The sequence below is a fragment of the Streptomyces sp. NPDC033136 genome, from assembly GCF_055578235.1.
Genome location: NZ_JBVIPD010000001.1, coordinates 555,061 through 610,576, shown reverse-complemented (window position 1 = coordinate 610,576; position 55,516 = coordinate 555,061). Strand labels below are relative to the sequence as shown.

The following is a 55,516-nucleotide window of genomic DNA, read 5'->3' as shown; positions in this document are numbered from 1 at the left end:
CGGTCGGCATCTTCGCCGTCGGCGAGGCGCTATGGGTGGCCGCGCATCTGCGGCGCAAGCCGGCCGAGGTGATCCCGGTCGGGCGCCCGTGGATGGGCAAGAAGGACTGGCGGCGCTCCTGGAAGCCCTGGCTGCGCGGCACGGCGTTCGGCTTCCCGTTCGGCGCGCTGCCGGCCGGTGGCGCCGAGATCCCGACCTTCCTGTCGTACGCCACGGAGAAGCGGCTGACCAAGCACCCCGAGGAGTTCGGCAAGGGCGCCATCGAGGGCGTGGCGGGTCCGGAGGCGGCGAACAACGCGTCGGCGGCGGGCACGCTGGTCCCGATGCTGGCGATCGGCCTGCCCACGAACGCCACGGCGGCGGTCATGCTGGCGGCCTTCCAGTCGTACGGGATCCAGCCCGGCCCCCTCCTCTTCGAACGGGAGGCGAGCCTGGTGTGGGTCCTGATCGCGAGCCTGTTCATCGGCAACCTGCTGCTCCTGCTGCTGAACCTCCCGCTGGCCCCGGCCTGGGCGAAGCTGCTGCAGATCCCGCGCCCGTACCTCTACGCGGGCATCCTGTTCTTCGCCTCGATGGGTGCCTACGCCGTCAACGCCCAGCCCCTGGACCTGTTCCTCCTCCTCACCCTGGGCCTTCTCGGCTTCTGCATGCGCCGCTTCGGGCTGCCGGTCCTGCCGCTGATCGTCGGCGTGATCCTGGGCCCCCGCGCGGAACTGCAGGGCCGGCGCTCCCTGCAGCTCTCCGGCGGTGAGCTGTCGGGCCTGCTGGGCGGCCCGGTGTCGTACACCGTCTACGCGGTGATCGCGCTGGTCCTGGCGTGGCCGCTGATCGGCCGGTTCGTCGTACGTCCCCTGCGCGCGCGAAGCGCCGCCTGAGACATCTGGAGATCGAGATGACCATCCTGGTCGGCTACGTCCCCTCGCCCGAGGGCCAGGCGGCTCTGCGCGCGGCGATCGACGAGGCCCGTCGGCGCGACGAGAAGCTGCTGGTGGTGAACACCACCCGGGGTGACGCGTATGTGGACCCGCGCTTCGCCCACGAGCCCGACCTGACCCACGTACGCGAGGATCTCGCGGCCCTGGGCGTCGACTTCGACATCCGCCAGGTCCTCGGCGCCCGTGACGCCGCCGAGGAGATCATCGACCTGGCGGAGCAGACGGACGCGTCCCTGGTCGTGATCGGGCTCCGGCGCCGCAGCGCGGTCGGCAAGCTGATCATGGGTTCGGCGGCCCAGCAGATCCTCCTGGGCGTGGGCTGCCCGGTCCTGGCCGTGAAGGCGGAGGGATGACGGTGGTGCTGCGTACCTTCGGCTGGTCGTTCGCCGTCACGGCGGGCGGCCTCGCCTTCGCCGCGTGGCAGTGGGGCTGGGAGGCCTTCGGGATCGTCCTGATCCTCTCCATCCTGGAGATCTCGCTGTCCTTCGACAACGCGGTCGTCAACGCCGGGATCCTGAAGAAGATGAACGCCTTCTGGCAGAGGTTCTTCCTCACCATCGGCATCCTGATCGCGGTGTTCGGCATGCGGCTGGTCTTCCCGGTCCTGATCGTCGCCGTCAGCGCCGAGGTCGGCCCCGTCGAGGCGGTCCAGCTCGCCCTCGACGAACCCGGGCGCTACGAGGACCTGGTCACCGACGCCCACCCGGCGATCGCGGCGTTCGGCGGCATGTTCCTGCTGATGATCTTCCTGGACTTCATCTTCGAGGACCGCGACATCAAGTGGCTCGCCTGGCTGGAGCGCCCGCTGGCCCGGCTCGGCAAGATCGACATGCTGTCGGTCTGTGTCGCGCTCATCGTCCTGCTCGCCACGGCGATGACCTTCGCCACCCACGCCCACGTCAGCACCGGCCACGCGGACAAGTCCGCCACCGTGCTGCTCTCCGGCGTCGCCGGTCTCATCACCTACCTCGTGGTCGGCGGCCTCTCCGGCTACTTCGAGAGCAGGCTCGAAGACGAGGAGGAGCAGGAGCACGAGGCGCAGGAGAAGGCCAGGACCGAAGGCCGGCCGGTCTCGGCGGTCGCCCTCGCCGGCAAGGCCGCGTTCTTCCTCTTCCTGTACCTGGAGGTCCTGGACGCGTCGTTCTCCTTCGACGGTGTGATCGGCGCCTTCGCCATCACCAACCACATCTTCTGGATGGCGCTGGGCCTCGGCATCGGCGCGATGTACGTCCGCTCCCTCACCGTCTACCTGGTCCGCCAGGGCACCCTCGACGACTACGTCTACCTGGAGCACGGCGCCCACTACGCCATCGGTGCCCTCGCCACGATCCTGCTGATCACCATCCAGCACCAGATCAGCGAGATCATCACCGGCCTGATCGGCGTCGTCCTGATCGCCGCGTCCTTCCTCGCCTCCGTCCGCCGCAACAAGGCGCTCGCCACCTCCGAGGCGGGCGAGGCCGAGCCGGACGAGAAGGCCGAGGTGCCGTCCAGGGCGTGACCGGGACGTCCTCACGCACCGTGGGAACGCGACCGCCGGACCGCGCGGGCGCGTTCCCACGTGCCGTTGGCCGCTGAACCGGCTCCCGGCAGCAGGAGGGAGTTTCCCGGCACCGCGAACCCGGTTCCGGCACGGCCGACCAGCCCGGTCACCGGGCTCGCCCGCGCCGATCAGCCCGGTCACCGGGCTCGCCGGTTCCTCGAGGGAGGCCGCCCGGCGGGGACAAGGACTCCGGAACGAACGAACGGCCCCCGCGGTGGCAGGGGCACGTTCGCCGTGCGTCACGTGTCACTCACGCCAGCGTCTCCGCCAGCACCCGCGCCGCCCGCTCCACGTCGGCGAAGCCCACGTACAGCGGCGTGAAGCCGAAGCGCAGCACGTCCGGCGCCCGGAAGTCGCCGACCACACTCCGCTCGATGAGCCGTTTCATCACGTCACCGGCCCCGTCACAGCGCAGGGCGATCTGGCTGCCCCGCTCCGCGTGCGGCACCGGCGTCAGGCACTCGACCCGGCCCTCGGGCACGTACTCGGGCACATACTCGGGCACATACTCGGCCACACAGTCCAGGAAGAAGTCCGTCAGCGCGAGCGACTTGGTCCGCACCGCCTCGATCCGCACCCCCTCCCACACTTCCAGAGCCGCCTCCAGGGCGAGCATGGAGAGGATGTCCGGCGTACCGACCCGGCCGCGCAGGGCACCGGGGGCCGGTTCGTACCCGCTCCGCATCCCGAACGGCTCGGCGTGGGAGTTCCAGCCGGGCAGGGGCGAGTCGAAGCGGTCCTGCAGTTCCCGGCGCACGTACAGGTATGCCGGTGAACCCGGCCCGCCGTTCAGGTACTTGTACGTGCAGCCGACCGCGAGGTCCACGCCGTGCTCGTCCAGCCCCACCGGGAGCGCGCCCGCGCTGTGGCACAGGTCCCAGACGACGTACGCGCCCGCCCCGTGCACGGCGTCCGTGAGCGCCGGCAGGTCGTGCAGCCGGCCGGTGCGGTAGTCGACGTGGTTGAGGAGGACGGCGGCGGTACGGTCGCCGAGCGCGCCCGGCACGTCCGCCGGTGCCACGGGCCGCAGCGCGCAGCCGGTCATCCGGGCGGCGGACTCGGCGATGTACCCGTCGGTCGGGAAGGTCGTGGCGTCGACGACGATCTCGTCCCGCTCGGGATCACGCAGCTGCGCGAGCCGCACAGCCCCGACAACCGCCTTGAAAACGTTGACACTCGTCGAGTCGCCCACCACGATCTGCCCGGGTGCCGCCCCGACCAGCGGGGCGATGCGGTCACCGATCCGCTCGGGCGCCGTCCACCAGCCGCTCTCCTCCCAGGAGCGGATGCGCAGCTCGCCCCACTGGCAGCGGACGACGTCCTCCACCCGCCCGGGGACGACCGCCGGCAGCGCGCCGAGCGAGTTGCCGTCGAGGTAGACCACGTCGTTCAGGACGAACCCGGCACGCAGGCCGGCCAGTTCGTCCGCGGCGTCCAGCTTCTCCGCGCGCACGGTCAGCTCAGACATAGGACCGCGCCGTCCACAGCTCGGGGAACACGTTCTTCTGCGCGCGCTTCTCCAGCCAGGCCACCCCGGCGGAACCGCCGGTGCCGGTCTTGGCGCCCATGGCGCGGCGGGTGGCGACCAGGTGGTCGTTGCGCCAGCGCCACACCAGCTCGGCGACATCGCTCAGCGCCTCACCCAGCCGGGCGATCTCGTGCTGCTCGTCACCCGAGTAGACGGCCGTCCAGGCCGCCTCCACCTCCGGCGACGGCTCGTAGCGCTGCGAGACGTCGCGCCGCAGCACGGCCTCGGGGATGGCGTACCCGCGCCGCGCGAGCAGCCGCACGACCTCGTCGTACAGGCTCGGCTCGTGCAGCGCCTTCTCCAGCTCGGCGTGCACGCGCGGCGCGCCCCGGTGCGGGACGAGCATGGACGCGGACTTGTCACCGAGCAGGAACTCCATCCGCCGGTACATCGCCGACTGGAAGCCGGAGCCCTCGCCGAGGGCGCTCCGGTACGAGTTGAACTGGGCCGGCGTGAGCTGGGCCAGGGGCTTCCAGGAGGCGTTGAGCGCCTCCAGTTCCCGTACGGACCTCTTGAGCGCGGCGGTGGCGGCCGGGATGTCGTCGCCCCTCAGCGCGCGGGCCGCCGTCTCCCACTCGTGGACGATGACGGTGAACCACAGCTCCATCACCTGGGTCGTCACCAGGAAGACCATCTCTCCGGGGTCGTCGGAGAGGGTGTGCTGGAGGTGGGTGAGCACGTCCGCCTTGACGTAGTCCTCGTACGGCGTCGTGCCCTGGAAGTCGAGATGCGGGGTCTCGGGCTCGTGAGCCTCGTGGGACATCGCTGTCTCCTGCAGATTACTCCGGGTAGCGGTCCGCCCCTGCCGATGCCGGCACGGGGGCCCCGGTCCCCACCGGCATCCTCCGCAATCGTCTCCCGAAACCGCAAGGCCCGCCCGCTCGGCGGACGGGCCTCACGCACACGGACCGCCGCGCCAAGCGCCGCTGTCCATGACGGAGGCGATTCGAGGGCGCCAGCGAGTCGAGGAGGTTTCCAGGCTCCCCCTCAGCTTGGCGTTTAACGTGGGCGGGCTTGGTGTTCCTTGATCGACTCGGCGCGTTTGACTGTCTTGCCGACATCGTGGTGCCTGGCTCGGTGTCTGTTCTTCGAGCCTGGAAGCCGTCCGGGACCTGGCCGGGGGCCGTCGTCTCGTAGGAGGGCGTCTTCGGCGGCGAGCATCTTCGGCAGAGACCGGCCATGAACGAACGGCGCCGGGTCCCCAGCCACAACGGGGATCCGGCGCCCTCGTGTCACCGCAGCACCGGCTCGATATCCGCCGGATCGAAGATCGGCCCGTTGGACGCGGGCTTGATGATGACCGCGCGAAAGACCTTGAGGACCGCGGCGCGCTGCTGTTCGATCGCCAGGTTCTCCCACCGGCCCCGTATGTCGATGGGGCCGGCCGCGAAGGTCGCGGCCTCGGCCCGGTGCAGGGCTCGCTCCCGGTGCAGTTCCGCGATCTGCCGCTCCAGATCCTCGGTGAGCGCGATGTAGCGAGCGGCCGACATGCGCTTCTCCTGCCACGCCTGCTTGAAATCGGCCATATCCCGTTCCAGGGAAGCCAGTTGCTCCTCCTTGGTCCACTCCGGCGCGCGCTCACGGACGTTCGCCAGCGCCTTGTCCGAGCTGAGGAACACGGCGTTCCTGATAAGACGGTCGACCGGCTCGCCGGCCCGGGCCACTCCCCCGCATCCACCGTCGTTCCTACCGGGGCACGCGTACTTGAACTGCGACGACGTCTTCGACTTCCGGTACGACGGGAAGGCCCGCATCTTCGTACCGCACCGCCCGCACCGAGCGATGCCGGAGAGCAGGTACTTGGTGGCGTTGTCCCGTGGGACACGTCCCTCCGACTCCCGCTTGACCTTCTCCGTCAGCAGGTACCAGTCGTCAGGGGCGATGATCGGCTCCCAGTCACCGACGACGGGAGCACCACTCTCGTCCAGGAACAGCTCCCCCTGGTGCATCCGGTAGCCACAGATCCGCGGATTCATCAGCATCCGCTTGATCTTGGAGTCGTCGAAGAAGCCTCCGCTGTGCGACCTGATCCCCTTGTCCCGCCATTCACGCGCGATGGACGCCCAACGGATACCACCCAGGAAGTCCTTCACTGCCTTGCGAAGGTTCTCGGCCTCTTCCGGCACCAGCGTCCTGCGATCCTCGCGGTTCCATCCGTACGGCGCCCGACCACCAGGGAGCTTGCCCTTCGCCGCCAGTTCCAGGTGCTTGCGCTTCGTCCGCTTCGACGTGTCCGCCGAGGACTTGTTGGCGATGGTGACCTTGATCCGCGCGATGAACCGACCGTTCTCCGTGGACAGGTCGATGTCCGAGGCCGATACGGAGTCGAAGACGAGGTGGCGCTTCCGGCGCTCGGCATCCTCGTACTCGTCGATCCATGCCTCCAGTTCACGCGGCTGACGCGTGAAGCGGTCGATGTCCCAGGCGACGACCCCATCGATCCGCCCGGCCTTGAGGTCTTCCAGCATCTGCCGGAACTCGGGCCGTACCGTCTTGCGCTTGTACGCGGAGAGGTCGTTGTCCTCGTAGACCTTGGCCACCTCCCACCCCCGGGCAGCACAGTGCAGTCGGCAGTCCTCCTCCTGCCGTGCGACGCCCAGCCCCTCGGCCTCGTCGTCCTTGCTGATCCGGGTGTAGATGCCCACCTGAATTGCCCCGGAGGACCCCCGTCGTGCCGCCATGCGCTGGATCGTCGCATATCGCGATCAGGTACATCAAGCGCCCTTCTCATATCCATCCGGTCCACGGCCGATAATCCGCAGAGGCGTCCCGGAGGCTCATCCACAAGTGGCAGACTGCTTGCATGACGACGCACAAGAACCTGCTCGGTGGCCCGGACCCGACGTACCTGCCGGAGAACGAAGAGGCATACCGCCTACTGGGCGAGGAGTCCCGGCCCCCGGCCGAGGTCGCGGCGAAGCACCCTACGTTCTCGCTCGCCTGGGCCATGCTCGCTGACGACGCCTTCGAGGCGGGGCGGGTCGTGGAGTCGTACGCCTACGCGCGGACCGGCTATCACCGCGGTCTGGACTCGCTGCGCCGGGCCGGGTGGAAGGGGCACGGCCCCATCCCTTGGGACCACCGGGCCAATCGCGGGTTCCTGCGCTGCCTCGCGGCCCTCGCCCGTGCTGCCGGCGCGATCGACGAGAAGGAAGAAACGGAGCGTTGCTGGCAGTTCCTCAAGGACAGCAGCGCCGAGGCGTACGCCGAACTGCAGCGGTAGTCACCGCAGTTGAGACGTCTGTGCCGCCGTCACTCAGGCAGCGACGGCGGCACGGAGTGCAAAAAAACGGGACCGGGCCGTGGCCCTTCCAGCCGCTGCGACGCAGCGCGTCCAGGCCGCGGTGGTAGCCCGTACGGGCGTACGTGTACGACTCGACGATCGAGCCCCGCTCGTACGCCTCGTCGGCGAGCTGCGCCCAGGCGAGCGAGGAGGTGGGGTGCGCACCGGCGACATCGACGGACGCGGCACCCGAGGCGAGCATTTCCCGCGGCCCGGGGTCGTCGGGGAGGTGGGTCGGGGGCGGGCCCCCGAGAAGGTTCTCGTGAATGGACAGGGCTCAGGTCTCCTCCATCCGGGCCCCCGGGCCCCCGGGCCCCCGGCCCGGGGCGCGGGGCGCGGCTCCGCCGGCCCGGCGTCCGGCGGCCCGCCGGAGGGCCTCGGCACGGTCCCGCAGACGACGGCCCCGCCCCGCCCAGGCCGCTGCCTCCTGCCGCGGGCCACCGCCGGCCGGGGTGACCATGCGCCTGCGCGGCCGGGTGCGCGGGCCTTCCCGCCGCGGGCGCGGACGTCGCGATCCACTCCGCGCCGGAAGGCCCCCACCCCGGGCGTGAAGCTGAACGCCTCGGCCCTCTCGGCCTCCTCGGCCCTCTCGGCCGCCTGGGTACCCGCCGCCGTACCGAACACCGCCGCGCCCGCCGCCGCCAGCGCCACCACACAACGCCATGCCTTCGCCATCTGGTACACCCCTCTCCTCCGGTCTCCTCGGGACGCACCCATGCTCACCGGCGGCTCTCTTCGGGATGTCTCGGCCGGCTCTGCGCCGCCGGTCAGGCCGGCGCGGTGGTGAGGGCTACGGGCCGCAGCGGCCGTGGGTCGAGGACGCGTGAGCCGGGCGCGGCCACCGCGGACAGTTCCTCGGCCGCCGCGGACAGTTCCTCGGCCGCCGAGGGCCGGACCGAGGCGGCCAGGCGGGCGGACGCCGACGGGATCTACTCCCGTGACGTGCAGAAGGCGCTGATGATCGCCATCCAGTACGAGCTGGGGATCGCCACGCCCAACGGCAACTTCGGCCCCGCCACCCAGGACGGCCTGCGGACCAAGAACCTCGGCGTGGGCTCCTCCGGCCTGTGGGTCGAGCTGTTCTCGGCCGCCTGCGTGTTCAACTCGCCCGTACAAGGCGAACCCCCAGAAGTACCTGAGAGCCGCCAAGGCCCGCGCGGCGGCCCGCGACTGAACGAAGGGACCCGGTCGTCAGTGGACGCCCTCACGGCACTCGCCGCCAGCGCTTCGCCCCTGCTCGTCCTGGCGGTGCTCGCCGTGAGCGTCTGGAAGACGGCTCGCGGACTGCGCACCGGCGGGTGGCGACGCCCCCGCTGGTGGGTCTTTCCCGCGGTCGTCCTGACCGCCGTCGGCTTCGTCACCTGGTTCGTCGGGATCTTCTCCGGCGGTCTCGACGTCGCGGAGACCTGCGCGGAGCGCGGCTACCGCTACGACGACGCCTACCGGTCCGAGCACTGGCGCGAGCCGTCGAGCTGGTTCCCGCTGCACAACAAGTGCAACGCCGAGCACGACCTGGTCCCCGCCCTCGTCAATCCCACTCTCGTCGCTGTCGTCGTACTGCTCCTCGGCTGTGTCGCGGGGGCCGTCGCGGCAGCGGTCATCGGAAGGAAGAAGAAGCGTGAGACACGAGTTTGACCGGCGCAGTCTCCTCCTGGCCGGTGCCGCTCTCGGCGCCGGCACGGCTGCGTGTGGCCCGTATGATCCACGGCTGGATGTCGGGCCCCGGCAACGAGGGCGCGGGCACCGTCGACGCCTTCGCCCCCGCACGCCGCCGCCGCGCCCGGCAGTTCGCCCAGCGCGCCGCGTAGACCACGTGGAAGGGCACGGAAAGAGCCCGGTACCCCTTGAGGTACCGGGCTCACCGGGAGCTCCCCGACGGGAGGGCTACTTGATCTTCGTGCCCGAGGACCGCAGGTTGCCGCAGGCCTCGACGACGCGCGCGGACATGGAGGCCTCGGCCAGCTTGCCCCAGGTGCGCGGGTCGTAGGTCTTCTTGTTGCCGACCTCGCCGTCGACCTTCAGGACACCGTCGTAGTTGCGGAACATGTGGTCCGCGACCGGGCGCGTGAAGGCGTACTGCGTGTCCGTGTCGATGTTCATCTTCACGACGCCGTTCTCCAGAGCGGTGCGGATCTCCTCCTCCGTGGAGCCGGAGCCGCCGTGGAAGACGAAGTCGAAGGGGCCAGGAGAAGCAGTCTTGCCGAACTTGGCGGCGACACCCTCGTTCAGCTCCTTCAGCAGCTCGGGACGCAGGACGACGTTGCCCGGCTTGTACACGCCGTGCACGTTGCCGAAGGACGCGGCGAGCAGGTAGCGGCCCTTCTCGCCCAGGCCCAGGGCCTCGGCGGTGCGGATCGCGTCGTCGACCGTCGTGTAGAGGGAGTCGTTGATCTCGTGGGTGACGCCGTCCTCCTCGCCACCGGTCGGGGTGATCTCCACCTCGAGGATGATCTTCGCGGCGCGGGCCTGCTCCAGCAGCTCCTGCGCGATGGAGAGGTTGTCGGCGAGGGTCTCGGCGGAGCCGTCCCACATGTGCGACTGGAACAGCGGGTTCAGGCCGGCCTCGACGCGCTTCTGGGACAGTGCCAGCAGCGGACGTACGTAGCCGTCGAGCTTGTCCTTCGGGCAGTGGTCGGTGTGCAGCGCGATGTTCACCGGGTACTTCTCGGCGACGATGTGCGCGAACTCGGCCAGGGCGACCGCGCCGGTCACCATGTCCTTGCTGTACTGGCCGCCGAGGAACTCGGCGCCACCCGTGGAGATCTGGACGATGCCGTCGCTCTCGGCCTCGGCGAAACCGCGCAGGGCCGCGTGCAGGGTCTGGGTGGAGGTCACGTTGATGGCCGGGTAGGCGAACTTTCCTGCCTTCGCCCGGTCCAGCATCTCGTTGTAGACCTCGGGAGTTGCGATGGGCATGCGTCCGCTCCTTGTATCTGCGGGTTGACGTACTGCTTGTCTACGGCCCTGACCTAGACCTTGGGGTGCGACGTCATCGTCGGCCCCATCTTTCCAGACTTGGCCGGAAGGTCCAGGCCACCGTCCACGCCCTGGTCAGGTCCCGGTCAGTCGAGGCCCAGCTCGTCCTTCGAGAAGGCGAAGAGGTACGGCACCCCGGCCCCCTCCTGGATCTTCTCGGCGGCGCCGGTCGCCCGGTCGACGATGGTCGCGACGGCGACGACCTCGGCCCCGGCCTCGCGCACGGCCTCGACGGCGGTGAGCGGGGAGCCGCCGGTGGTGGAGGTGTCCTCGACGACCAGCACGCGGCGGCCGGCGATGTCCGGGCCCTCGACGCGCCGCTGCAGCCCGTGCGCCTTGGCGGCCTTGCGCACGACGAACGCGTCCAGGCGCTTCCCGCGCGCGGCGGCCGCGTGCAGCATGGCGGCGGCGACCGGGTCGGCGCCCATGGTCAGACCGCCGACCGCGTCGAACTCCAGCCCCGCGGTCAGGTCCAGCAGCACCTGCCCGACCAGCGGCGCGGCCTCGCCGTCGAGGGTGACGCGGCGGAGGTCGACGTAGTAGTCGGCCTCGAGACCCGACGACAGGGTCACCTTGCCGTGCACCACGGCCTTGTCCTTGATCTGCTGCAGCAGCGCGCCGCGTGTGTCCGTCATGGCGCCCAGCTTAGAGGCGGCGCCAGCTCCAGGTGGTGGTGGCCTCCAGCGGCTCCAGGGGCGTGACCAGGCGCGGCAGGGTGTTGAGCCCGTTGGGCGGCCCGGTCTGCGGCTCCACGCACACGGCCGCCTCCTGCTCGTCGTAGACGACCACCCACTCCTGGCGGCTGGCCACCTTCAGCTCCAGCTGCCCGGGCCAGGTCAGGGTCACATCGACGCCGCCGGGCATGCCGAAGCAGTCGTCCCAGGGGCCGGGCTTCGGGTCGAGGCGGTTGCCGGTGGGCAGGTGGTCGTCGCCGCGTTCCTCCTGCCAGGCGGGGGCGAAGCCGAGGCGTACGTTCTCGCCGCCGAGGTTCCGGTTGAACCAGGGGTGCCAGCCGATCTGGGCCGGGAAGGACGACTCGTACGTCTCCACGGACATGGTCAGGGTCAGGGTGTCCTCGCTGAGGGCGACGACCTGGGTGACACGGGCCGGGTGGGGCCAGGGGTCGACGAGCTCGTAGGTGAGGACGGCCTCGTCCGTGCTCGTGCGGGCGGTGCGCCAGGCGCCGTCGCGGGCGGTGCCGTGGATGGCGTGGGGCGGGGCGTTGAGGGGCATCTGCCGCACGGCGGCGCCGTCGAGGAACCGGCCGTCCCGGATCCGTCCGCACCACGGCACCATCGGGAAGCAGCCGAACCGCTCGCCCTGCCGCAGCAGCTCCACGCCGCCGATCCGCAGCCCTCCGACCCGGCCGCCGTTCCCCGGCTGCACGGTCGCCTCCGCGTCACCCGCGGTCAGCGTGATCTCTTCGTCACTCACGGGGACGACCCTACTGGGGTGATCAAGGGAGGCTCACGGGTCGCCCGCGGCGGACACCGCGGACCACGGCGGGTACGGGCGGCCGGTCGCGCCTCAGCGGCGTCTGCGCAGGGCCCGGACCGCGACGACGGCCGAGGCCACGGCCAGGGCCGCGGCCGGGGCCGCCCAGCGCAGGGGGCCCGCGGGTGTCACGGTCTGCGGTGCGGGCACGGGGGCGTACCGGCCGCGCGGCGGGGCGTGATCCACCTCCTCGGCGCTGCGCCCGATCATGGTCCGCCGCGCGTGTGCCGCCTCGGCGATGTCCTCCTCGTCGTCCTCCTCCGGGGGTTTGGGTGAGGAGGGCGGGACCTCGGCCGGGGGTTCGGGTGAGGCGGCCGGGACTTCGGCGCCGAAGACGGTCCGGGGCTCCTCGGTGAGACCGGGCTCGGAAGTGTCGTCGCCGGCCGCGGGAGCCGGGGTCTCCTCATCAGGCCCGTGGGAAGAGCCCTCGGCCTTCTCCCCGGCACCGGCCGCCGCGCCCTCCTGCCGCGCCGGGCCGGACGCAGCGGCCTTGCCCGCGGCGCCGGAACCCTGGGCCCGCTCCTCCGCACCAGCCGCCGGGGTTTCCCCCGCTGCACCGGAACCCCCGTCCCGCTCCTCGCCCCCGGACGCGTCGGCCGCCTCGGCCAGGTGCTCCGCGAAACGGTTCAGCAGCCGGGTGACGGCACCTTCCACCGCGTCCGCCGGGAGGTCCTTGATCCGTCCGTCCGCGGCGGCCGTGCCGTCGAACACCACGGTGCAGCCCTCCTCCGCCTCCCGCAGGGCGATCCGCAGCGCGAGCCTGACCGCGCCGCTGCCGCGCGCCTCCTCGGCCGCGCCCTCGGCCGCGTACGACCCGTCGTCCCGACGGGACAGCCGTACGGCACCGCGATAGGTGACGGAGTGATTGCCTACCCGGATCTTCAGCCGCCCGGTGACGGGCTCGGCGCCCGCGTCCTGCTGGAGCCCGGGAACCGCCCGGGCGACCCTCGCGGGGTCGTCCAGCACCTCCCTGAGCCGCTCGGCCGGAACCGGAACGAACACCTCGTGCTCCATGTCGACGGACTCTACCCAGGACAGCCCGCATCGCACCCCCGCCTGAGGGATTCACCCCCGATCCACCCCCACCAGGCGTACCCTCCGGGCCCGCCTGCCAGGCCCCTGTTCTCTCAGTAGCGCGGATGCACCAGCGTCGACGCCGGCAACTCCCCGGCCGCCCGTGTCTTCCGCACCATCCGCGCCCCCGCCTCCAGTGACGCCTCCGTCAGGGCCGTCGGCCGCGGACCGTACGGGTCGAGCCGCAGCCGCGGTGGAGTGCGGCCGGCCAGGACGAACCCCCAGTCCCGGGGCGCGTCGGTGCGGTCGCCGGGGGCGCTGTCTGGGCCGGCGGCGTGACCGGCGTCGCGGCCGCCCGTGCCGTACGGGGCGGTGCTCAAGCCCGCCGCGCGCAGCGTCGCCTCCACCGTCCAGTACACCCGCGCGCCGGAAGCGACCGGCCCGGCGTGCACCACGAGCCGGCCGCCGGGCGCCAGGACGCGCCGCGCGAGGCCGTAGAACTCCTGCGAGTACAGCTTCGTACTGGCCGTGATGCCCGGGTCCGGCAGGTCGGAGACGACGACGTCGTACGTGGCGGGGGGCGCTCCACGCAGCCAGTTGAAGGCGTCCTGGATGGTCACGTGCAGGCGCGGGTCGCCGAACGCGTGCTGGTTCAGCGCGGACAGCCCCGGGTCGGTGCGGGCCAGCCGGACCACCTCCGCGTCGAGTTCGACGACGTCCACCCGGTCGACTCCCCGGTGCCGCAGCACCTCCCGGGCCGCCAGGCCGTCCCCGCCGCCGAGGATCAGCACGCGCGTGTGCGGCCCCGTCATGGCGGGGTGGACCAGGGCCTCGTGGTAGCGCCGTTCGTCCCGCCCGCTGACCCGCAGCCGCCCGTCGAGGTACAGGTCCAGGGGCCGGCCCGGCGTGCCCCCGGTGAGGACCACTTCCTGCACCCCGCTCCGCAGCGCCACGCGGACGTCCCCGCCGTACACCGCCTGCCGTGCGGCCCGTTCGAAGTCGTCGACGAGGGCGGTGGCCGAGGCGAGGATCCCGAGGACGACGGCGTTGACGAGCAGCAGCAGCCATCTGGCCCGCCGGCTCAGGTCCCGCCGGAACAGCCCGAGCACCAGCGCACAGCCGACGACCGCGTTGACCGCGCCGGTGATCAGCGCGCCGGTCAACTGACCGAGGAGCGGCAGCAGGAGGAAGGGGAAGGCGAGGCCGCCGACGAGCGCGCCGACGTAGTCCGCGGCGAACAGGTCGGCCACCGCGCCGCCCGCGTCCTGGCGGCGGATCCGCTGGATCAGCTCCATCAGCAGCGGGACCTCGGCCCCGATGAGCAGCCCGGTCACGAGGGAGAAGGCGACCAGCACGCAGCGCGGCCCCTCGGCCCACATCCCGCCCCAGTCACCGGTCCAGGCGAACACGGCGTACAGGGCCATCGCACTGCACCCGCCGACGAGCGCGAGCACGGCCTCGACGGCGCCGAATCCGGCCGCGGCGAGCCCGCGCAGCCGCTTCGCGGCGAGGGAGCCGATGCCCATCGCGAAGACCATGACGGACAGCACGACGGACGCCTGGGTGACGGAGTCGCCCATCAAGTACGAGGCCAGCGCGACGAGTTCCAGTTCGTACACGAGTCCGCAGGCCGCGCAGACGAACACGCCCGTGAGGACGAGGAACCGTCCGGTGCCGGGCCTGACGGGCAGTCGCGCCGGGCCGCCGGGGACGCCCGGGGCGCTCCGGGGCGGCGGGGGACCGGGCGGGGCGGGCGCGTGCGGCTCGATCACGCTGCGACGTTACGTCACGCCCCGACCACGCTTCGTCACCCACACGTGTGGTGCTGGTCTGCGGAGGCGGTGGAGGATCGGTACGGGATCCGGTTGACCGCATGCGGTTCGGCCGGCCGGGCAGCGCTCGACGGCGGCCAGTGGGCGGACACCGCCGCCGGCGCCCGCATCCCCACCTTCGTGCGGGTCGCCACCAACTGCCCGTCCTGCGGGTACGCGTGCCAGGTCCGCCAGTGCACCTGCCCCTGCTGCCGCTGGGCGAGCAGGGCCGTGAAGGCGTGCGGGCTGCCGGGGAAGACACCCGCGAGGCCGTGCGGGTGGTCGGAGACCAGGGCCAGCAACTCCTGGGCGCGGCCCGCGAAGGAGCCGGGCGTGAGGACCTCGACCCGGGCCGCGAACTCGTACTCCCAGTCGCCCACCCGCTCGGCGACGCCGAGCGGAAGCGGGGTGCTGCTGCCCGGAATGCACGCCACCGTCTCCGAGCAGATGCCCCGGTCCTCCTCCAGCAGGACCTGGTGGGACGCACCGAGAAGGCGCAACTGCACTTTGATGCCTGTCAGTTCGAGGTCGAGCGTGGCCAGCGCGGGAAGCGGCTCGCGTCCCAGGGCCCAGGCGAGATCGGCCGCGCGCGTGTCGGTATAGGGGGTGTTCAGCGTCGTGAGCATGGATCGGCTCCGCAAGCACACAAGGAGAGGGAGATGGGTCCGCTGCGCTCCGGTCGCACCGGGGGACTTCGGCCCGGGTCAGCCCGGTCGGCCGGTTTCAGGAAGGTGTCCGCGGGACGTCCGAGGGGCTGCGTTGGTGATTGAGAGGGAATCATGAACTGTGGCGCCGCAACAGCGTTTTTACCCAAGTTCGTGGGGTTTCCATCCCTCAGAGGGCCCCACGGCTCAACTGTTCAACTACGGCGTGCGCCGTTGCCGGGGAGGCGTGCGCCGGTGCGCCGTGGCGCGCGCCGGAAACCGGCACGAACGGGCCCCGTCGGCTTCCCAGTCGGCTCCCGAAGTGGCCTTCTGCCAGGCGCAGTTGCCGGAGGCACGCGGGGACGCGGCCCCCTCCCACGGGACATCGCCCCGCAGGCGTGAGAAGTCGCCCGAATCCGCCTGATGCCACCGGATGCCACCGGAAGGCCACCCGACAGAGGTTCGACGGGTCCTTCGCCGGTGAGCCGGTGGCCCGGTGAAATCCCGGGGAGGCGGGAACGAGAGACGCTGTCGGCGCATGCCGCACGGCGGGAGCCAAGTGTCCGCACGGTCTCAGCGACACACCGCGTGCACGGCGTGTCGCTGAGACTCTCGCACCACTTGTCGGCAGTCCGCCGTCCGCCGGATTCACCAACGGCATCACAAGAGCGCGGGGCCCGCCTCCATGGTGCGGACCCCGCGCTCGGCGGTTACGGCTTCCCCGTCGGGAGAGCGGCCGACGTCAGTCAGCTGCTACCGCCGCCGCAGCCACCGCCACCACCCCCGCCGCAGGACGACCCGCCTCCACCGGACGAGCTGCCGCCGCAGGAGTGCCCCCCGTGGTGTCCGTCGCCGCCGGACGAGCCGGAGTCTCCCCCGCCGGCCCACCAGCTGCTCCCGCTGTCGTGGTGCGAAGCCGTGGACACCCCCGCCCCGCGACGCGTCGTCCGCGCGGGACGGCCGGAACCGCCCCTGCGTGCGAGGGACACCAGCGCCCCGACGAAGAGGATTCCAGTCACCGCCAGGATGATGCCGAAGATCATGGCGTCACCCTCCTTCCGTTCCCCCGAAGCGGCCCCCCGTGGGCGCCTCGCTCTTGCGTGACCGGGAGATGCCCGCCCCCTGCGCGGCCCAAAGCAGAGTTGAGGAACTCCAGAGCTTCGGCGCAGGATGGCCGGCATGACCTCCAGCGCGCGCCCCCTCCTCAACCGCCGGCTCGCCGAGTTCGGGACGACGATCTTCGCCGAGATGTCCGCCCTGGCCCTGAGCACCGGCGCCATCAACCTCGGGCAGGGCTTCCCCGACACCGACGGCCCCGAGGAGATCAGGGAGGCGGCCGTGCGGGCGCTGCGGGACGGGCGCGGCAACCAGTACCCGCCGGGCCCCGGCGTCCCCGAGCTGCGCACCGCGATCGCGGCCCACCAGCAGCGGCGCTACGGCCTGTCCTACGACCCCGACACGGAGGTCCTGGTCACCGCCGGGGCCACGGAGGCCATCGCCGCCGCCCTGCTGGCCCTGCTGGAGCCAGGCGACGAGGTGGTCGCCCTCGAGCCGTACTACGACTCGTACGCGGCGTGCATCGCGATGGCGGGCGGACGCCGGGTGCCGGTGACGCTCCGCCCGCACGAGGGCAGCTTCCGCCTGGACCTGGACGAACTGCGCGACGCCGTCACCGACCGCACCCGCCTGCTGCTGATCAACACCCCGCACAACCCGACCGGCACGGTCCTCACCCGCGAGGAGCTGGCCGCGATCGCCGAGCTGGCGGTGGAGCGGGACCTGCTGGTGGTGACGGACGAGGTGTACGAGCACCTGGTCTTCGACGACGCCGAGCACGTGCCGCTGGCGACGTTCCCGGGGATGCGCGAGCGTACGGTCACCATCTCCAGCAGCGGCAAGACGTACTCGTTCACCGGGTGGAAGGTCGGCTGGGTGACGGCCGCGCCCGCGCTCGTGACCGCCGTGCGCTCGGCGAAGCAGTACCTGACGTATGTGGCGTCCGGACCGTTCCAGTACGCCGTCGCCGAGGCCCTCGCGCTGCCGGACAGCTACTTCGAGGGGTTCCGCGCGGACATGCTGGCCAAGCGGGACCTGCTCGCGGGCGGCCTGGAGCGGGCGGGCTTCACGGTCTTCCGCCCGGCCGGCACTTACTTCATCACCACCGACATCCGCCCCCTCGGTGAGAGCGACGGTTTCGCCTTCTGCCGGGCGCTGCCCGAGCGGGCCGGTGTCGTCGCGATCCCCAACGCGGTCTTCTACGACCACCGCGAGCAGGGCGCACCCTTTGTCCGCTTCGCCTTCTGCAAGAAAGACGACGTTCTCCACGAGGCAGCCGGTCGCCTGCGACGCCTCGCCGGCTGAGTTCATCCCTCTTCGTGAGGCCGGCCCGACCGACTACGAGAACGAATACTGGGTCGGCCTCACCGTGGGACGGGCTGCATAGGAAGGACTCAACGGTTCGACGAGATCGAGTCGGGCAGGATTGCCAGTACACGAAAACCTCCGTCCTCCGTCTGCCCTGCCTCCAGCTCCCCTCCGAGCAGCTCGGCACGCTCTCGCAGTCCGGACAGTCCGTGGCCACCTGTGGGGAGTGGCTCACAGGGGTTCGCGCCGGCGGAAGGGCTGTTGCGTATCTCGACGACGAGCGCGGACGCGGTTCCCGGCGCGGTGCTCACGGCGACCGTCACCTCGGCGTTCGGAGCGTGCTTTCGTACATTGGTCAGGGCTTCCTGCACGGTACGGTATGCCGTGTGCTCCACCGCCCCGGTCCACGAGAGGGACGAGGCGTCCACCGCATCGAAACGAACTGGCAGGCCGCTTGATTCGACCAAGGCCGGCAGGTCCACGAGGCCAGGTGTCCCGCGTGGCGAGCGGAGTGCCCCGACCAGGTGCCGCAGTTCCTCCAGGGTGGCGGTACTCAGCCTCCGGATCGTCATCGCGCCTTCTTGGCTGTCTCTGTCCTTCGCCGTCGCCTCAAGTGCCCCTGCCTGGACCGCGATCAGGCTGATCTGGTGGGAGACGATGTCGTGCATCTCCCGCGCCAGGCGTGCCCGTTCCTCGGCGGCGGCCATTTCGGAAAGCAGCTCCCGCTCCCGGTCCCGGGCACGCGCCAGCTCCGCGATCTGCTCGCACTGCTGGGCACGGGCTCGCGCGAGCCGGCCGACCGCGGTCGGGCCGGCGCTCAGCATCGCGGCCGAGAGCACGCCGAACAGGACTTCCTCGTACGTCCACTCGCCGTCCTGGGTCGGCCACCACGGCCAGAGACCCGCCAGGAAGACCAGCACAGCGCAGCACACCACGGTCCGCAAAGGGCGGATGTCCTTCGCCACCTGGTAGAGGGCGGCCATCGGGGCGATCAGCAGGTAGCCGGTGAGGGCCGCGGGCAGCGTCGCCGCGAGCACGGCCACCGGCAGGCGGTGGCGGAGTAGCAGTACCGCCACGGACGCTGTGTGCCAGGCGAGTTCCAGCGGGGTGGCGACGCGGCAGATGGTCAGCAGCTCGGCCGCCGACGGGACCAGGACGATGGCGGCTTCGAGGCGGGGAGAGACCCTCATGGCCTGGGGGCGGTGTGCGCGTTCTGGTGCGCGAGTACCGCCGCCTGGACACGGTTGGACAGACCGAGCTTGGTGTAGATGGAGCTGACGTGGTCCTTGGCGGTGGCCGGACTCATCAGCAGCTCGTGGCCGATCTCCGCGTTGGACAGGCCGTCCCCGAGGAGCGACAGCACCTCTCGTTCGCGCTCGGTGAGCTTGTCCATGCGGGGGTCGAACTGCCGACCGCTGAGGTAGCCGCCAACCACGTTGGAGGCCACGGCGGGTGACAGGACCGTTCCGCCCGAGAAGAGCGTGCGGACCGCGTGGGCCAGCCCCTGTGGTGCGGTGTCCTTCAACAGGAAGCCTGCCGCGCCCGCACGAAGAGCTGCCGCTATCTCCCCGTCGCCGGAGAATGTCGTCAGCATGGCCACCACAGGAGGACGGAGACGGGCACGCAGTTCGGTGAGCACGCTCAGCCCGTCCCTGCGTGGCATTCGCACGTCGAGCAGCACCACATCCGGGCGGTGCCGCATGACCATCTCGACCGCCTCCGGGCCGTCGCAGGTCACCGGCACCGTGATGTCCGGCTCGGCGTCCAGGATCCGTTGCAAACCGGAGCGCAGCAGCACCTCGTCGTCGACGATCAACACCCGGATCACGTGGGTCCCCCTGTGTCTTGCGGTCACCTCAACATAACAAGGCCGCGCAACTGCGAAATAGTCATTCCTGGCGATGCCACCCCCGCCGAACGGCGGGGGAAGGGGCCACCGCTCGGCGGGGGCGAGACCTTCCACAGGCGGAGGTTGGGCAGGGCTGCGGGTGCCTACCCTGCCCATTCGCCGGACCGGAACCATTCGCCGGTCCGGAACGACCACTTTGAACAGGGGAATGAGCATGTCTCACATCCGTACGCTGCCGCGCGCCCTCATGGCGCTCTCGGTCGCCGCACTGCTGGCCGTCGCGTCGATGGCGCTGCTGGCCACCGGTGGCGCGTCCCACGCCGAGGCCCTGCCCACGGCGTTCTCGGCGGACCTGACCACGACGTTCGGCGTCAGCGCGTACGCCGCGAAGAAGATCGTCGACGCGGTCAACAGCCCGTGGGCCATGGCGCTGAGTGTCGCCCTGCTGCCGCTGGGCCTCGGCGGTGCCGCGCTGACCATCCGCGCCACCTGGGCCACCTTCGTCGCCACCATCGGCAAGAAGGCCGCCACCGGCGCCATGGTCGGCTGGTAGCAGACAGAGCACGACACTGACCGGGCGGATCAGCAGAGGACTGGGGACATGACCATCTGGAGTCTGTGGCGGCTGGATCGGCAGCGCCGCATCCGTGTGTGGTGCGCGCGCTTCCCCTGGCTGCCGTCCGGTCCTGCCCGAATACGGGGAACGGCGGCCGCTGCGGCGGCCGCTGGTTTCCTCCTGGCCGCGCTGGTCTGCGCCGGGGCCGGCCAGCTCGCGGGAGTCGAACGCTCCCGGCCCGCGCTCGATGTCGCCTGGGCCGGGCTCGTCGTCCTGGTCGCGCTGGCCGGGTTCTCGGTCACATCCGTGCGCGACGCCCTGCTCGTACCGGATGCCGCGCTGCTGCGGGGACTGCCGGTATCCGGCGTACACATCGCCGTGGTCCGGCTGCTCCTGCCGACGGCCCTGTACGCGGCATGTGGCGGCCTGCTCATCGGGGCCGGCGTCACCACCGGTGCCGTACTGTCAGGTGCACTCCCGCTGGGCTCGGCCTCGCGCATGCTGCTGTGGGGCACCGTGAGCGCGGTCGGCGTCGCCCTCCTCGCCCGCGCCTGCGCCGTGCTCCTGTTCCGACTCGGCCTCCTGGCTCCCGCCGCCTGGAACGCCCCGCTGCTCACCCTGCTCGGCGGCTGTCGGCACCTGATGCTCGCTGCGGCCGCCCTCGCCCTCGTCGGGGACGTACGCGGCGCCGAGGAGCCGGTCCGCGCGCTCGCGGCCGAGATCTCCCGCCGGGCGGGAACTCCGGGTGTCGCCTCCGCGCTGCTCCTGCTCGCCATGGGCTGTGCCGCAGGCGCGCTCGCGGTGTTCGCGATGCGCCGCACCGATCCACACACCGTCCAGCAGCGCATGACCACCCCCGGCACCTGGCGCGTCACCCGGCCGCTCCCGACGGCTCCGGACGCGGCGCTGCGAGCGAAGGACCTCCGCGTGCTGGTGCGCCGCGGCCCCCAGGTGTGGGAGCTGCTGGCCGGAGTCACCGTCTTCGTGCCGGCCCTGGCCGTCTGCGTCGGCTCGCTGGCCGTGCTCGGCCCCTCCGCCCGCTCGGGGCCGCTCGCCCAGGCTCTGGTCACCATGCTGGTGGCCTCGCTCATCGGTACGGTCCTGGGCCTGCTCGGCGAGGTGCTCGCCCCGGTGATCAGCATGGACACCGAGGGCCCGGCCGGTCAGCTGCTGCGGACCGTCCCCGGTGCGCTCGACCGGCTGCGGTCGGTGCGAGCGGGTGCCTGCACCCTGGTCGGCACCGCTGTCGGCGTCGGCATGCTGCTCGTGGCCCAGCCGGCCCTGGCTCTGCCACCGTCGGCGGTCGCCGCGCTGGCCCCCGTGGTCCTCGGCAGCGCTGCCATCGACGCCACCGTCCTGGTGATCGTCTCGGGGAACCATCCGGCGCCCCTGCGCCCCGAGATCGTGCTGCCTCACCCCGAACCACAGGTGCGCGCCGCCTCGATGACGGCGACCGCGCTGTGGGTGAGCCTCGGCGGCCCGCTCGCGGCAGGTCTCGGCTACCTCGTACCCGACTCCTGGCCGCTGGCGGTGGCCTGCTGCCTGCTCGTCCTCGTCCTCGCCCGCCCCGCCGGAGCGGCCCTGCCGCGCTGGTGGGCCACACGTGGCACCCACTCCGCCCACCCGCCTCTGCCCGAACCCGCGACGCGCCGGGCACCGGATGCCCCAGCCCGCCCCGAAACGGATGCCCATGCTCAGCTTTGAATCGGTCCGCGTCAGCTACCCGCAGACAGGGACCGCGGCTCTCGACGGCGTGTCGTTCAGCGTCGCCCCGGGGGACTGTGTGGCCCTCGGCGGAGGCAACGGCGCGGGCAAGTCGACGATCCTGCGGACCGCGGCAGGTCTCACCGAGCCCGACGAGGGCCTGGCGCTGATAGCGGGAGCACCGGCCGGATCACCTGACGCCCGGTCCCGAGTGGGCTTCGTCGCCGACAAGCCCCCGCTGTACGACGTCCTCAGCCCCGTCGAACACATCGAACTGCTCTCCCGCCTGTGGCAGTTGGCGCCAGTAACGGCCGACCGACTGCGGCGGTTCCGCCTCGACGAGGTCGCCGACCGTCCCGTACGTACCCTGTCTCTCGGCCAGCGCCAGCGCCTCGCCCTAGCGGTGGCGACGCTGCACGGGCCCGAACTCCTCCTGCTCGACGAGCCGTTCAACGGCCTCGACGCCGCGACGACCGGGATCCTGCGCGAGACGCTGCGCGCCCACCTCGCGACCGGAGGAGCCGTCCTGGTCGCGACCCACGCTTTCGAACCGCTGGCCACCATCGCCACCCGGGCCCTCCGGGTGGACCGGGGCCGACTTGTCGGTCAGTACGAGGACCCGGACGCCCTTGCCTCGCTGCGCCGGGACTTGGCGATGGGAGAAGAGGGGGCCTCTCAATGACCGCCCAAGCGGTGGACGCTCCAGTGTCCTCCTCCCGTACCTCCCGTACCTCCCGTACGGCTCTGGCGGCGGCCGCGGCCGTCGTCGTCCTGCCACTGCTCGCGGGTGTGCAGTCCGGCCGACTCCTCGGTACGGCCGAGCACCTGGGAGCCGGGGGGCGTGGCGCGCTCAGCATCTGGGCGCACAACGCGAGCCTCGCCGTGATGACCGCCGCCCTGGGCCTGCTCTCGCTCGGACTGCTGACCCTGCTGATGGCAGGCGTCGGATGGTTCGTCAACGGGTACGCGCTCGGCGCCTACCTGGGCAGCGGGCACGATCTGGTCGAGTTGCTGAGCCTGATGCCCCATCTGGTACCGGAACTCAGCGCGTTCGTCCTGGCCACGGCGGTCGGGCTGTCCGGCGCCGCGCGCGCCCTGGCGTCCGTCCGAGGTCGCGCGCTCCCACCCCGGCGGCAGTGGGCCCGCGACAGTGGGCTGCGCCTCGCGGCGGCGACGGTTCTCCTGATACCCGCCGCAGTCCTCGAAGCGGCCACCTGACCACCCCGCCGTTCCGCTGCCGCCCGGACCACCCTTCGCCTAACGGAGATTCACCCATGAAGACCCCCGCCCCCAGCCGCCGCGGGCGCGGTATCGCCCTGGCCGGTGCCGTAGTGCCGCCACCCGCGGCCCTGTTCGCCCTGATCCTGCTGCCCGGCCTGTACGGGCCTGGCGCCGCCCTCGGTCTGCTGGCGGCCGGAGCGGTACTCACCTCCGGGATGCTCGCTCCCGGCCCCCGCCTGCTGCTGCGTGTCTGCGGCCTGCTGGGGATGCTCGGTGGACTGGCTCTGATCGTGGCGGAGGCGTCGTGACGACCTCGATGGCGTCCCCACCCCGGCTCCCGGAGGCGGAGGACGGCACGGCGGCGGGTCCGCCGGCACCCCGCCCATGGCTGGTGCTGGCCGCGCCCGGCGCCGTCTTCCAGGCCGTGGCCGAAGGCAGCGGACCTCGACGTGCCCTGCGCGCCCTGCTGTTCACCCTGCCCCTCATGCCCGTCGTCTTCGCCTTTCTGGTGCATGACGGCATACGGTCCGCCCTCCTGGAGGATCCGGCGCTCGCCGACCGGGCGGGCGCGGCCGGCTATCTCGCGGTGCTGGCCGGAGTGGTGCTGTGCGTGGTGCAGGTGGCGCTCATGACCGCCAACTACGCCATGTTCGCCGTGGTCGTACGCATCGGAGGCGACGCCAAGCCCGCGCATCGGAAGATGCTCGCCGTCTGGGCCTACGCCTGTTTCCCGCTGATTCTGCGTCAGCTCTGCTACGTGCTGGTGATCGCCACCGCCGGCCCCGAGTGGCTCACGGCGCACGCCGGAGTCATCGGCGTGGCCGACCCGTTCCTGGCCGCGGTCGCCGTGCTGTTCTTCATCGGCTGCCGCAAGGGGCTGGGGCTCACCTTCGCCCGATCGGCCGTCGTCACCGCCCTGACCACGGTCATCGGCGCCGTGGGCGCGCTTGTCGGAGGTGTCGCGCTGTGAGCGGACCGGCTGTCGTACTCGACGGCGTATGCGTCGAACTGAGCGGGCGCCCTGTCCTCGACTCGTTGAGCCTGCGCATCCCACGCGGCCAGATCACCGGCTTGATCGGCCCCAACGGGGCGGGAAAGTCGACCGCGCTGCGCGTGATGCTCGGCCTGCTGCGGCCGCACCGGGGCGAGGGCAGCATCCTCGGACACCCGCTGTCCGACCCTGCGGCCTATCTGCCCAAGGTGGGGGCGTTCATCGACGGCCCGGCCGTCGACCCCGCGCTCACCGGGCGCACCAATCTGCGGGTCCTGGCGCGCCTGTCAGGCACCCCCGAGCACCGTCTCGACGAACTCCTGGAGACCGTGGGGCTCACGGATGCCGCCCGCCGCAAGGTACGCGGCTACTCCCTCGGTATGAAGCAGCGCCTCGGTATCGCCGGCGCCCTGCTGAAGGACCCCGAGCTGCTGGTGCTCGACGAACCGACCAACGGCCTCGACCCGTTCAGCTCCGCCCGGCTGCTGAACCTCGTGAAGGAACGGGCGGAGACGGGCCACACTGTGGTGATCTCCAGCCATGTCCTGGCCGACCTGGAGTCGGTGTGCGACCACTTCGTACTGATCGACGGCGGCACCTGCCGTATCGACAGTCCCCGTGCCCAGGTGCTCGGACAGAGCAGGAGCGGTCTGCGGGTCGTCCCCGCCGACCCGGCCATGCTCGCCGCGGTCGTACGTATCGCGCGGGCTCTTGGTCTCACGGCCGCCCCGTACGACGACCACGTCGTGGTGGCCGCGGACCGCGGCAGGGCGGCGGAACTCAACCGCGCCCTGATCACCGCCGACATCGACGTCGTCGAGGTCAGCGAGCAGCAGGCAGATCTCTTCCAGGCGTTCGCCGCGGCGATCGGTGGCGCCCCCCGCCCGGGAGTCGACGCATGACCGGAGTGTTCACGGCCGAACTGGCCCGCCTGTCCAGGCCGTCCCCCATCGTGACCGCGCTGGGCGCGGTCACGGTGCCCATCCTCGCGGTCACCGCCCTCGCCCTGCTGGTGCCGGAGCAAGCGGCGCCCGGGGCGATGGCGGACGGCGCCGCGCGCATGCCGATGGACCTCGTGGCACTGACCAAGCCGGAGGGAGCGTCCGCCGCGGTCCGGTTGCTCGCTCCACAGCTCGCCATGGTCGCCTACTGTCTGTTCGCGCTTTCCGCCGGACGCGACCTCACCCATGCCACAGCCCGCGCGGCACGGCTCCAGGGACCTTCAGCCCGGCGCATCCACTTCGCCAGACTGCTGGTCCTGAGTGCGGTCACGGCCCTGGTGGGCGCGTTGGCCCTCCTGCTCTCGATGCCGGCCGGCGGTGCGGTGGCATTCTCGCGCGGCGCCTCCCTGGACTCGTGGGCATCGGCGGCGGCGTTCGGCGTGCTCGTCGAGCAGTGGGCGGGGCTCACGCTGGCCTCCTGCTGTCTGGGCGCTCTCGGCGCGCTGGTCGCGCTCGTGACCCGCTCGGGCGGCGCCGCGATCGGGATGGGTCTTGTGACGCTGCTCGTGGTCGACCCGCTGCTGTCGGTCTGGCGGCCGCTGCGCGGGCTGACTCCCGGCGCCCTGATCAACCAGGTGGCGTGGTGCGCCTCGGACCGGGGCATGGCTGTGACGGTCGTCGCGGCAACGACCGTCGTCGCGGCCTGGCTCGGCGCAGTCGTCTACCAGCGCCGCAGCGCGACGGCCTGAGCCGGCTCGACCGACTCTCCTGCTCCGTCCAGAACAGCGGACCCGCACCGCGAGTTCGCACTCGTCACCGCCCGCGTCCGCGGCACCGGGCGATGTCGCTGGTTCGCGCGTTCGACAGTGCCGCCCGGCACAGTTCCTCCCAGCCATTCGCGGCCTCTGTCCTCCCGAAAAAGACGTTCCGGCCACTCGGCGGGGGACACTGACGAGACGATGTCCATCGCTCGGTGCACAGCTTCCCCGGCGCCCAGCTCAGCGGCATCGGACAGCGCTTCCGCCGGTGTGTGGACGCTGCTGCTGCGCCGACGACGAGGTCGCCGGATCATCGCCCCCGCCCGGCGCGAAGCCGGGAAACCAATAGGCGCGTGAACGAGGAGTCGGCTGGGGCACGGCGGCCCCGGAGCTGGTGACGGCGGTGCGCTCGGCGAAGCAGTACCTGACGTACGTCTCGGCGGGCCCGTTCCAGTACGCGATCGCCGAGGCGCTGGCGCTGCCCGAGTCGTACTTCACGGCCTTCCGGGACGACATGCTGCTCAAGCGGAACCTGCTGGCGGCGGGCCTGGAGGAGGCCGGGTTCCGAGTGTTCCGCCCGTCGGGCACGTATTTCATCACCACCGACATCCGCCCCTCAGCGAGACCGACGGCGTCACCTTCTGCCGGAGCCTGCCGGAGCGCGCGGGCGTCGTCGCCATCCCGAACGCGGTCTTCTACGACCACCACGAGGAGGGCGCGCCCTTCGTCCGGTTCGCCTTCTGCAAACGTACTGAGGTGCTGACGGACGCGGCGGAACGGCTCCGCAAGGCGTTCGCACACTGACCGCCGCAGTACGTCCCCCTCCCCTCCTTTGCCTGCTGTCCCGCTACGGAACTCTCGCGCCCGGAACCGCGCGGTGACGGCCGCCATTCTGCCGCTTGCCACACCACAGGCATCGACGTACAGTTTCTTGTACGTCAAGGAGGGTTGATCGTGAAGACCATGACCTATTCCGAGTCGCGCGCGCGGTACGCCGAGGTGCTCAACTCCGTCACCGACGACCGCGAAGAGGTCGTCATCACCCGGGCCGGGCACGAGCCGGTCGTCATAGTTTCCCTTGAGGATTACGAGTCCCTGAAGGAGACGGCGTACCTGCTGCGGAACCCGGCCAACGCGCGGCGCCTGCTCGCGTCCATCGACGAGCTGGAAAGCGGCGGCGGCACCGTACGCGAGCTGGCGGCCGACGAGTAGGGGCCGCGAGTTGAAGATCACCTTCTCCTCCCGCGCCTGGGAGGACTATCTGTGGTGGCAGCTTCAGGACCGGAAGATCCTGAAGCGCATCAACACACTCATCGCGGACATCGCCCGGAACGGCAACGAGGGGATCGGCAAACCGGAACCCCTCAAGCACGGGTTCCAGGGCTACTGGTCGCGCCGCATCAACGACGAGCACCGGCTGATCTACAAAGCCACCGAGGACGGCGTCCTGATCGCACAATGCCGCTACCACTATGAGAGCTGACCGGAGTCGACCGGATCAAGCACAGTCTCTGTCGGCCTCAGCGTCGCATTGCGGTCAGCACGTCGGAAGGTGATGTGCGGGCAGTAGCCCTCCTCGGCCAGCCAGGCACGGGCCCGGCCGCGCTGTCGCTCATCGCTGAACCGGTGGTACCGGCTCCAGGAGCGCTCGTCACCGGCGAGGACGTCCTTGAAGCGCCGGAAGGCGCCCCGCCCACCGATGGCGATCCGCAGCCGGTCGGCAAGGGCGGCGTCCTCGACCTCTTCGATGAACAGCTCCATGTCCCGGTAACCGGCCCGGGACCCCAGAGCCGGCGCGTACAGCCATCGCTCGGGATCGTCGTCCTCCTCGGCCTCGGGGCCAGGCCCCAGCTCATCGGTGAACGCAGGCCGGCACTCCCCGGTGGACAGATCGATCCGGCCACCGGACTCGGTCGGGTCGCCCTCCAGCAGCATGGCGAGCATCTCCAGATCGACCGCGAGCGGGCGCAGGAGGGGGATCGCCGCGTCTCCCGTGGCCGCGCGCAACCGGTCCGCCAGCTCCTCATCGCCCCGGAAGCCGCGCTCCTGGAGCGCGCCGAGAAACACGGCCGCCATCTCCGCAGCCCCCGGCAGGCCCTGCGCCGCGGCCACCGCCACACCATCGCCGGCCAGTTGCAGCACCTCGCGCACGGGGCCACGGTGCAACGCGGCAAGCAGCGCCACGCCGTCCTGCGCGTGGATCGCGCCGCGCAGGGCCCGCAGCCCGTCCTCGTCCCATCCCTCAGCCACGACCACGACGGTAACGCGCCACCGAGGGCGTACGACGCCGGGACCCATCGGTTTCCCCCCGCCCGGCTCGGTGCCAGTGCCGGCGCACCCGGCGCCTGGGGGCAGGCGGTGTTGCCCGGTCAGCGGCGCCGCTTGCGGCCGCTCTTGCCTGAGGAGCGCCGAGCCTTCCGGGTGCGGGCGCCGTGGGTACCCAGTGCTCGGGCCGCCAGCTGCCTGAGCTCGTCGAGTCCGGCCCGGTCCGGGTGCGCGGAGTCCAACGCGGCGGCAACCGCTTCCCTGGCCTGGGAGCCCTGGGCGCGGAGCATCTCCTCGGCGCCGTCCCCGCCGCCCGCCAACTCCACGAGTTGAAGCAGGCTCTCGGCGAGCACCAGCAGAGACTCTGCATCGGTCATGTCCTCTGGGGACAGCAACTCACGGTGCGCCAGCGCGTTCAGCGCCAGCGGCGCCAGCTGTGTGTCTCGCCGCAGCGTGCGCAGCAGCCGCTCGCCCTCACCGTCCGGCAACGCCGCCGGCAGCACGCCGAGCATCGCCTGCGCACGCGTGCGGAAGGTCATGGTCCTTACGGCGTCGGTCAGTTGCCGCAGGGCACCTTCCCGCTCGCCGCGGGCCGTGATCCAGCCGGCCAGCTCCGTGCGGGCGGCGTCCGGGTCGTAGTCCTCGGCCAGCACCCCGAGCAGGCCGGCCGCCGGCGCCTGGGCCAGTTCACCGACCAACGGTGCGTCCCTGCCGGCCGCCAGCAACCGCTGTCGTACGGCCCGGGTACCGAGCTCGGTGAGACGGATGAGCTCGACCGGCCCGGCGGTCAGCTCCTCTCGCCGGGCAACGACACGCTCCCGCGCCACCGGGTCCGTTGCCGCCCCCGGGACGCCCAGCAGCTCCGCTAGCTCCGGCGGCATGTCCGCGAGCAGCTCGGGACCGGCATCGGAGAGGTCGATGTCGAGGAACACCGGATCGGCCATCCCACGGTCACGCTCGATCGCGCCCAGGTCGTCCAGCAGGTCGAGCACCGCGCGCAGGTCCCGGTCGGCGTGCTCGAACCACATCCGGTGCTGAAGGTCCGACCCGGCGTCGAGCTGGAGGGAGGTCCGATAGGCCAGGTGTACCGTGTCGCGCAGCCGCGGCCAGGGCATGGGGTACGGCAGGCTGTAGAGCGTGTTCAGCACGTCGTCCAGGATGTGCTCGTAGACGTCGAAGAGCATCGACTCGACGTGCCAGCCGCTGCGGGCCCCGATCAGGGCCTGCCGCAGCTCGAAGCACGCGTCGAAGGCGCGCAGCCACAGCTGGAGCGGGTCGGCCAGCACCGGCCGGGCCTTGGCCACCGCGTACAACCGCCCCTTGACCACCCGGACCAGCCGTGCCTTCTTCGCCCACTCCATCAGCAGTGCCAGCCGCGGCAGGTCGGCCGAAGAGCGCACCCCCTCAATCCTGTCGCCCGTGCCGAGTACGTCCACCAGCTCGCGGGCCTCCGCCATCCGCAGTCGTCCCGTCGCCGTCACCGGACGGCCGCCCTGCCCCGCCCATTCGGCGAGTCCGCGCAACTGCGCCACGGTCGTCGACGCCTCGGCCCGTCGGCGCAGTTCGTCGTCCGGGGGAAGCATCACAGGCAGTTGCGGCTCGGCCCGAGCCACGCCAGGCAGCGCGCGGCCGGTCAGCCGCCGTTCCATGATCGCGGCGAGAGCCTGCTGATCGTAGGCGGCCTCCCCGCGCCGCGCCAGGTCCGCGAAGCGCTGAAACGCCGCCCCATCCTGGACGTCCACGCCCTGCTCCGCGGCCGTCATCGCCCAGAACTTCGCCAATCCCCAGCGAGTGCGGTCCGTCATCGCCGCCACATGCTGTTCCGCGACCTTGTCGACCACGGCGAGGGAATCCTGGAGTGAGGGGCCGCGCGGGTCCGCCAACTGCGCGGCGTGCAGATAGCGCAGTAGCGTGCGCAGTGTGCCCGGGGCGTCGACGCGTTCCTCCCCGGGAAGCTCGGTGACCTGCTGAGGAAGCCAGGAGAGCAGTAGCTCCTCTACATGACGCGACTCCCACAGCCCCAGTCGGCCGTCGGCAGTCGCCAGGTGCCGGTAGTCCAGCACCGTCTCGGCCATGTACCCGTCCACCGGCAGCCCCTGCTCCCCGGCCCACCGCACCAGGCGGTCGACCAGCAGCCCCCGCGCCGCCTCGAACTCCTCCTCGGCCTCGGGTTCGAACCGCATCCGCATGAAATCCCGTCCACCTGTCTGCAGCAGTCGTTGCCGTGCCACGCTATCGCCGAACCGGGGCCGGCAACTCGGCCGAGGACGAGCGGGCCCGCTACCTCAGGGAGTACGTGGTGGTTGTCGCCCGCAGCAAGCGGCTTCGAACCTCTGTGCGGCGAACCGGACTTCGTCGCACAAACTCACGGCGCAGAACGGCACGCCCCCTGGCCGATCCCGATCGGCGAAAGACCAGGCCATCCCAGCCGGCTTCCCCGACCAGGAACGACCACGTCCGGCGACGGCGGTGCCGACGGCACGGGCCCTGGGCCGGCGGGGAGTCCCTCGTCAGCGGGCGTCCGCCTCGGGATCCGGGCGCGGGAGTTCGTCGAGGTCGAGCGTGAAGGTGCGGCCGTCGGCCAGGGGGATGGGGAGCTTGCCGGTGCCGTACGGGTGGGTGTGGGCCGCGATGTAACCCGTGGCCGTCGGCTGGGTGTGAAGGACGACTTCTTGGGCGTAGGGGTCCACGACCAGGTAGATCGGGATTCCGTAGCGGCCGTACTTCGCGGTGCAGTCGTCGTAGTCCTTGCGTGCGGAAGAGGTCGAGACGACCTCCGAGATCAGCAGGACGTCCTCGAAGCTGTAGCGCTTGCCTTCCTTGCGTGCGTCTTCGCGCAGGATCGCGAGGTCGGGGGCGGAGTTCTCGTCGGCGGGGAAGTCGATGTAGACATCGGAGGTGACCTTCGCGTGACGGCCGAGGGCAAGAGCGGAGTCGATCTGCATCGACCTGATGGTGCTGGAGTGCTCTTCGCTCTGCGGGGTCATGATCACCTTTCCGTCGGCCCCGAACAGGACCGTGTACCCCTTGGGGAACTCGGTGTGCACGATCGCGTCGACGCTCATGGACGGCTCCTTCCCGTGTGTGGTCAGGATACGACGGACAGTGCCGCGTCACCGAGCCCGTCGGTACGGCCGGAGATTGGCAGCGGGGCCTGTCGCACGCCGTAGGAATAGGCAGGCCAGCGAGGTGTCGGCTGGGTCACGGCGGCCCCGGAGCTGGTGACGGCGGTGCGCTCGGCGAAGCAGTACCTGACGTACGTATCGGCAGGCCCGTTCCAGTACGCGATCGCCGAGGCGCCGGCGCTGCCCGAGTCGTACTTCACCGCCTTCCGTGCCGACATGCTCGCCAAACGGAACCTGCTGTCGGCGGGCCTGGAGGAGGCCGGCTTCCGGGTCTTCCGCCCCTCGGGCACGTACTTCGTCACCACTGACATCCGCCCCCTCGGCGAGACGGACGGCTTCGCCTTCTGCCGCGCCCTGCCGGAACGCGCCGGTGTCGTCGCCATCCCCAACGCGGTCTTCTACGACCACCGCGAGCAGGGCGCCCCGTTCGTACGGTTCGCGTTCTGCAAGCGGACGGGCGTGCTTGAGGAGGCCGTGAAACGGCTCAGGGCGGCTCTCTAGACGCACCAGGTGGCCTGGCCGGCGTCGGCGATGAGCCGGGGCGCAGCTCCAGGGAGCGGAATGCGGTGGGCCTGGTCCTCAAGCAGACGGAGAGGGTGGTCGCCCTTCGGGCGCCCGCCGCGACGCAGGGACGAACGCGGCGGACGATCCGGAGCCGGATCGTCCGCCGAATCGATCAGGGCGGCCAGGTGCGCTCGATGCGGTCGCGTCGTACCGCGTAGGCGGCGGGACCGCCCCTGCTCACTGCAGCCGCACGCCCTCAGCCCCTCCGCGACACGACGTCCGAGATTGCGGTCGAGGAAGAACTCAGGCGGCAAGGCGCACCACTGCCCGGCACAGCTCTTCGACCTGCTCGGGCGTCATGTCGAAGTCGTAGGCGATGTCCTCGACGCTCTCCCCGGCCTCCCAGAGGTCGGTGATGGCCTTGACCGCGACCCGATTGGCGGCCACGACCGGCGTCCCGTGCCCGAACCTCGGGTCGATGACGACGGGTACGGAGTCCGGATACTGCCTGAGCCGGAGGCTGGAAGGAAAGTCGTCGTCAGCTTCCCAGTTCAGGTAGCGGAGGTAGTCGGAAACCACCTCGTGGATGGGCGCCTGGCCGTCTCGGGCCCTGCGGAGATCGCCGAGTCCGTGCTCGGCGAAGATGTCCACGCCGTCCGTCGCGATCCGCTTCGACACGAGACCGTACGGGGTGGCGAAGGCGTCCCGTACGGCGGCGGCGGCTTCCCTGATCTCGCTCATCCGGAGCCCAAGGGAGCGCAGGGAACGGAGGACATGAGCCTCGGCGACCGCGATGAAGGGCACCGAGGGCTGCCCCTTGCGCAGCGGCTCGACCTGATGGACCAGGGGCGCCCCGGCAGCCCTGCCCTTCAGCCACGAATGGAGCGTCGACTGCGGAATCTCGAGGTAGGAGGCTGTTTCCGTGGGAGTCAGAAGTCCGTCCCTGAACCTGTCGACCATGCCCCACCTCCTCCTGCCGTGTTGCCCGGTACCGCGTGTCGCATCGTCGCACATCAAGCCTGCCACCCAGGGGCGCACGGCACACCCGCCCACCGGCTCAGCCGGTCGCTCGCAGGTGTGCACCGGTCAGGCCCTCCCGGCAGCTCCGGCAGTGTCCGGGCCGCGGGGCGCGGAAGGCGCGCTCGCAGCCGTCGCAGGTCTGGAAGGGCAGTACGACCGGGCGTTCGACGCTCGGAGGCAGCGGGGGCGGGGGCGGCACCGGCAGGGGCGTTTGCCGGAGCCGGAAGGCGAGGATGCTCGCCGGCCGGGTCCAGAAGCGGTCGGGGAGCCGTGCGGTCAGCATCTCCGTGATCTCCCGCGGCCCGACACCGGCCGCCAGCCACTCGGCCACGGCCGGCGCCAGGCGGGCGGCCTCCCGCGCGGACAGGACGAGACGAGGGTCGACCCGGCGCAGGGCGGTCAGTACGGCGACCGCCTCGGGGTCGGCGTCGGCGAGTGCGGGTGCCGGGCTGCCCGGCTCCTCGGGAGCGGGAGCAGACGCCGGGCTGCCCGGCTCCCCAGGGCCGGGAGCGGGCGTCGGCTCCCGTAGGGCCTCGGGTTTTCGGACGGCGGGCCGGGGCGGCCGTGGCGGCTTCGGCGGCTCGGGCGGGCCGGGCGGGCCTTCGCCACGCGGTACGTCGTAGAAGTACGTCCGGGTGCGCACCTGCCCGGCGGGTGTCCGTTCGCGGCGGCGCTCCAGGTATCCGGCCGCTTCGAGTTCCCTGAGCGCCCGGGAGACGAGGATCTCGCCCTCGCTGAAGTGCTCGCACAGGGCGGTGATGGTCACGGGGGAGCCGTCGGGCAAGGAGGCGATGTACGCCGCGACGCCGACCGTGACCGCGCTGCCGCGCCGCTGGACGAGGGCGTTGGAGAGCACCGTGAAGTCGGCCGTCAGCCGGGTGCGTACGTGGATCACGCCGGAGGTCGGAGCTCCGGCGTCGGCGCGCAGGCGCGCGTTAGACTGCGGGTCAGCCATCGGGAAGGCGTTCACTTCCTGATCGGTCAGGCCCTCGATCGGGATTGCCGTCCCGGCCGGGGGCCGTATCTGTTTGCGGTTGTCGCGGCGAACGTAACGGTCCGCGTCCCGCACCCGCAAGCCGGTCACTCGGACGGGTGATGCCCGCCGTCCGGCGCGGGGAGGGTGGGTGGGCGGGTAGTTCTTTCCCCGGTTCTTTCAGGAGGTCAGTGGCCTACCGGACCCTCGCGGACAAGGGCCCGGTGCGTCCGGGAGCCGCCTCAGGGGCGGTGGTGCCCGGCCTTCAACTCGCCTATGAAGGCGGCCCAGGAAGCGGCTTCGAAGCACAGCGTCGGACCGGCCGGGGCCTTGCTGTCACGGACGGGGACGACGGCCCGGAACCCGTCGGCCACCTCCACGCAGTCGCCGCCCGCCTGATTGCTGTAACTGCTCTTGCGCCAGGCGGCGTCGTTCAGATCGGGACGGGACATTCGAGCCACGGTAGTCGCCCTCCATCGTGGACCGGATCATGTCGAGTGACGTGACCGGGGGCAGGGCTGCCGCCCGCAGCCGATCGTAAATCACCTCGTAGCAACCGACGTTGACCGGTTCCTCAATGAGTTGGCCATAGTCCGCGCCCTCGGTGTAGGCCGTCTCTGAGCCGTCCGGCAGGGTCAGGATCGTCAGCGAACCGCCCATTGCCTCGTGTCCGCCCTGGTCGAACGGCAGTACCTGTACGGTGATATGCCGCTCCGCCGCAGCGTCGAGCAGACGCGCCAACTGCTTCCGCATCACGGCCTGGCCGCCGATCGGACGCCTCAGTACTGCCTCATCCAGAACCACCCACAGCTCTGGCCGTTCGGGCGAACTCAGCCGATCCTGCCGCCCCATACGGGCTGCGACGCGCTCCTCCAACTGCTCTTCACTGTCCAGCAGGGCGTCCAGGCTGAGTACCGCCCGGGCGTAGTCCTCGGTCTGCAGCAGACCTGGCACCACATGAGCCGCATACTGCCGGACGGCCACCGCCCGCTCCGCGTACTCCATGAACTTCCGCGACCAGTCCGGAAACGCCTCCCGGTACACATACGGCCACAGCTCCACCAGCAGATCCTCCGCACCGAGTGCCGCGTCCAGCGCTCGCGCCAGCTCCAGCGTCGGCTTCGCTCCGGACGCGCGCTCGATCTGCGTGATCCGCGTGCTCACCACATGCGTCCGGTCGCCCAGCTCGGCCTGGGTCAGTCCCGCCGCCGTCCGGAGCCTGCGCACCCGCGCACCGAACAGCGCGGCCATCGACGCACTGGGGTCAATTCCGTTGGCCAAGGCATCACTTCCGTTCCTTACGGCCTCACAAGTAAGGCTGCGCCCCCTGTCGAGCGTAGGCCGAGCGGCCGACCCTTGAGCACGGAACGTGATGACTCGTGTGCGCAACGGAGCGCTTCGAGGTGACGGAAAGGGACGAGCAGGCCGTGCTGACAGAAACCTCCACCCCGGGAGACATGCCGCAGCGTGAACTCCAGTCGCTCACGGTGCAGTGCCCCTCCTCCCCGCGTGGTGCGCAGCTCGCCCGGCGTCACTCCGTCCGGTGGATGGAGGAACGGGGCCACCCGCCGGCCTCGGACGTCTCCTGCGCGGTCGCCCTCGTCGTCGGCGAACTCGCAGCGAACGCCGTACAGCACGGTCGGGTCCCCGGCCGGGAGTTCGGTCTGCGGCTCGTCCTGGACGGGGCCGCGGGCGTACTGCGAGTCGAGGTCGCGGACGCCGCCTCCGCGAAGCGGCTGCCCACGGCCGCGCCCTCCTCCTGCCCCGACGGCGAGTCGGGCCGGGGGCTGCTCCTGGTGGACGTCCTGGCCGAGCGCTGGGGGTCGACGCCACGCAGTCCCGTGGGCAAGACGGTGTGGGCGGAGCTGCGCCTTGAGATCTGATCCGCCCCCTCGGCGAGGGAGGGGAGGCAGCGGTCCCCGAAAAAGGCGTACGGCGCGTACAGCGCGTACCTGGTCGTACGCGCCGACGCGCCGCTGCGGGACGGGCGGAGGGGCTACTCCTCGTCCTCGGGCTTCTCCGCTTCGTTGATCTCCTCCTCGAGACCGAGCTGCTCGATGAGCCACTTGTCGAACTCGATCGCGGCACGCACCCAGCTGACCGTCGAGGAGACGAAGTGCTCCAGGCTCACGCCCATGCCGATCAGCATCTGGGCCTCGCCGATCAGGCGGACCGTGCCGTCGTCGTGGGTGTGGCTGTAGACCTTGGGCCACAGGGTGCGGCGGTTCCAGTCGTCGATGGACTCCAGGATCTGCGGCTTGGCCTCGATCTCATGAGGCCGGTCGTAGAACGTCCGCACGGAGAAGACCTGCTGGTCCCCCTCTCCCCGGAACATGAAGTAGGTGCGGAACTGCTCCCACGGCGCCGCGAGGTCTCCCTCGTCGTCGACGACGTACTTGAGCTCCATCTGGTCGAGGAGCTGCTTCACGAGGTCCTGATCCGGGACGACGGGGCCTGCCGGTCCTTGCGGCTGCGGCTCGGGCTGGCCCCCGAAGTTCGGAATCGAGGACGGGTCGATGGTCACCGTGAATTTCCCTTCGTACGGATTCCGCCATCCTCCCCCATGCGGGGAGGGGGGTGGCAAGCCCCGACAGGCCCTGTCAGCCCTGGGCTGACACGATCCGGTCAACGGCAACCTCCGGGTGCCGGAGCCCGTCTCTCCCAGTGACGGACGGCAGGGGTGGTGGGCCATGGCGGCAGCGGACAGAGGGCACACCCGGTGGGGGCTGATCCTGCCGTTTCTGGCAGTGCCGGTTCTCCTTATCGGGTTCCTCATCATCGGCGTGTTCATGTGGTCCCTGACCGACAAAGACGACCCGGGCGCAAGAGGTGCGTCGAAGGCCCTCTGCGCCGACGCCCTGGCCTTCGGCGGCGCCGCCCGCCCCGGGGGCGCGGACGTGCACGACTGCACCGTGCAGCGGGGCATCGACACCGCGTACTCGGCGGTGCTGCGGATGCCGCGCGAGGACGTCCACGACTGGCTGCGCGAGACGTACCCGAACGCCCCGGAGGCGCGCACGGGCGGCGGCTCCTGCGAGGCGCTCTGCCTCGACGTGACCCACGAGAGCGGCCTCCCCGGCACGGCGGAGGCGCATGTGGTGCAGGTGAGGGTGGAGTACGTGAACGCCGAGACGGCGCTGGTGCGCTTCTCGGCGTTCACGATGTGACGTACAGCGTGTCGTCCTACAGCGTCTTGCCCGTCCCGGGCCCGACCAGCAGCCCGTCCTCGACGCGGTCCACCCGCACCGTGTCGCCGTCCTTGATCTCCCCGGACAGGATCTCCTTGGCGAGCCGGTCGCCGATGGCGGACTGGACGAGCCGCCGCAGCGGGCGGGCGCCGTACGCCGGGTCCATGCCCTCCTCAGCGAGCCAGGCCAGGGCCTCGGGCGTGATGTCCAGGGTGAGGCGCCGCTCGGCGAGCCGCTTGGCCAGGCGCTCCAGCTGGAGCTTCGCGATGCGCTCCAGCTCGGGCTTGGTCAGCGCGGCGAAGACGACCAGGTCGTCCAGGCGGTTGAGGAACTCCGGCTTGAAGGAGGTCCGCACCACCTCCAGGACCTGCTCCTTCTTCTCCTGCTCGCTGGTGATCGGGTCGACCAGGAACTGGCTGCCCAGGTTCGACGTCAGCACCAGGATGGTGTTGCGGAAGTCGACCGTGCGGCCCTGGCCGTCCGTGAGACGCCCGTCGTCGAGCACCTGGAGCAGGATGTCGAAGACCTCGGGGTGGGCCTTCTCCACCTCGTCCAGCAGGACGACGGAGTACGGCCGCCTGCGCACGGCCTCGGTGAGCTGGCCGCCCTCCTCGTAGCCGACGTATCCGGGCGGGGCGCCGACCAGCCGGGCCACGCTGTGCTTCTCGCTGTACTCCGACATGTCGATGCGGACCATCGCCCGCTCGTCGTCGAAGAGGAAGTCGGCGAGGGCCTTGGCCAGCTCGGTCTTGCCGACGCCGGTCGGGCCGAGGAAGAGGAACGACCCGGTCGGCCGGTCGGGGTCGGCGATCCCGGCACGGGACCGTCGTACGGCGTCGCTGACCGCCCGCACGGCCTCGGTCTGGCCGATGAGCCGCTTGCCCAGCTCGTCCTCCATGCGCAGCAGCTTCTGCGTCTCGCCCTCCAGCAGCCGCCCGGCGGGGATGCCGGTCCAGGAGGCGACGACGTCGGCGATGTCGTCGGAGCCGACCTCCTCCTTGACCATGGTGTCCTTGGCGACCTCTTCCTCGGCCTCGGAGGCGGCCTCCAGTTCCTTCTCCAGGGCCGGGATCTCGCCGTAGAGCAGCTTGGAGGCGGTGTCGAAGTCGCCGTCGCGCTGGGCGCGTTCGGCCTGGCCGCGGATCTCGTCGAGACGTTCCTTCAGCTCACCGACGCGGTTGAGGGACTGCTTCTCCTTCTCCCAGCGGGCGGTGAGGCCGCGCAGTTCCTCCTCCTTGTCGGCGAGGTCGCGGCGCAGCTTCTCCAGGCGCTCGCGGGAGGCCGCGTCGGTCTCCTTGCCGATCGCGAGCTCCTCCATCTTCAGCCGGTCGACGGCGCGCTGGAGTTCGTCGATCTCCACGGGGGACGAGTCGATCTCCATGCGCAGCCGGGAGGCCGCCTCGTCGACGAGGTCGATGGCCTTGTCGGGCAGGAAGCGGGAGGTGATGTACCGGTCGGACAGGCTCGCGGCGGCGACCAGCGCGCTGTCGGCGATCTGCACCTTGTGATGGGCCTCGTAGCGGCCCTTGAGCCCGCGCAGGATCGCGATGGAGTCCTCGACGCTCGGCTCGGCGACCAGCACCTGCTGGAAGCGCCGCTCCAGGGCGGGGTCCTTCTCGATCCGCTCGCGGTACTCATCGAGCGTGGTGGCTCCGACCATGCGCAGTTCGCCGCGGGCCAGCATGGGCTTCAGCATGTTCCCGGCGTCCATGGCGGAGTCACCGCCGGCACCGGCCCCGACGACGGTGTGCAGCTCGTCGATGAAGGTGATGATCTGCCCGTCGGAGTCCTTGATCTCGGCGAGGACGGTCTTCAGCCGCTCCTCGAACTCGCCCCGGTACTTCGCGCCCGCGACCATGGCCCCCAGATCGAGCGCGACCAGCCGCTTGTCCTTCAGCGACTCGGGCACGTCACCCTTGACGATCCGCTGGGCGAGGCCCTCGACGACGGCGGTCTTGCCGACGCCGGGCTCACCGATGAGCACGGGGTTGTTCTTGGTACGGCGGCTGAGCACCTGCACCACGCGCCGGATCTCCTGGTCCCGCCCGATGACGGGATCGAGCTTGCCTTCCCGCGCGGCGGCGGTGAAGTCGGTGCCGAACTTCTCCAGGGCCTTGTACTGGCCCTCGGGGTCGGACGTGGTCACCCGGCGCGCTCCTCGCGTCTTCTGAAAGGCGGCCTGGAGCTGCTTGGCGTCGGCCCCCTGCTGGGACAGCACCTCGCCGGCCGCGCCGCCCTTCGCGGCGAGGGCGATGAGGAGGTGCTCCGTGGAGAGGTACTCGTCGCCGAGGTCCTTGGCGCGGGCCTGCGCGTCGGCGACGACGGCGAGCATCTCGCGGTTGGGCTGGGGCGGCGCGACGGTCGACCCGGTCACGCTGGGCAGCCCGGCGAGCACACGCTCGGCTCCGGCGCGTACGGCGGCCTGGTCGGCCTCGACCGCGGCGAGCAGGTCGGTGATGTTCTCGTTGTCCTGTCCCTGGAGCAGCGCGAGCAGCAGATGGGCAGGGGTGAGGTCGGGGTGTCCCTCGGTCACGGCCCGGTTGCTGGCAGCGTTGATCGCGTCCCGGCTCCGGTTGGTCAGCTCGGCGTCCACGTTCGCGTTCTCCTCCTTGCACTGACCCGAACGGCTTGCACAAAGTTGAGTCTAGTGCACTCAAGGACGGTTCCGGGAGGCTCGGGGGGTCTAAGTTCGCGGCATGGCGACCAAGTACTCCGTGGACCCGGGCGCTCCGGACCCGTCATATCTCGGCTTCTGGCGGGAGCGGCACCTGTGCACCCTGACGACTCCCCGCCCGGACGGCACTCCGCACGTGGTACCCGTCGGGGTCACATACGATCCCGCGGCCCGTCTTGCTCGGGTGATCGCCGACAAGGCGAGCGCGAAGGTGCGGCACGTGACGGCCGCCGGGGAGGAGGGGGCCGCGGTCGCCGTCTGCCAGGTGGCGGGACGCCGGTGGGCGACACTGGAGGGCCGGGCCCACGTCCGCGCCGAACCGGACCGGGTCGCCGAGGCCGAGCGGCGCTACGCCGAGCGCTACGGCAGGACCCCGGCGCCGAAGCCGACGCGCGTGGTCATCGAGATCGAGCTGACGCGGGCGATGGGGCGGGGTTGAGCGAAGTGAAAATCCACATCGGTGATCGATTGGTTCCAGCCACCGCGGAGCTGGGCTGATACCCGGAAATGTCCCCAGAAACTGCAGCGGCGTCACCGTGTTCAGGTCACGGTGACGCCGCTGCGGGGGGAAGCACCTGAGCGATCTGTTACGACGGGGGAATCGCGTCAGGCACTGCGGGGGGTGGCAGAGATGGTCCTCGGGGCAGGGGAGTCGGCCTCCACCTGCTGGTGGTCCCTTTGGTCCAGGTTCACAAAGATCATTCCGTACCGCACGGCACATCGCACTGGCTGCGGCGCCCCCCGAGGCCGCCGCAGACACCGGTACGCCCGTACGTCCTCGTCGTCGTCCCGCGTGACGACCACCGGCTCGCCGAAGACGGTCACCATCAACGAGTCACCACTGTGGGGGATGGCGGTGACCAGGTCGATGAAGTGCCAGCCGGAGCGGTAGGCGGTGGCCATCTCACGGCGGAAGGAGCGGTCGTCGGGTGGAGTGGTCACGGTCAGCTCCCGGATCCGGCTGCCCCGGGGCTCGGCCAGCTGCTGTTCTCCGCTCCGTGAATGCCGTTCACGGCGACGGACGGCCAGCTGCTGTTCGCCCGAACATCATCCTTCGCATCGGAGAAGCCACTCAGCGTGCCGAGGGCTACAACGGCGGAGAAGGCGGCGACAAGCACCGAGCGAAGCATTCTGTTACGCATAGTCGGCTTCGTCCTCACTTGAAGGTCCCCTTTTCCCCCGTCGAGTACGACGATGGCTCATTCGGGCACGTCATGGCCACACAATCGATGCATCATGTTCCTGCATGTTCAGGACCCTGGGGGGTGGAGATTTGACATCGAATCGGACTAAGGAGACACATCCCCATGCGATGACCGAGTGGTGCGATGAGGGCGGCCGCCTGTATGCCGCCGCACTGCGCGCCGGTCGCATCGCACGCGAGGAGGTGGAACCCGCCCCGTGCCTGATGGAGTTCGCCCTGCTCCACCCCGACCCGGACGACCCGGGCTGGCTGCGGCCGGTGCCCCCAGCGGTCGCCCTGTCCCGGCAGCTCAACCCGCTGGAGCAGGAGATCGCCGACCGCCGGCGCCTGGCGACCGGACTCGCCGAGACCTTCGAACCGTTCATGGCCCTGGGGACCCAGCTGGCCGCGTCCACCGACGCCATCACTGTGCTCGAAGGCGGCGAACGTATCAATGCCGCGCTCAACATGGCCACCGTGCAGTGCCAGGCGGAGATGCTCACCGTCCAGCCGAGCGACCGGATGTCCGAACGCAGCCTCTTGCGCGGACTGGAGCGTGACCGGCCACTGATCGAACGCGGGGTGCGCATCCGCACCCTGTACCAGCACACCGCCCACTACAACCCCGAGCAACTGGCCTACGCCGCCCAGCTCTCCAACGGCAAGGCCGAGTACCGCACCATCGACGAACTCGTCGAGCGCCTGATCATCTGCGACGAGTCCGTCGCCTTCATCCCCGCCCGCGACGACCAGCAGGTCGCCCTGGAACTACGCCACCCGGGCCTGGTCCGCTACCTCATCAAGCTCTTCGAGTACCTGTGGGACCGGTCGGTCCCGCTCAGCACCGGCACACCGTACGAGTCCGCCCGTGACGGGATCACGGAGATCCAGTACTCCATAGCCAAGCTCCTGGTCGAGGGACACGTCGACGAGGCCATCGCCCGCCGCCTGGGCATGAACGTCCGTACCTGCCGGGCCCACATCGCCAAGCTCGCCTCGGCGCTCGGCAGCGGCAGCCGCGCCCAGCTCGGCTACCTCATCGCGCAGTCCGGCATCCTGACGCAGCATCAGGAGAACGCCCCCGGCTGCCCGCCGCCCGGCCGCGGCCTCATCGAGCGGTCCGGGATCCCTGATCAGGAAGGCTGAGGGACGGGGAAGCCGCCGCGCCCGGCGGACCGTCCAGCCCCGCCTGGGCGATCCGCACGCCCAGCTGCGTACGGCTCGCCGCCCCCAGCGTCTCCGACAGCCGGGCGATGTGGGCCCGGCAGGTCCGTACGCTGATGCCCAGCCGTTCCGCGATGACGGCGTCCTGGTGCCCCTCCGCCAGCAGCGCGGCGATGGACTGCTCACGGTGGGAGATGCCCTCGATGCCCGTGTCGGGGAGCGCGGCGGTCAGGGGGATGGCGAGGCGCCACAGCCGCTCGAAGACCGTGACGAGGTATTCGACGATCGCCGGATGCCGCAGCTCCAGGGCCATCGTGCGGTCGGTGTTGGCGGGGATGAAGGCCACCGTGCGGTCGAAGAGGATCAGCCGGTCGATCACCTCGTCCAGCGTCCGCGCCTCCACCGCGTCGCCCATCAGTTCCAGGTAGGTCAGCAACCCCTGCCCGTGCCGGGCGACATGGGTGTAGAGGTCCCGCATCCGCACGCCCCGGGCGCGCAGCGCCAGCGCCCGGTGCAGGCCCTCGGAGAGTTCCGCCTCGCGGCGGATGCCGCCGGGCTGGACCGTGAGCACCTCGGTCGTGCACGCCTGGGTCGCCTCGTCCATCGCGGCCTGGATCCGGGCGAGTCCGTCCAGGACCCGGATGGCCGGGCCCTCCGCCGCCGACGCGGCCGGCCGCACCTGGCGGCCCAGCCCGGCGTACCACTCGACGGCCGCCACGGCCGAGCCCACCCGCCGCTGGCTCGCGCTGACCTCGTCGTACATTCCGCGCAGCAGCCGGGTCATGACCTCCTGCGGGGAGGTCGGCACCAGCCAGTTCATGTCGTCGGGGTCGGGGTGCAGCAGGGCGAGTTCCAGCAGACAGGGCACCGGTTCGGCGTCCCGGCGCGGCACGCGGCCCCGCCGTACGGCCCGGGAATAGACACGGTCCCCGGCCTCGCACAGTCGGTCAGCACCGTGTGGATGCGCCTCCGCCCCGTGCCCGGCCATCGCCCATCTCACCCCCGGTATCGCCCTCTTTCCGCAGCGCAACTATGCGCGGCCCGGACCTGCTCCGCAACACGGCTCCCCCACACCCGATTTCCCTTTTGGGTCGATCGCTCCCTGAATCGGCTCGCTCCCGCCTGGCCTGTTGCCCCACCATGGAGGTGGCACGCCCGGGGCCGATGTGCGACCTTCGGTGATCGACCAAGTCCGTGACGGGCAGCGGCAGTCGACGGCCGCCCGGAGCAGCGCTCGGCCAGGGGGAAAAGTGAACGAGACAGGCGTCCGGACGGCCACGGACGAGCCGGCGGGACCGACGGGCCTGCGGCGTCTGCCCAGCGTCGACGCGCTGCGGGGTTTCGCCCTGCTGGGCATCCTGGTGGTCAACAGCGCCCAGATGATGGACCCCTACGTCGCGGAGGGGGTCCGCCGGCCGGGGGCGCCCCCGTGGGACCAGGCCGCCGTCTGGCTGGTGACGGCGCTGGCGTCCTCCAAGTTCTACCTCTTGTTCTCGTTCCTGTTCGGCTACAGCTTCACCCTGCGGCAGGCCTCCGCCGAGCGGGACGCGGGACACGCCACCGCGCGCTTTCTGCGCCGGTCCCTCGGTCTGGTGCTGCTCGGCCTGGCGCACGCCGTCCTGCTGTACAGCGGCGACATCCTGCTGACCTACGGCCTCCTCGGCCTGGTCCTGCTGTGCGTCCGCCGGATCAGACCGGCCACCGCCGTGAAGGCCGCCGCCTGGATCTACGGGGTCTACGTCGTCGCCCTCACCGCGCTGGGGGCGCTGGCCGCGGCCGTGGACGAGGAGAGCCCCGTCCCCCACCAGGCGATCGCGGACTCCGTGGCCGCCTACCGCGGCAGTCCCGGCACCGTCGTCCAGGAGAACCTGGACCGGCTGCCGCTCGCCCTCCTCGGCGTCCTCCTGATGGCGCCGGGTGTGCTCGGCGCGTTCCTCCTCGGCCTGGCCGCGGGGAAGCGGCGCCTGCTCGCACCGGGGGGAGCAGGCCGCTCCCGGCTGCTGCGGGTCACGGCCGTCGGCCTGGCCGTCGGAGTCCCGGGCGCCGTCTTCTTCGCCTCCGCCGCGGAGGGGCCGCTGGACGACCGGTGGCACTTCCTGGGCATCGGAGTCGGCATGCTGACAGCACCGGCCCTGTCGGCCGCGTACGCCTGCCTGCTGCTGCTCGCGCTGGACTCGTCGTGGGGAGAGCGGGTGCGGCGGCTGTTCGTCCCGGCGGGCCGCCTGGCGCTCACGAACTACCTCGGGCAGTCCCTGATCACGATGTTCGTGGCCACGGCGTACGGCCTGTCCCTCCACGGACGCGTGGGAGCGGCCGCCGTGCTGCTGCTCGCGGGTGCCGTGTACGCGCTCCAGCTCGCCCTCAGCACGGTGTGGATCCGGCGCTTCGGGCACGGGCCCGCCGAGTGGCTGCTGCGGGCGATCACCCTGGCGGGACGCCCGGGACGGGCCCGTGCGACGAGAGCGCCGGAACCGACTACTTGAGGCCGATCGCCGAGCAGGCCGACTTGTACTCGGCCGTGCAGATGTCCGACAGCTTGTAGATGTCGTCCGCGACGACCGTGTCCTTGATGTTCTCCTTGGTGAGGGCGACCACCGGCACCAGATGGGCGGGGATGCCCTTGTGGGTGGGGCTGTCGACCTTGTCGCGGGCGAGGGCGGCGAACTGGATCTCCCGGCCCTGGACCTTGGCGACGGCCATCTGCGCGGCGTTCTCCGCCTCCTGCGGGTACGACTTGTACACGCTCATGTACTGCTCACCGATGATGATCCGCTGCACCGCCGGCAGCTCCGCGTCCTGCCCGGTGATCGGCGGCAGCTTGGTCACGCCGGCGGCCTCCAGCGCCTTGACGATGCCGCCCGCCATGCCGTCGTTGGCGGAGTACACGGCCGCGATGTTGCCCTTGCCGATCTTCGCGATCGCCTCGGCCATGTTGGCCTGCGCGTTCTCCGGCTTCCAGTCCTTGGTGTCGAAGGTCTGGGCGATCGTCACCTTGCCGTTCAGCTCGGACATCGCCCCCGCCTTGAACTGCTTGGCGTTGGGGTCCGTCGGGGAGCCGTTCATCATGACGATCTTGTCGGAGAGGTCCGCGTCCTCGCCGATGGCCTCCAGCAGGGTGCGCCCCTGGACCTCGCCGACCAGCTCGTTGTCGAAGGAGATGTACGCGTCGATCGGGCCCTCGGCCAGCCGGTCGTAGGCGATGACCGGTATGCCGGCCTCCTTCGCCTTCTTCACCCCGCTCGCGATGGCGTGCGCGTCCACCGCGTCCAGCAGGATCACGTCGACCCGGTCGTCGATCATCCGCTGCAGCTGGCTCGCCTGCTTGTCCGCGCTCGCGTCGGCGTTGGCGTACTCGACGCGGCCCTTGTCGTTGGTGAGCGACTCGACCTTGCGCTTGATGATGGGGTAGTCGAAGTTCTCGTACCGCGTGTTCGCCTTCTCCGGCAGCAGCAGACCCACCGTGATGTCGTCGCCCTTCGTCGGGCTCGCGTCGTCACTGCTCCCGGTCGCGTTGAGCGCGCCGCAGCCGGCGAGCGTGGCGGACATCGTGACCGCGGCCACGGATATGGAGATACGACGACGCATGCGGGGGCTCACTTCGCGTGTGATTCGGACGTGGGCACACTTTGTGGCCCATGTGTCTGAAAAGCCAACGCGTGCGCGCTCTCAGCGTCAAGCGGAACCACTTAACGAGATGACAACACCACGCTCCGCGAGCCTTGTGAAGACTCTGCGGAATCACCTCCAAAATCCTTGCTCCATACAGTCATCCATGGGAGGTCCCGCCGAAAACATCCCAAGACGTACGAAAGGGGCCGGGAGTCTCCTCCCGGCCCCTTTCGCAGGCGTACCCGCGTCAGTCGGACTGCTGCTGCCGCTTCGGCCGCCACACCACCAGCGCGCTGGTCTGCTGCACCTCCTGGTACGGCACCAGGTCGCGGCGGTACGACGCGTGCACCGCCGCCTCGCGCTGGCGCATGGCCGCAGCCGCGCCGTCGAGCGCGTCCTCCAGCTCGGCCACCCGGGCCTGGAGTGCGGCGACCTGGTTCTCCAGTTCGATGATGCGCTTGATGCCCGCCAGGTTGATGCCCTCGTCCTGCGACAACTGCTGGACGGTGCGCAGCAGTTCGATGTCCCGGGCCGAGTAGCGGCGGCCCCGGCCCGGCGTGCGGTCCGGGGACACCAGGCCCAGGCGGTCGTACTGGCGCAGGGTCTGCGGGTGCAGGCCGGACAGCTGGGCCGCCACCGAGATGACATAGACCGGGGTTTCCTCGGTCAGTTCATACGGGTTGCGTCGACGACCGTCCATCTGACTCATGCTCCCTTCGCGGCCTGGAACAGATCCGCCCGCGGATCCTCACCCGCACTCGCCTCGCGATACGCCTCGAGTGCGTCACGAGCCTTCCCCGTCAGGTCCTTCGGAACACTCACCTCGACGGTGACCAGAAGGTCTCCCCGGGTGCCGTCCTTGCGGACCGCGCCCTTGCCGCGGGCGCGCATGGTGCGGCCGTTGGGCGTACCCGGCGGCAGCTTCAGCGTGACGGGCGGGCCGCCCAGCGTCGGCACCCGGACCTCGCCGCCGAGGGCCGCCTCGGTGAAGGTGACCGGGACGGTGACGGTGAGGTTGTCGTCCTTGCGGCCGAACACCGGGTGGGAGTCGACGTGCACGACCACGTACAGGTCGCCCGCCGGTCCGCCGCGCTCGCCCGGGGCTCCCTTGCCGCGCAGCCGGATCCGCTGGCCGTCGCTGACGCCCGCGGGGATGCGCACCTGCATGGTCCGCGAGGACTTGGCCCGGCCGCTGCCCTTGCAGATCTCGCAGGCGTTCTCCGCGATCAGGCCGCGGCCCTTGCAGTCCGGGCAGGGGTCGGTCAGGGAGAAGCCGCCGCCGCTGCCCCGGGCGACCTGCCCGGTGCCGACGCAGGTCGGGCACACGCGCGGTGTGCCGTTCTTGTCGCCGGTGCCCGAACAGGCCTTGCAGGGCGACTGCGACGACATCCGCAGCGGGACGGTCGCGCCCTCGATGGCCTCCGTGAAGCTGAGCGTGACCTCGGACTCGATGTCCTGGCCGCGCCGGGGATGCGTGCGCGTCCCCGGGCCGCCCGCGCCGCCGCGGTTGAACAGGCCCCCGAAGACGTCACCGAGTCCACCGCCGAAACCGCCGGCTCCCTGGCCGCCGCCCTGGGCACCGCCTCCGAAGAGGTCTCCCAGGTCGAAGTTGAAGGAGCCGCCGCCCGCGCCGGGCCCCGGCCGGAAGCCGCCGCTCCCGAAGAGGGCGCGTGCCTCGTCGTACTCCTTGCGCTTCTTGGGGTCGCCGAGGATGTCGTTGGCCTCGGAGATCTCCTTGAAGCGCTCCTCCGCCTTGACGTTGCCCTTGTTGGCGTCCGGGTGGAACTCGCGGGCGAGCTTCCGGTACGCCTTCTTGATCTCGGCCTCGGTGGCGTCCTTGGGGACGCCGAGGACCTTGTAGTAGTCCTTCTCGATGAAGTCCTTGGTGCTCATCCTCGACGCCCCTCCTTCCCTTCGTCTGACACGTCAGCCCTCGTCCGGGCCACCGCTCTCCTTGTCGTCGGCGTCGGCGGACTCGTCCGCCTTGACCGTCTGTGCCCCCGGCTGGGGCTCGGCCACCGCCACCCGCGCGGGGCGGATGGTGCGCTCGCCGATCCGGTACCCGGGCTGCAGAATCGCCACGCAGGTCGTCTCGGTGACGTCCGGCGCGTAGCTGTGCATCAGGGCTTCGTGGATCGTCGGGTCGAAGGGCTCGCCCTCCTTGCCGAACTGCTGCAGGCCCATCTTCGCCGCGGTGCTCTCCAGCGACTCGGCGACGGACTTGAAGCCGCCGACCAGCTCGCCGTGTTCCCGCGCGCGGCCGATGTCGTCGAGCACGGGCAGGAGCTCGGTCAGGAGGTTCGCGATGGCGATCTCCTTGACCGCGATCCGGTCGCGCTCGACCCGGCGGCGGTAGTTCTGGAACTCGGCCTGGAGGCGCTGGAGGTCCGCCGTGCGCTCACCGAGCGCCGAGCGGGCCTGATCCAGCTGGGCCACCAGACCCACGTCCTGGCCCGTGTCCCCGGCCGGGGCCGCCTCGTCCTCCGGGGAGGAGGCGGCGGCCTTCGGCTCGGCGTCATCGGAGGTGGCGCCGGAAGGGACGTCGGGCTGCTGCTCGTCGAAGCCCGGGGTCTCCTCCGTCACGCGGCACCATCCTTCCGCTCCTCGTCGACGATCTCGGCGTCGACGACATCGTCGTCGGCCTTGGCGCCACCGGCACCCGCGCCGGCTCCGGCGGAGGCGCCGTCGGCGGCCTGCGCGCCGCCCGCGTCGGCGTACATGGCCTGGCCCAGCTTCTGCGAGACGGCCGCGACCTTCTCCGTGGCGGTGCGGATCTCGGCCGTGTCCTCGCCCTTGAGCTTCTCCTTCAGCTCACTGACGGCTTCCTCGACCTCGGTCTTGATCTCGCCCGGGACCTTGTCCTCGTTGTCCTTGAGGAACTTCTCGGTCTGGTAGACGAGCTGCTCGCCCTGGTTGCGGGACTCGGCGGCCTCGCGGCGCTTGTGGTCCTCCTCCGCGTAGCGCTCGGCCTCCTCACGCATGCGGTTGACCTCGTCCTGCGGCAGCGAGGAGCCGCCGGTGACGGTCATCTTCTGCTCCTTGCCCGTGCCCAGGTCCTTGGCGGTCACGTGCATGATGCCGTTGGCGTCGATGTCGAAGGACACCTCGATCTGCGGGACGCCGCGGGGCGCCGGGGGCAGACCGGTCAGCTCGAACATCCCGAGCTTCTTGTTGTACGCCGCGATCTCGCGCTCGCCCTGGTAGACCTGGATCTGCACGGACGGCTGGTTGTCCTCGGCGGTGGTGAAGATCTCGGACCGCTTGGTCGGGATCGTCGTGTTCCGCTCGATGAGCTTGGTCATGATGCCGCCCTTGGTCTCGATACCGAGGGACAGCGGGGTGACGTCGAGGAGCAGGACGTCCTTGACCTCGCCCTTGAGGACACCGGCCTGCAGGGCGGCGCCGATGGCGACGACCTCGTCCGGGTTGACGCCCTTGTTGGCGTCCTTGCCGCCGGTCAGGTCCTTGACCAGTTCGGCGACGGCGGGCATCCGGGTGGAGCCACCGACGAGAACGACGTGGTCGATCTCGGAGAGGTTGATCCCGGCGTCCTTGATGACGTTGTGGAACGGCGTCTTGCAGCGCTCCAGCAGGTCCGCGGTCAGCTGCTGGAACTGGGCGCGGGTGAGCTTCTCGTCGAGGTGCAGGGGGCCCTCGGCGGAGGCGGTGATGTAGGGCAGGTTGATCGAGGTCTCGGTGGACGAGGACAGCTCGATCTTCGCCTTCTCGGCGGCCTCGCGCAGACGCTGCAGGGCCATCTTGTCCTTGCCCAGGTCCACACCGTGGCCGGACTGGAACTGCTGGACCAGGTAGTCGACGATGCGCTGGTCCCAGTCGTCACCACCGAGGTGGTTGTCACCGTTGGTGGCCTTCACCTCGACGACACCGTCGCCGATCTCCAGCAGCGAGACGTCGAACGTACCGCCACCGAGGTCGAAGACCAGGATGGTCTGGTCGTCCTTGTCGAGGCCGTACGCCAGAGCGGCCGCGGTGGGCTCGTTGACGATGCGCAGCACGTTCAGACCGGCGATCTCGCCGGCCTCCTTCGTGGCCTGGCGCTCGGAGTCGTTGAAGTAGGCCGGGACGGTGATGACCGCGTCGGTCACCTTCTCGCCCAGGTAGGACTCGGCGTCCCGCTTCAGCTTCTGCAGCACGAAGGCGCTGATCTGCTGCGGGTTGAAGGGCTTGCCGTCGAGGTCGATCTTCCAGTCGGTGCCCATGTGCCGCTTGACCGACCGAATGGTCCGGTCCACGTTGGTGACCGCCTGACGCTTGGCCACCTCTCCGACGAGCACCTCACCGTTCTTGGCGAAGGCGACGACGGACGGCGTGGTCCTGGCGCCCTCGGCGTTGGTGATGACGGTGGGCTCGCCGCCCTCCAGAACGCTGACGACGGAGTTAGTCGTGCCCAGGTCGATGCCGACCGCACGTGCCATGGTTGATTCCTCCAGCTGACTTGAGTGGAACGGACTCAAGTGTGCACGACGGCTCCCAACCGGTCAACAGAGCTGAGTCGGGCGGGCTCAACTCTTATCCGCTCCTTACACGCAATGGCGCTCCGACCTGCGGCGATACGGTGCGTCGAGCGGCGTACACAGGAACACGGAAGAGGACGACCACGACCACGAGCGCCGCTCCCGCCACCCACCACAGGGCGTCGGCCCCGACCCGGCCGGCGTGCGCGAGTACCCCGACGAGCGCACCCGAGAACGCCCCGGCCCCCAGCAGCAGAGTGACTCCCGGCACGGTCAGCCCGAGTCGCCGCAGCCGGTGCGCGAGATGGTCGGGCCCGCCGCGGACGACGGGCCGCCCGGCCAACCGCCGCGAGAGAAGGACGAGTACGGCGTCGGCACCCGCCACGGCGGTCAGCGCGAACAGCACCCCCGCACTCTCCCCGACACCGAACCCGGCGCGGACCTGCACGGCGGCCACGGCGATCACGAACCCCGCGGACATGGCCCCGCAACTCCCCAACGCCACGCGCGCGGGATGCCAGTTGTGCAGCAGGAAACCGGTCAGCGCGGCGGCCAGCACGCTCATCAGCCCCGCGAGCCCGTCCCGCACGTCGACGGCGGCGCAGGCCGCCACCCCGAAGGCCGCGACCACCCCGGCCGTCCCCGCGAGCCCGTCGGCATGGTCGAGCCCCCGGAAGGCGAAGGTCACGCACACGACCCACACGACGCCGAGCACCCCCGCCCCGATCCCGGTCTCGCCGTACGGCACGACACACGCGGCCGCCACACCCGTACCGGCGACCAGCACCCGCCGCCGCAGCCGCCACACGTCGTCGATCAGCCCGAGCAGGGCGACCACGCCGCCGGCGACGAGCAGCCCGCCGGTCCCGCTCCCGGGCGACGCCCAGTCCTCGACGGTCACGACCGCCCCGGTGACGGCCACCACGGCCACTCCGCCGGACAGCGGCACCTCCCGCTGCCGCCGCCGCCCGGTCAGCCGCAGCCGCCGCGCGGGCGCCCGGAGGACGGCCGCAAGCAGGGCGGTGAGAAGGAGGGCGGTGGCGGTGGCGGCGATCCCGTAGAGCACGGATATAAGTTAGGCGTCACGATGACAATTCGGTATGAATAACACGACGAGATGCGCGAGGGATTCGCGACAGGACCACGAGGGATCGACGACCGGATCACGAGCTGGATCACGTGCCGGATCGGGCCGGCTCCTGAGGCAACCCTCAGCGATTCAGATCACTGCCCACCCGGCTACAGTGCGGCGGAAGATAGGGGTAGTCTCAGACGGACCGCATAAGTTACCGCTTAGTAATTTCGGGGAACCCTCCATAACGGCAGGTCACCCCGACGAAACCCCTCGCAGGCCCGAGGAGCCCCCATGCAACTCGCCGCGATCATCGTGTCGCTGGTACTGACCGTGGTCGGCGTCGCGCTGCTCGCACGCGCGATCGGCCAGTTCGTCCGGTACTTCAAGCTGGGCCAGCCGGTCCCCGCCGGTACCCGGACCGACAACCCCTACCAGCGCAGCGTGACCCTGGTGAAGGAGTTCCTCGGCCACACGCGCATGAACCGGTGGGGCATCGTCGGTGTCGCCCACTGGTTCGTCGCGATCGGCTTCCTGACGCTGCCGCCGACGATCATCACCGCGTACGGCCAGCTGTTCCAGGCCGACTGGGTGCTGCCGGTGCTCGGCGGCTTCCTCCCCTATGAGCTCTACATCGAGTTCATCGCCGCGATGACGACCCTCGGCATCGCGACCCTGATGGTCATCCGCCTGCTGAACCTGCCGTCGCGCCCGGGCCGCAAGTCCCGCTTCACCGGCTCGAAGATGGGCCAGGCGTACTTCGTCGAGTACGTCATCCTCACCATCGGTCTGGCCATCTACGTGCTGCGCGGCCTCGAGGGCGCGCTGCACGACGTGGACCACTACGAGGCCGCGTACTTCGCGTCGTACCCGCTGGTCCTGGCCTTCGAGGGGCTGAGTGCCGCCGCGCTGCAGAACCTGGTCTACTTCTTCGCGATGATCAAGCTGGGCACGACCATGGTCTGGATGATCACGGTCAGCCTGAACACCAACATGGGTGTGGCCTGGCACCGCTTCCTCGCGTTCCCGAACATCTGGTTCAAGCGGGAGGCGACGGGCGGCACGGCCCTCGGTGCCCTCCAGCCGATGACCTCGGGCGGCAAGCCGATCGACTTCACCGACCCGGGCGACGACGACGTCTTCGGCGTCTCCCAGGTCGAGCAGTACTCCTGGAAGGGCCTGCTGGACTTCTCCACGTGCACCGAGTGCGGCCGCTGCCAGTCGCAGTGCCCGGCCTGGAACACGGGCAAGCCCCTCTCCCCCAAGCTGCTCATCATGTCGCTCCGCGACCACGCGCACGCCAAGGCGCCGTACCTGCTGGCCGGCGGCGGCAAGACGATGGAGGGCGAGGAGAAGGCGTCGGAGGAGCAGCTGGCGGGCGTGCCGGCGTCGGCGCTGGCGGAGGCCGAGCGCCCCCTGGTCGGCACGCTGGAGGACAACGGCGTCATCGACCCGGACGTCCTGTGGTCCTGCACCACCTGCGGTGCCTGCGTCGAGCAGTGCCCGGTGGACATCGAGCACGTCGACCACATCGTCGACATGCGCCGCTACCAGGTGATGATCGAGTCCGCGTTCCCGTCCGAGGCGGGCACGATGCTCAAGAACCTGGAGAAGAAGGGCAACCCCTGGGGCCTGGCGAAGAAGCAGCGCCTGGAGTGGCTCAAGGAGGTCGACTTCGAGGTCCCGGTCGTCGGCAAGGACATCGAGGACCTGTCCGAGGTCGAGTACCTCTACTGGGTCGGCTGCGCCGGCGCCCTGGAGGACCGCGCCAAGAAGACGACGAAGGCCTTCGCGGAGCTCCTGCACATCGCGGGCGTCAAGTTCGCCATCATGGGCGGCGACGAGAAGTGCACCGGTGACTCCGCCCGCCGCCTCGGCAACGAGCCCCTGTTCCAGGAGCTCGGCATGGAGAACGTCATGGCGCTGAACATGGCGTTCGGCGAGGAGATGGACGACGAGGGCAAGGTCGTCGCCGAGTCCGCGAAGCCCAAGTCGGCCAAGAAGATCGTCGCCACCTGCCCGCACTGCCTCAACACGCTCGGCAACGAGTACCCGCAGCTCGGCGGCGACTACGAGGTCATCCACCACACGCAGCTGCTGCAGCACCTGGTGGACGAGGGCAAGCTGATCCCGGTGACCCCGGTCGAGGGCATCATCACGTACCACGACCCGTGCTACCTGGGCCGCCACAACAAGATCTACACGCCGCCGCGCGAGATCATCGCCAGCGTCCCCGGCATCCGCAACGAGGAGATGCACCGCCACAAGGAGCGGGGCTTCTGCTGTGGCGCGGGTGGCGCGCGGATGTGGATGGAGGAGCGCATCGGCAAGCGCATCAACAACGAGCGTGTCGACGAGGCGCTGTCCGTCAACCCCGACATCGTGTCGACGGCGTGCCCCTTCTGCCTCGTGATGCTGACGGACTCCGTCAACGGCAAGAAGAACGACGGCAAGGCGAAGGAGTCCATCCAGGTGGTGGACGTCGCTCAGCTGCTGCTGGACTCGGTGAAGACGCCGGTGCCCGCGGAGGGCGAGGACGACGACGACGGCGAGCCGCCGGCCGGGACGGCGGACTCCGAGAGCGCCCCGGAGCCGGAGCCGGTGAAGTAGGCGGTTTCCGCGGGTTGTCCGTGACGCCCCCTGTCCGAGTCATCGGGCGGGGGGCGTCGGCGTTCCACGGCTGCTGGCGCCGTACAGGGCAGAGCCCGCCGCCATGGGTATCTCATCGAGCCCGATGAACCACCCTTTATGTGTGTGAACCTGGGCAGAACAGTCACTCGCTTACGTAACGGATCAGAAGTCGCGCATTCGTGTGAGGAGGAGTGGCTGATGAGCGAGGCAGCACAGGGTGGCACGACGAGGTTGCGGCAGACCGGGGAGACGGCCAAGGCGGAGGCGTCGGCCACCACCGATCAGGCCAGGCAGGCCGCGGGTGAGGTCACGGGCACCGCAGTGGACCAGGCCAAGACCGTTGCGGGCGAGGCCCGGCAGCAGGTCGGCGCGGTCGCCCAGGACCTGCGGGGCCGTGCGATGAACGAGATCGAGGAGCAGACCAAGCGGGCGGCAGGCTCGCTGCACCAGTGGGCGGACGACCTGGCCGGGCTGGCGGAGAACGCCCGGAGCGACTCGCCTGCCCGCAGCCTCGCGGCCCAGGCAGCCGATGGCGGGCACCGGGCTGCCGAGTATCTGGACAAGCAGGGAGTCGACGGCGTCCTCACCGATGTGCAGGACTTCGCCCGCCGACGCCCCGGCATGTTCCTGGGCGGCGCGCTGCTGGCGGGGCTGGCCGTCGGTCGGCTGGTGAAGGCGGCGGGGAAGTCCGACGGCTCGGCTGAGCAGGGACAGCAGTCTGCGGCGCCGGACGAGGGGCAGCCCACGGCGCTGCCGTCCGGACCTCCGCCGGAGACACAGCCGTCCGTCGGCATGCCCCCGGGCGGTGTGTCGGCTCGTCCTTACCCGGAGGTGTGAGAGATGGCCGTGATCGAGTCCCGCCAAGTGGAGACGCGTGGTGGGGACCCCTCGGTGGGCGAGCTGCTGTCGGCCGTGACGTCCGACGTCCAGACCCTGTTCCGGCAGGAGGTCGAACTGGCCAGGGCCGAGGTCAAGCAGGAGGCGACCAAGGCGGGCAAGGCGGCCGGCATGTACGGCGGCGCGGGCTTCGCCGGCTACATGGTCCTGCTGTTCCTGTCGCTGGCCGCGGTGCTGGGCCTGGCCAACGTGATGGACGGCGGCTGGGCCGCCCTGATCGTCACCGCGGTGTGGGCCGTGGTCGCGGCGGTGCTGTACCTACGGGGCCGCACCCGGATGCGCACCGTGACACCGAAGCCCGGGCAGACAGTCGAGACGCTGAAGGAGAATGCGCAATGGGCACGTCACCCGACCAGATGAGGGCAGAGATCACCGCCACGCGGGACCGTTTGTCCGCCGACATGGACCGGCTCGCGGAGCGGACCAGCCCCCGGCGCATAGCCCGCCGCCGCACCCGCAGGATGCGCGGCGCCGCCTCGGGCATGCGGGAACGGGTCATGGGATCCGCCTCCCAGACCGCCCGGGGCGTCAGTGGCAGCGCACAGTCGATGTCCGGATCGCTGCAGGAGGGCACTCAGCAGGCGGCCGACACCGCGCGTGAGGCGGCCGGCCAGGCCGGTGAAGCCGTACGGCAGGCACCGGAACAGGCGATGCACCGGACCCAGGGCAACCCGCTGGCCGCCGGTCTGATCGCCTTCGGCGCCGGCATGCTGGCGGCCTCGATGCTGCCCGTCTCCCAGAAGGAGCAGGAGAAGACCGCTGAACTGGTGCAACGCGGCGGCGAGGCGCTGGAACCGGTGAAGCAGGCCGCGCAGGATTCCGCGCAGCACCTGAAGGAGGGGGCCAGGGACGCCGCCCAGAGTGCGGCGCGGGAGGTGAAGGACACAGCAGCGGAAGCCGCCCGTACCACCCAGGACGAGGTCCGCGACCAAGCCACCCAGGTAGCCGGGCAGGCACGCGACTCCGGGAGGCAGGTCGCCGGCGAGACCCGGCAACAGTCAGGCTCCGGCTGAGCACCCGTGCAGAAGACGCACGAGCCGGACGGGGGGGGGGGGGGGGGGGGGGGGGGTGGGGGGGGGGGGGGGGGGGGGGGGGGGGGGGTTGTTGGGGGTTTTTGGTTGGGG

At 70.9% G+C, this 55,516-nt stretch carries 53 protein-coding genes and 4 pseudogenes (1 of these 57 cut by a window edge); 28 read left to right on the top strand and 29 right to left on the bottom strand.

Features of this window, described 5'->3' with window-relative positions; translation table 11 throughout:
- The 3 genes in view from ACZ5TL_RS02835 to ACZ5TL_RS02825 are tightly spaced (at most 17 nt apart) and all read left to right on the top strand, a layout consistent with a single transcriptional unit that may run on beyond the window.
- On the top strand, positions 1-875 hold the 3' portion of the coding sequence (locus tag ACZ5TL_RS02835) for a tripartite tricarboxylate transporter permease (protein WP_468586915.1). 628 nt of this gene lie to the left of the window's left edge; the window shows 875 of its 1,503 coding nt (coding positions 629-1,503); its start codon lies off the left edge, out of view; it ends in the stop codon at positions 873-875.
- Positions 876-892: 17 nt separating this feature from the next.
- Positions 893-1,288 carry a universal stress protein gene (locus tag ACZ5TL_RS02830; protein ID WP_283968120.1) on the top strand — a complete coding sequence of 132 codons (396 nt, stop codon included), beginning with the start codon at positions 893-895 and terminating at the stop codon, positions 1,286-1,288.
- A gap of 2 nt (positions 1,289-1,290) precedes the next feature.
- Complete coding sequence (locus ACZ5TL_RS02825; RefSeq protein WP_468587092.1) at positions 1,291-2,436, top strand: DUF475 domain-containing protein; 1,146 nt, start codon at positions 1,291-1,293, stop codon at positions 2,434-2,436.
- A gap of 292 nt (positions 2,437-2,728) precedes the next feature.
- Here the strand turns inward: ACZ5TL_RS02825 and kynU are convergent, their stop codons facing one another.
- The 3 genes from kynU to ACZ5TL_RS02810 all read right to left on the bottom strand — a co-directional run bounded on the left by kynU (position 2,729) and on the right by ACZ5TL_RS02810 (position 6,687).
- Positions 2,729-3,946: a kynureninase gene (gene kynU, locus ACZ5TL_RS02820; RefSeq protein WP_468586913.1), complete on the bottom strand. Its 1,218-nt coding sequence runs from the start codon at positions 3,944-3,946 to the stop codon at positions 2,729-2,731.
- Positions 3,939-4,769 (bottom strand): tryptophan 2,3-dioxygenase family protein, encoded by an 831-nt coding sequence (locus ACZ5TL_RS02815; protein ID WP_468586911.1) that lies wholly within the window; start codon positions 4,767-4,769, stop codon positions 3,939-3,941. The genes kynU and ACZ5TL_RS02815 overlap by 8 nt, the downstream gene beginning before the upstream one ends.
- A gap of 469 nt (positions 4,770-5,238) precedes the next feature.
- Positions 5,239-6,687: a recombinase family protein gene (locus tag ACZ5TL_RS02810; RefSeq protein ID WP_468586909.1), complete on the bottom strand. Its 1,449-nt coding sequence runs from the start codon at positions 6,685-6,687 to the stop codon at positions 5,239-5,241.
- Positions 6,688-6,809: 122 nt separating this feature from the next.
- On the opposite strand from ACZ5TL_RS02810, the gene ACZ5TL_RS02805 reads away from it, so the two are divergent.
- Positions 6,810-7,229: a DUF3151 domain-containing protein gene (locus ACZ5TL_RS02805; protein WP_468586907.1), complete on the top strand. Its 420-nt coding sequence runs from the start codon at positions 6,810-6,812 to the stop codon at positions 7,227-7,229.
- Positions 7,230-7,275: 46 nt separating this feature from the next.
- Here ACZ5TL_RS02805 and ACZ5TL_RS02800 read toward each other — a convergent pair.
- Positions 7,276-7,563, bottom strand: a pseudogene (locus tag ACZ5TL_RS02800) (DUF3151 domain-containing protein); the annotation flags it as partial.
- 647 nt (positions 7,564-8,210) lie between these two features.
- Between ACZ5TL_RS02800 and ACZ5TL_RS02795 the strand changes: the two are divergent.
- A pseudogene (locus tag ACZ5TL_RS02795) lies at positions 8,211-8,402 on the top strand (hypothetical protein); the annotation flags it as partial.
- Positions 8,403-8,920: 518 nt separating this feature from the next.
- Entirely contained in the window at positions 8,921-9,097 is a 177-nt protein-coding gene (locus ACZ5TL_RS02790; RefSeq protein WP_468586905.1) for a hypothetical protein, read from the top strand.
- Positions 9,098-9,173: 76 nt separating this feature from the next.
- Here the strand turns inward: ACZ5TL_RS02790 and fbaA are convergent, their stop codons facing one another.
- From fbaA to ACZ5TL_RS02760, 6 genes are all read right to left on the bottom strand, one after another.
- Positions 9,174-10,205: a class II fructose-bisphosphate aldolase gene (fbaA, locus tag ACZ5TL_RS02785; RefSeq protein ID WP_468586903.1), complete on the bottom strand. Its 1,032-nt coding sequence runs from the start codon at positions 10,203-10,205 to the stop codon at positions 9,174-9,176.
- Positions 10,206-10,351: 146 nt separating this feature from the next.
- Entirely contained in the window at positions 10,352-10,900 is a 549-nt protein-coding gene (gene pyrE, locus ACZ5TL_RS02780) for an orotate phosphoribosyltransferase (RefSeq protein ID WP_468586901.1), read from the bottom strand.
- 10 nt (positions 10,901-10,910) lie between these two features.
- On the bottom strand, positions 10,911-11,699 hold the full coding sequence (locus ACZ5TL_RS02775; RefSeq protein ID WP_468586899.1) for an aldose epimerase family protein: 789 nt from the start codon (positions 11,697-11,699) through the stop codon (positions 10,911-10,913).
- Between the two features lie 93 nt (positions 11,700-11,792).
- Entirely contained in the window at positions 11,793-12,773 is a 981-nt protein-coding gene (locus tag ACZ5TL_RS02770; protein WP_468586897.1) for an SRPBCC domain-containing protein, read from the bottom strand.
- A 113-nt stretch (positions 12,774-12,886) separates the two neighbouring features.
- The gene (locus tag ACZ5TL_RS02765) at positions 12,887-14,545 is read right to left on the bottom strand and encodes a polyamine aminopropyltransferase (RefSeq protein ID WP_468586895.1); all 1,659 of its coding nucleotides are present in this window, start codon (positions 14,543-14,545) and stop codon (positions 12,887-12,889) included.
- A 35-nt stretch (positions 14,546-14,580) separates the two neighbouring features.
- On the bottom strand, positions 14,581-15,210 hold the full coding sequence (locus tag ACZ5TL_RS02760; RefSeq protein WP_468586893.1) for a DUF2617 family protein: 630 nt from the start codon (positions 15,208-15,210) through the stop codon (positions 14,581-14,583).
- Between the two features lie 1,188 nt (positions 15,211-16,398).
- Between ACZ5TL_RS02760 and ACZ5TL_RS02755 the strand changes: the two genes are divergently transcribed.
- Positions 16,399-17,589 carry a pyridoxal phosphate-dependent aminotransferase gene (locus ACZ5TL_RS02755; RefSeq protein ID WP_468586891.1) on the top strand — a complete coding sequence of 397 codons (1,191 nt, stop codon included), beginning with the start codon at positions 16,399-16,401 and terminating at the stop codon, positions 17,587-17,589.
- Positions 17,590-17,678: 89 nt separating this feature from the next.
- Here the strand turns inward: ACZ5TL_RS02755 and ACZ5TL_RS02750 are convergent, their stop codons facing one another.
- Both ACZ5TL_RS02750 and ACZ5TL_RS02745 read right to left on the bottom strand, forming a co-directional pair.
- Entirely contained in the window at positions 17,679-18,782 is a 1,104-nt protein-coding gene (locus tag ACZ5TL_RS02750) for a sensor histidine kinase (protein WP_468586889.1), read from the bottom strand.
- A complete protein-coding gene (locus ACZ5TL_RS02745) occupies positions 18,779-19,420 on the bottom strand; it encodes a response regulator transcription factor (RefSeq protein WP_468586887.1) in 642 nt (213 codons plus the stop codon). The genes ACZ5TL_RS02750 and ACZ5TL_RS02745 overlap by 4 nt, the downstream gene beginning before the upstream one ends.
- A gap of 235 nt (positions 19,421-19,655) precedes the next feature.
- On the opposite strand from ACZ5TL_RS02745, the gene ACZ5TL_RS02740 reads away from it, so the two are divergent.
- The 11 genes and pseudogenes from ACZ5TL_RS02740 (at position 19,656) to ACZ5TL_RS02690 (ending at position 27,095) form a co-directional block, all read left to right on the top strand.
- Positions 19,656-19,994: a hypothetical protein gene (locus tag ACZ5TL_RS02740; RefSeq protein ID WP_468586885.1), complete on the top strand. Its 339-nt coding sequence runs from the start codon at positions 19,656-19,658 to the stop codon at positions 19,992-19,994.
- Positions 19,995-20,042: 48 nt separating this feature from the next.
- Complete coding sequence (locus ACZ5TL_RS02735) at positions 20,043-21,701, top strand: hypothetical protein (protein ID WP_468586883.1); 1,659 nt, start codon at positions 20,043-20,045, stop codon at positions 21,699-21,701.
- Positions 21,688-22,383, top strand: a complete 696-nt coding sequence (locus ACZ5TL_RS02730) for an ABC transporter ATP-binding protein (RefSeq protein WP_468586881.1) — start codon at positions 21,688-21,690, stop codon at positions 22,381-22,383. Before ACZ5TL_RS02735 ends, ACZ5TL_RS02730 begins: the two co-directional genes overlap by 14 nt.
- The gene (locus ACZ5TL_RS02725) at positions 22,380-22,919 is read left to right on the top strand and encodes a stage II sporulation protein M (protein ID WP_468586879.1); all 540 of its coding nucleotides are present in this window, start codon (positions 22,380-22,382) and stop codon (positions 22,917-22,919) included. Before ACZ5TL_RS02730 ends, ACZ5TL_RS02725 begins: the two co-directional genes overlap by 4 nt.
- Positions 22,920-22,975: 56 nt before the next feature.
- Positions 22,976-23,230, top strand: coding sequence for a hypothetical protein (locus tag ACZ5TL_RS02720; RefSeq protein ID WP_468586877.1), 255 nt, complete (start codon positions 22,976-22,978; stop codon positions 23,228-23,230).
- Positions 23,227-23,892: a YIP1 family protein gene (locus tag ACZ5TL_RS02715; protein WP_468586875.1), complete on the top strand. Its 666-nt coding sequence runs from the start codon at positions 23,227-23,229 to the stop codon at positions 23,890-23,892. The genes ACZ5TL_RS02720 and ACZ5TL_RS02715 overlap by 4 nt, the downstream gene beginning before the upstream one ends.
- The gene (locus ACZ5TL_RS02710) at positions 23,889-24,815 is read left to right on the top strand and encodes an ABC transporter ATP-binding protein (RefSeq protein ID WP_468586873.1); all 927 of its coding nucleotides are present in this window, start codon (positions 23,889-23,891) and stop codon (positions 24,813-24,815) included. Before ACZ5TL_RS02715 ends, ACZ5TL_RS02710 begins: the two co-directional genes overlap by 4 nt.
- Positions 24,812-25,603, top strand: a complete 792-nt coding sequence (locus ACZ5TL_RS02705) for a hypothetical protein (RefSeq protein WP_468586871.1) — start codon at positions 24,812-24,814, stop codon at positions 25,601-25,603. The genes ACZ5TL_RS02710 and ACZ5TL_RS02705 overlap by 4 nt, the downstream gene beginning before the upstream one ends.
- Positions 25,604-25,976: 373 nt before the next feature.
- A pseudogene (locus ACZ5TL_RS02700) lies at positions 25,977-26,416 on the top strand (aminotransferase class I/II-fold pyridoxal phosphate-dependent enzyme); the annotation flags it as partial.
- A gap of 150 nt (positions 26,417-26,566) precedes the next feature.
- On the top strand, positions 26,567-26,824 hold the full coding sequence (locus tag ACZ5TL_RS02695; RefSeq protein ID WP_468586869.1) for a type II toxin-antitoxin system Phd/YefM family antitoxin: 258 nt from the start codon (positions 26,567-26,569) through the stop codon (positions 26,822-26,824).
- A 10-nt stretch (positions 26,825-26,834) separates the two neighbouring features.
- Positions 26,835-27,095, top strand: a complete 261-nt coding sequence (locus tag ACZ5TL_RS02690) for a Txe/YoeB family addiction module toxin (RefSeq protein WP_067029017.1) — start codon at positions 26,835-26,837, stop codon at positions 27,093-27,095.
- On the opposite strand, the gene ACZ5TL_RS02685 is transcribed toward ACZ5TL_RS02690, so the two are convergent.
- From ACZ5TL_RS02685 to ACZ5TL_RS02675, 3 genes are all read right to left on the bottom strand, one after another.
- Complete coding sequence (locus ACZ5TL_RS02685) at positions 27,083-27,862, bottom strand: UPF0158 family protein (protein ID WP_468586867.1); 780 nt, start codon at positions 27,860-27,862, stop codon at positions 27,083-27,085. The two genes, ACZ5TL_RS02690 and ACZ5TL_RS02685, sit on opposite strands and share 13 nt — an antisense overlap.
- Before the next feature lie 119 nt (positions 27,863-27,981).
- The gene (locus ACZ5TL_RS02680) at positions 27,982-30,066 is read right to left on the bottom strand and encodes a hypothetical protein (RefSeq protein WP_468586865.1); all 2,085 of its coding nucleotides are present in this window, start codon (positions 30,064-30,066) and stop codon (positions 27,982-27,984) included.
- Positions 30,067-30,387: 321 nt separating this feature from the next.
- A complete protein-coding gene (locus ACZ5TL_RS02675; protein ID WP_468586863.1) occupies positions 30,388-30,942 on the bottom strand; it encodes a Uma2 family endonuclease in 555 nt (184 codons plus the stop codon).
- Positions 30,943-31,068: 126 nt separating this feature from the next.
- Between ACZ5TL_RS02675 and ACZ5TL_RS02670 the strand changes: the two are divergent.
- Positions 31,069-31,503: pseudogene (locus ACZ5TL_RS02670) on the top strand (aminotransferase class I/II-fold pyridoxal phosphate-dependent enzyme); the annotation flags it as partial.
- A 306-nt stretch (positions 31,504-31,809) separates the two neighbouring features.
- On the opposite strand, the gene ACZ5TL_RS02665 reads toward ACZ5TL_RS02670, so the two are convergent.
- The 4 genes from ACZ5TL_RS02665 to ACZ5TL_RS02650 form a co-directional block, all read right to left on the bottom strand.
- The gene (locus ACZ5TL_RS02665; RefSeq protein WP_468586861.1) at positions 31,810-32,466 is read right to left on the bottom strand and encodes a DUF433 domain-containing protein; all 657 of its coding nucleotides are present in this window, start codon (positions 32,464-32,466) and stop codon (positions 31,810-31,812) included.
- A 97-nt stretch (positions 32,467-32,563) separates the two neighbouring features.
- A complete protein-coding gene (locus tag ACZ5TL_RS02660; RefSeq protein ID WP_468586859.1) occupies positions 32,564-33,481 on the bottom strand; it encodes a hypothetical protein in 918 nt (305 codons plus the stop codon).
- Positions 33,482-33,741: 260 nt separating this feature from the next.
- Entirely contained in the window at positions 33,742-33,873 is a 132-nt protein-coding gene (locus ACZ5TL_RS02655; RefSeq protein ID WP_468586857.1) for a DUF397 domain-containing protein, read from the bottom strand.
- Positions 33,836-34,750 carry a helix-turn-helix domain-containing protein gene (locus ACZ5TL_RS02650; RefSeq protein ID WP_468586855.1) on the bottom strand — a complete coding sequence of 305 codons (915 nt, stop codon included), beginning with the start codon at positions 34,748-34,750 and terminating at the stop codon, positions 33,836-33,838. Before ACZ5TL_RS02650 ends, ACZ5TL_RS02655 begins: the two co-directional genes overlap by 38 nt.
- Positions 34,751-34,956: 206 nt before the next feature.
- On the opposite strand from ACZ5TL_RS02650, the gene ACZ5TL_RS02645 reads away from it, so the two are divergent.
- Positions 34,957-35,382, top strand: a complete 426-nt coding sequence (locus ACZ5TL_RS02645) for an ATP-binding protein (protein WP_468587090.1) — start codon at positions 34,957-34,959, stop codon at positions 35,380-35,382.
- Between the two features lie 113 nt (positions 35,383-35,495).
- On the opposite strand, the gene ACZ5TL_RS02640 is transcribed toward ACZ5TL_RS02645, so the two are convergent.
- Entirely contained in the window at positions 35,496-36,023 is a 528-nt protein-coding gene (locus ACZ5TL_RS02640) for a YbjN domain-containing protein (protein WP_010032094.1), read from the bottom strand.
- 166 nt (positions 36,024-36,189) lie between these two features.
- Here ACZ5TL_RS02640 and ACZ5TL_RS02635 point away from each other — a divergent pair, with 166 nt between their 5' ends.
- A complete protein-coding gene (locus ACZ5TL_RS02635; RefSeq protein ID WP_468586853.1) occupies positions 36,190-36,666 on the top strand; it encodes a hypothetical protein in 477 nt (158 codons plus the stop codon).
- A gap of 16 nt (positions 36,667-36,682) precedes the next feature.
- Here the strand turns inward: ACZ5TL_RS02635 and clpB are convergent, their stop codons facing one another.
- A complete protein-coding gene (gene clpB / locus ACZ5TL_RS02630; RefSeq protein WP_468586851.1) occupies positions 36,683-39,280 on the bottom strand; it encodes an ATP-dependent chaperone ClpB in 2,598 nt (865 codons plus the stop codon).
- Between the two features lie 103 nt (positions 39,281-39,383).
- On the opposite strand from clpB, the gene ACZ5TL_RS02625 reads away from it, so the two are divergent.
- A complete protein-coding gene (locus ACZ5TL_RS02625; protein WP_468586849.1) occupies positions 39,384-39,800 on the top strand; it encodes a TIGR03618 family F420-dependent PPOX class oxidoreductase in 417 nt (138 codons plus the stop codon).
- Between the two features lie 167 nt (positions 39,801-39,967).
- Here ACZ5TL_RS02625 and ACZ5TL_RS02620 read toward each other — a convergent pair whose 3' ends face one another.
- The gene (locus ACZ5TL_RS02620; protein WP_030846386.1) at positions 39,968-40,303 is read right to left on the bottom strand and encodes a Rieske (2Fe-2S) protein; all 336 of its coding nucleotides are present in this window, start codon (positions 40,301-40,303) and stop codon (positions 39,968-39,970) included.
- Positions 40,304-40,673: 370 nt separating this feature from the next.
- Between ACZ5TL_RS02620 and ACZ5TL_RS02615 the strand changes: the two genes are divergently transcribed.
- Positions 40,674-41,690, top strand: a complete 1,017-nt coding sequence (locus ACZ5TL_RS02615; RefSeq protein ID WP_468586846.1) for a helix-turn-helix transcriptional regulator — start codon at positions 40,674-40,676, stop codon at positions 41,688-41,690.
- On the opposite strand, the gene ACZ5TL_RS02610 is transcribed toward ACZ5TL_RS02615, so the two are convergent.
- The gene (locus ACZ5TL_RS02610) at positions 41,653-42,696 is read right to left on the bottom strand and encodes a helix-turn-helix transcriptional regulator (protein ID WP_468586844.1); all 1,044 of its coding nucleotides are present in this window, start codon (positions 42,694-42,696) and stop codon (positions 41,653-41,655) included. The two genes, ACZ5TL_RS02615 and ACZ5TL_RS02610, sit on opposite strands and share 38 nt — an antisense overlap.
- Positions 42,697-42,958: 262 nt before the next feature.
- Here ACZ5TL_RS02610 and ACZ5TL_RS02605 point away from each other — a divergent pair, with 262 nt between their 5' ends.
- On the top strand, positions 42,959-44,191 hold the full coding sequence (locus ACZ5TL_RS02605; protein ID WP_468586842.1) for a DUF418 domain-containing protein: 1,233 nt from the start codon (positions 42,959-42,961) through the stop codon (positions 44,189-44,191).
- Here the strand turns inward: ACZ5TL_RS02605 and ACZ5TL_RS02600 are convergent.
- From ACZ5TL_RS02600 to ACZ5TL_RS02575, 6 genes are all read right to left on the bottom strand, one after another.
- Positions 44,184-45,293 carry a sugar ABC transporter substrate-binding protein gene (locus tag ACZ5TL_RS02600; protein WP_468586840.1) on the bottom strand — a complete coding sequence of 370 codons (1,110 nt, stop codon included), beginning with the start codon at positions 45,291-45,293 and terminating at the stop codon, positions 44,184-44,186. The two genes, ACZ5TL_RS02605 and ACZ5TL_RS02600, sit on opposite strands and share 8 nt — an antisense overlap.
- Positions 45,294-45,564: 271 nt before the next feature.
- Positions 45,565-46,017 (bottom strand): heat shock protein transcriptional repressor HspR, encoded by a 453-nt coding sequence (locus tag ACZ5TL_RS02595; protein ID WP_020269597.1) that lies wholly within the window; start codon positions 46,015-46,017, stop codon positions 45,565-45,567.
- A gap of 5 nt (positions 46,018-46,022) precedes the next feature.
- The gene (gene dnaJ, locus ACZ5TL_RS02590; protein ID WP_468586838.1) at positions 46,023-47,210 is read right to left on the bottom strand and encodes a molecular chaperone DnaJ; all 1,188 of its coding nucleotides are present in this window, start codon (positions 47,208-47,210) and stop codon (positions 46,023-46,025) included.
- A gap of 33 nt (positions 47,211-47,243) precedes the next feature.
- Entirely contained in the window at positions 47,244-47,900 is a 657-nt protein-coding gene (grpE, locus tag ACZ5TL_RS02585; RefSeq protein ID WP_468586836.1) for a nucleotide exchange factor GrpE, read from the bottom strand.
- Positions 47,897-49,753 (bottom strand): molecular chaperone DnaK, encoded by a 1,857-nt coding sequence (dnaK, locus tag ACZ5TL_RS02580; protein ID WP_468586834.1) that lies wholly within the window; start codon positions 49,751-49,753, stop codon positions 47,897-47,899. Before dnaK ends, grpE begins: the two co-directional genes overlap by 4 nt.
- 94 nt (positions 49,754-49,847) lie before the next feature.
- Positions 49,848-50,858: an MraY family glycosyltransferase gene (locus ACZ5TL_RS02575; protein WP_468586832.1), complete on the bottom strand. Its 1,011-nt coding sequence runs from the start codon at positions 50,856-50,858 to the stop codon at positions 49,848-49,850.
- Between the two features lie 300 nt (positions 50,859-51,158).
- Here ACZ5TL_RS02575 and ACZ5TL_RS02570 point away from each other — a divergent pair, with 300 nt between their 5' ends.
- The 4 genes from ACZ5TL_RS02570 to ACZ5TL_RS02555 all read left to right on the top strand — a co-directional run bounded on the left by ACZ5TL_RS02570 (position 51,159) and on the right by ACZ5TL_RS02555 (position 55,405).
- Positions 51,159-53,474, top strand: coding sequence for a (Fe-S)-binding protein (locus ACZ5TL_RS02570; RefSeq protein ID WP_468586830.1), 2,316 nt, complete (start codon positions 51,159-51,161; stop codon positions 53,472-53,474).
- A gap of 219 nt (positions 53,475-53,693) precedes the next feature.
- Positions 53,694-54,332 (top strand): ATP synthase subunit B family protein, encoded by a 639-nt coding sequence (locus ACZ5TL_RS02565; protein WP_468586828.1) that lies wholly within the window; start codon positions 53,694-53,696, stop codon positions 54,330-54,332.
- Between the two features lie 3 nt (positions 54,333-54,335).
- Positions 54,336-54,752, top strand: coding sequence for a phage holin family protein (locus ACZ5TL_RS02560; protein WP_468586826.1), 417 nt, complete (start codon positions 54,336-54,338; stop codon positions 54,750-54,752).
- Positions 54,728-55,405 (top strand): DUF3618 domain-containing protein, encoded by a 678-nt coding sequence (locus ACZ5TL_RS02555; protein ID WP_468586824.1) that lies wholly within the window; start codon positions 54,728-54,730, stop codon positions 55,403-55,405. The genes ACZ5TL_RS02560 and ACZ5TL_RS02555 overlap by 25 nt, the downstream gene beginning before the upstream one ends.
- The last annotated feature ends 111 nt before the right edge of the window (positions 55,406-55,516 follow it).

Coding starts and splice junctions, on each gene's coding strand:
- dnaK (WP_468586834.1), bottom strand. CDS start 49,753: ATGGCACGTGCGGTCGGCATCGACCTGGGCACGACTAACTCCGTCGTC.
- ACZ5TL_RS02755 (WP_468586891.1), top strand. CDS start 16,399: ATGGCCGGCATGACCTCCAGCGCGCGCCCCCTCCTCAACCGCCGGCTC.
- ACZ5TL_RS02635 (WP_468586853.1), top strand. CDS start 36,190: ATGGCGGCAGCGGACAGAGGGCACACCCGGTGGGGGCTGATCCTGCCG.
- ACZ5TL_RS02675 (WP_468586863.1), bottom strand. CDS start 30,942: ATGAGCGTCGACGCGATCGTGCACACCGAGTTCCCCAAGGGGTACACG.
- fbaA (WP_468586903.1), bottom strand. CDS start 10,205: ATGCCCATCGCAACTCCCGAGGTCTACAACGAGATGCTGGACCGGGCG.
- ACZ5TL_RS02740 (WP_468586885.1), top strand. CDS start 19,656: ATGTCTCACATCCGTACGCTGCCGCGCGCCCTCATGGCGCTCTCGGTC.
- ACZ5TL_RS02730 (WP_468586881.1), top strand. CDS start 21,688: ATGCTCAGCTTTGAATCGGTCCGCGTCAGCTACCCGCAGACAGGGACC.
- ACZ5TL_RS02560 (WP_468586826.1), top strand. CDS start 54,336: ATGGCCGTGATCGAGTCCCGCCAAGTGGAGACGCGTGGTGGGGACCCC.
- ACZ5TL_RS02570 (WP_468586830.1), top strand. CDS start 51,159: ATGCAACTCGCCGCGATCATCGTGTCGCTGGTACTGACCGTGGTCGGC.
- ACZ5TL_RS02830 (WP_283968120.1), top strand. CDS start 893: ATGACCATCCTGGTCGGCTACGTCCCCTCGCCCGAGGGCCAGGCGGCT.
- ACZ5TL_RS02595 (WP_020269597.1), bottom strand. CDS start 46,017: ATGGACGGTCGTCGACGCAACCCGTATGAACTGACCGAGGAAACCCCG.
- ACZ5TL_RS02770 (WP_468586897.1), bottom strand. CDS start 12,773: ATGGAGCACGAGGTGTTCGTTCCGGTTCCGGCCGAGCGGCTCAGGGAG.
- ACZ5TL_RS02810 (WP_468586909.1), bottom strand. CDS start 6,687: ATGGCGGCACGACGGGGGTCCTCCGGGGCAATTCAGGTGGGCATCTAC.
- ACZ5TL_RS02680 (WP_468586865.1), bottom strand. CDS start 30,066: ATGCGGATGCGGTTCGAACCCGAGGCCGAGGAGGAGTTCGAGGCGGCG.
- kynU (WP_468586913.1), bottom strand. CDS start 3,946: ATGTCTGAGCTGACCGTGCGCGCGGAGAAGCTGGACGCCGCGGACGAA.
- ACZ5TL_RS02555 (WP_468586824.1), top strand. CDS start 54,728: ATGGGCACGTCACCCGACCAGATGAGGGCAGAGATCACCGCCACGCGG.
- ACZ5TL_RS02650 (WP_468586855.1), bottom strand. CDS start 34,750: ATGGCCGCGCTGTTCGGTGCGCGGGTGCGCAGGCTCCGGACGGCGGCG.
- ACZ5TL_RS02725 (WP_468586879.1), top strand. CDS start 22,380: ATGACCGCCCAAGCGGTGGACGCTCCAGTGTCCTCCTCCCGTACCTCC.
- ACZ5TL_RS02565 (WP_468586828.1), top strand. CDS start 53,694: ATGAGCGAGGCAGCACAGGGTGGCACGACGAGGTTGCGGCAGACCGGG.
- ACZ5TL_RS02645 (WP_468587090.1), top strand. CDS start 34,957: ATGCCGCAGCGTGAACTCCAGTCGCTCACGGTGCAGTGCCCCTCCTCC.
- ACZ5TL_RS02665 (WP_468586861.1), bottom strand. CDS start 32,466: ATGGTCGACAGGTTCAGGGACGGACTTCTGACTCCCACGGAAACAGCC.
- ACZ5TL_RS02625 (WP_468586849.1), top strand. CDS start 39,384: ATGGCGACCAAGTACTCCGTGGACCCGGGCGCTCCGGACCCGTCATAT.
- ACZ5TL_RS02805 (WP_468586907.1), top strand. CDS start 6,810: ATGACGACGCACAAGAACCTGCTCGGTGGCCCGGACCCGACGTACCTG.
- ACZ5TL_RS02720 (WP_468586877.1), top strand. CDS start 22,976: ATGAAGACCCCCGCCCCCAGCCGCCGCGGGCGCGGTATCGCCCTGGCC.
- ACZ5TL_RS02600 (WP_468586840.1), bottom strand. CDS start 45,293: ATGCGTCGTCGTATCTCCATATCCGTGGCCGCGGTCACGATGTCCGCC.
- ACZ5TL_RS02705 (WP_468586871.1), top strand. CDS start 24,812: ATGACCGGAGTGTTCACGGCCGAACTGGCCCGCCTGTCCAGGCCGTCC.
- ACZ5TL_RS02610 (WP_468586844.1), bottom strand. CDS start 42,696: ATGGCCGGGCACGGGGCGGAGGCGCATCCACACGGTGCTGACCGACTG.
- ACZ5TL_RS02750 (WP_468586889.1), bottom strand. CDS start 18,782: ATGAGGGTCTCTCCCCGCCTCGAAGCCGCCATCGTCCTGGTCCCGTCG.
- ACZ5TL_RS02760 (WP_468586893.1), bottom strand. CDS start 15,210: ATGCTCACGACGCTGAACACCCCCTATACCGACACGCGCGCGGCCGAT.
- dnaJ (WP_468586838.1), bottom strand. CDS start 47,210: ATGAGCACCAAGGACTTCATCGAGAAGGACTACTACAAGGTCCTCGGC.
- ACZ5TL_RS02815 (WP_468586911.1), bottom strand. CDS start 4,769: ATGTCCCACGAGGCTCACGAGCCCGAGACCCCGCATCTCGACTTCCAG.
- ACZ5TL_RS02660 (WP_468586859.1), bottom strand. CDS start 33,481: ATGGCTGACCCGCAGTCTAACGCGCGCCTGCGCGCCGACGCCGGAGCT.
- ACZ5TL_RS02615 (WP_468586846.1), top strand. CDS start 40,674: ATGACCGAGTGGTGCGATGAGGGCGGCCGCCTGTATGCCGCCGCACTG.
- pyrE (WP_468586901.1), bottom strand. CDS start 10,900: ATGACGGACACACGCGGCGCGCTGCTGCAGCAGATCAAGGACAAGGCC.
- ACZ5TL_RS02735 (WP_468586883.1), top strand. CDS start 20,043: ATGACCATCTGGAGTCTGTGGCGGCTGGATCGGCAGCGCCGCATCCGT.